At 39.6% G+C, this 57,671-nt stretch carries 54 protein-coding genes (1 of these 54 running past the window's edge); 23 read left to right on the top strand and 31 right to left on the bottom strand.

Going from position 1 to position 57,671, the window contains the following annotated elements:
- Together BKG94_RS08440 and BKG94_RS08435 are read right to left on the bottom strand one after the other, a co-directional pair.
- Positions 1-60, bottom strand: partial view of an aminotransferase class IV family protein gene (locus tag BKG94_RS08440; RefSeq protein ID WP_077436164.1) — the 5' end (the start) only. Its footprint begins 525 nt before the window's first position; only the first 60 of its 585 coding nucleotides appear in the window; the start codon lies at positions 58-60; the stop codon falls past the left edge of the window.
- Complete coding sequence (locus BKG94_RS08435) at positions 60-1,040, bottom strand: aminodeoxychorismate synthase component I (protein ID WP_077436162.1); 981 nt, start codon at positions 1,038-1,040, stop codon at positions 60-62. Before BKG94_RS08435 ends, BKG94_RS08440 begins: the two co-directional genes overlap by 1 nt.
- A gap of 56 nt (positions 1,041-1,096) precedes the next feature.
- Here BKG94_RS08435 and BKG94_RS08430 point away from each other — a divergent pair, with 56 nt between their 5' ends.
- The 9 genes from BKG94_RS08430 (at position 1,097) to BKG94_RS08390 (ending at position 9,194) form a co-directional block, all read left to right on the top strand.
- On the top strand, positions 1,097-1,666 hold the full coding sequence (locus BKG94_RS08430; RefSeq protein ID WP_077436160.1) for an anthranilate synthase component II: 570 nt from the start codon (positions 1,097-1,099) through the stop codon (positions 1,664-1,666).
- A gap of 71 nt (positions 1,667-1,737) precedes the next feature.
- Entirely contained in the window at positions 1,738-2,892 is a 1,155-nt protein-coding gene (gene metK, locus BKG94_RS08425; RefSeq protein WP_077436158.1) for a methionine adenosyltransferase, read from the top strand.
- Positions 2,893-2,948: 56 nt separating this feature from the next.
- Entirely contained in the window at positions 2,949-3,464 is a 516-nt protein-coding gene (locus tag BKG94_RS08420; RefSeq protein WP_077436218.1) for a SprT family zinc-dependent metalloprotease, read from the top strand.
- A gap of 49 nt (positions 3,465-3,513) precedes the next feature.
- Entirely contained in the window at positions 3,514-4,023 is a 510-nt protein-coding gene (locus tag BKG94_RS08415; protein WP_077436156.1) for an opacity family porin, read from the top strand.
- A gap of 124 nt (positions 4,024-4,147) precedes the next feature.
- Positions 4,148-6,028 (top strand): molecular chaperone HtpG, encoded by a 1,881-nt coding sequence (gene htpG / locus BKG94_RS08410; RefSeq protein ID WP_077436154.1) that lies wholly within the window; start codon positions 4,148-4,150, stop codon positions 6,026-6,028.
- A gap of 66 nt (positions 6,029-6,094) precedes the next feature.
- On the top strand, positions 6,095-6,991 hold the full coding sequence (locus BKG94_RS08405) for an ADP-ribosylglycohydrolase family protein (protein ID WP_077436152.1): 897 nt from the start codon (positions 6,095-6,097) through the stop codon (positions 6,989-6,991).
- Positions 6,992-7,001: 10 nt separating this feature from the next.
- The gene (locus BKG94_RS08400; RefSeq protein ID WP_077436150.1) at positions 7,002-7,346 is read left to right on the top strand and encodes an ArsC family reductase; all 345 of its coding nucleotides are present in this window, start codon (positions 7,002-7,004) and stop codon (positions 7,344-7,346) included.
- 27 nt (positions 7,347-7,373) lie between these two features.
- Positions 7,374-8,513: a succinyl-diaminopimelate desuccinylase gene (gene dapE / locus BKG94_RS08395; protein WP_077436148.1), complete on the top strand. Its 1,140-nt coding sequence runs from the start codon at positions 7,374-7,376 to the stop codon at positions 8,511-8,513.
- The gene (locus BKG94_RS08390; RefSeq protein WP_077436146.1) at positions 8,514-9,194 is read left to right on the top strand and encodes a M15 family metallopeptidase; all 681 of its coding nucleotides are present in this window, start codon (positions 8,514-8,516) and stop codon (positions 9,192-9,194) included.
- Positions 9,195-9,228: 34 nt separating this feature from the next.
- Here the strand turns inward: BKG94_RS08390 and rapZ are convergent, their stop codons facing one another.
- The 6 genes from rapZ to yjgA form a co-directional block, all read right to left on the bottom strand.
- A complete protein-coding gene (gene rapZ, locus BKG94_RS08385; RefSeq protein WP_077436144.1) occupies positions 9,229-10,086 on the bottom strand; it encodes an RNase adapter RapZ in 858 nt (285 codons plus the stop codon).
- A 17-nt stretch (positions 10,087-10,103) separates the two neighbouring features.
- Positions 10,104-10,607 (bottom strand): PTS IIA-like nitrogen regulatory protein PtsN, encoded by a 504-nt coding sequence (gene ptsN, locus BKG94_RS08380; protein WP_077436142.1) that lies wholly within the window; start codon positions 10,605-10,607, stop codon positions 10,104-10,106.
- A 2-nt stretch (positions 10,608-10,609) separates the two neighbouring features.
- A complete protein-coding gene (gene lptB / locus BKG94_RS08375; RefSeq protein ID WP_077436140.1) occupies positions 10,610-11,335 on the bottom strand; it encodes an LPS export ABC transporter ATP-binding protein in 726 nt (241 codons plus the stop codon).
- Positions 11,336-11,338: 3 nt separating this feature from the next.
- Complete coding sequence (gene lptA, locus BKG94_RS08370; protein WP_077436138.1) at positions 11,339-11,854, bottom strand: lipopolysaccharide transport periplasmic protein LptA; 516 nt, start codon at positions 11,852-11,854, stop codon at positions 11,339-11,341.
- The gene (gene lptC / locus BKG94_RS08365; RefSeq protein WP_077436136.1) at positions 11,835-12,440 is read right to left on the bottom strand and encodes an LPS export ABC transporter periplasmic protein LptC; all 606 of its coding nucleotides are present in this window, start codon (positions 12,438-12,440) and stop codon (positions 11,835-11,837) included. The genes lptA and lptC overlap by 20 nt, the downstream gene beginning before the upstream one ends.
- Before the next feature lie 102 nt (positions 12,441-12,542).
- Entirely contained in the window at positions 12,543-13,079 is a 537-nt protein-coding gene (yjgA, locus tag BKG94_RS08360) for a ribosome biogenesis factor YjgA (protein ID WP_077436134.1), read from the bottom strand.
- Positions 13,080-13,167: 88 nt separating this feature from the next.
- Here yjgA and pmbA point away from each other — a divergent pair, with 88 nt between their 5' ends.
- Both pmbA and hpt read left to right on the top strand, forming a co-directional pair.
- The gene (pmbA, locus tag BKG94_RS08355; protein ID WP_077436132.1) at positions 13,168-14,523 is read left to right on the top strand and encodes a metalloprotease PmbA; all 1,356 of its coding nucleotides are present in this window, start codon (positions 13,168-13,170) and stop codon (positions 14,521-14,523) included.
- 208 nt (positions 14,524-14,731) lie between these two features.
- Entirely contained in the window at positions 14,732-15,271 is a 540-nt protein-coding gene (gene hpt, locus BKG94_RS08350; RefSeq protein WP_077436130.1) for a hypoxanthine phosphoribosyltransferase, read from the top strand.
- A gap of 68 nt (positions 15,272-15,339) precedes the next feature.
- On the opposite strand, the gene BKG94_RS08345 is transcribed toward hpt, so the two are convergent.
- The 4 genes from BKG94_RS08345 to moeA all read right to left on the bottom strand — a co-directional run bounded on the left by BKG94_RS08345 (position 15,340) and on the right by moeA (position 19,045).
- Positions 15,340-15,828, bottom strand: a complete 489-nt coding sequence (locus tag BKG94_RS08345) for a hypothetical protein (RefSeq protein ID WP_077436128.1) — start codon at positions 15,826-15,828, stop codon at positions 15,340-15,342.
- A gap of 5 nt (positions 15,829-15,833) precedes the next feature.
- The gene (locus tag BKG94_RS08340) at positions 15,834-16,904 is read right to left on the bottom strand and encodes an MFS transporter (protein WP_077436126.1); all 1,071 of its coding nucleotides are present in this window, start codon (positions 16,902-16,904) and stop codon (positions 15,834-15,836) included.
- 192 nt (positions 16,905-17,096) lie between these two features.
- A complete protein-coding gene (gene moeB / locus BKG94_RS08335; RefSeq protein ID WP_077436124.1) occupies positions 17,097-17,828 on the bottom strand; it encodes a molybdopterin-synthase adenylyltransferase MoeB in 732 nt (243 codons plus the stop codon).
- Positions 17,828-19,045, bottom strand: a complete 1,218-nt coding sequence (gene moeA, locus BKG94_RS08330; protein WP_077436122.1) for a molybdopterin molybdotransferase MoeA — start codon at positions 19,043-19,045, stop codon at positions 17,828-17,830. The genes moeB and moeA overlap by 1 nt, the downstream gene beginning before the upstream one ends.
- A gap of 181 nt (positions 19,046-19,226) precedes the next feature.
- Between moeA and folE the strand changes: the two genes are divergently transcribed.
- On the top strand, positions 19,227-19,883 hold the full coding sequence (folE, locus tag BKG94_RS08325; protein ID WP_077436120.1) for a GTP cyclohydrolase I FolE: 657 nt from the start codon (positions 19,227-19,229) through the stop codon (positions 19,881-19,883).
- A 66-nt stretch (positions 19,884-19,949) separates the two neighbouring features.
- On the opposite strand, the gene BKG94_RS08320 is transcribed toward folE, so the two are convergent.
- The 8 genes from BKG94_RS08320 to BKG94_RS08285 all read right to left on the bottom strand — a co-directional run bounded on the left by BKG94_RS08320 (position 19,950) and on the right by BKG94_RS08285 (position 29,670).
- Positions 19,950-21,335: an SLC13 family permease gene (locus BKG94_RS08320; protein ID WP_077436118.1), complete on the bottom strand. Its 1,386-nt coding sequence runs from the start codon at positions 21,333-21,335 to the stop codon at positions 19,950-19,952.
- Positions 21,336-21,609: 274 nt separating this feature from the next.
- Entirely contained in the window at positions 21,610-22,332 is a 723-nt protein-coding gene (locus BKG94_RS08315) for a pirin family protein (protein WP_077436116.1), read from the bottom strand.
- A gap of 252 nt (positions 22,333-22,584) precedes the next feature.
- On the bottom strand, positions 22,585-23,715 hold the full coding sequence (gene nrdB / locus BKG94_RS08310) for a class Ia ribonucleoside-diphosphate reductase subunit beta (RefSeq protein ID WP_077436114.1): 1,131 nt from the start codon (positions 23,713-23,715) through the stop codon (positions 22,585-22,587).
- A 66-nt stretch (positions 23,716-23,781) separates the two neighbouring features.
- A complete protein-coding gene (gene nrdA, locus BKG94_RS08305) occupies positions 23,782-26,052 on the bottom strand; it encodes a class 1a ribonucleoside-diphosphate reductase subunit alpha (RefSeq protein WP_077436112.1) in 2,271 nt (756 codons plus the stop codon).
- Between the two features lie 274 nt (positions 26,053-26,326).
- Positions 26,327-26,908: a division/outer membrane stress-associated lipid-binding lipoprotein gene (gene dolP, locus BKG94_RS08300; protein WP_077436110.1), complete on the bottom strand. Its 582-nt coding sequence runs from the start codon at positions 26,906-26,908 to the stop codon at positions 26,327-26,329.
- Between the two features lie 79 nt (positions 26,909-26,987).
- On the bottom strand, positions 26,988-27,572 hold the full coding sequence (locus BKG94_RS08295) for a D-sedoheptulose-7-phosphate isomerase (RefSeq protein ID WP_077436108.1): 585 nt from the start codon (positions 27,570-27,572) through the stop codon (positions 26,988-26,990).
- 14 nt (positions 27,573-27,586) lie between these two features.
- Complete coding sequence (locus tag BKG94_RS08290) at positions 27,587-27,946, bottom strand: YraN family protein (RefSeq protein WP_077436106.1); 360 nt, start codon at positions 27,944-27,946, stop codon at positions 27,587-27,589.
- Positions 27,947-27,948: 2 nt separating this feature from the next.
- Positions 27,949-29,670, bottom strand: coding sequence for a penicillin-binding protein activator (locus BKG94_RS08285; RefSeq protein ID WP_077436104.1), 1,722 nt, complete (start codon positions 29,668-29,670; stop codon positions 27,949-27,951).
- Positions 29,671-29,744: 74 nt separating this feature from the next.
- Between BKG94_RS08285 and rsmI the strand changes: the two genes are divergently transcribed.
- Together rsmI and tldD are read left to right on the top strand one after the other, a co-directional pair.
- A complete protein-coding gene (gene rsmI / locus BKG94_RS08280) occupies positions 29,745-30,593 on the top strand; it encodes a 16S rRNA (cytidine(1402)-2'-O)-methyltransferase (RefSeq protein WP_077436102.1) in 849 nt (282 codons plus the stop codon).
- 77 nt (positions 30,594-30,670) lie between these two features.
- The gene (tldD, locus tag BKG94_RS08275) at positions 30,671-32,119 is read left to right on the top strand and encodes a metalloprotease TldD (RefSeq protein WP_077436216.1); all 1,449 of its coding nucleotides are present in this window, start codon (positions 30,671-30,673) and stop codon (positions 32,117-32,119) included.
- 148 nt (positions 32,120-32,267) lie between these two features.
- Here tldD and BKG94_RS08270 read toward each other — a convergent pair whose 3' ends face one another.
- The 3 genes from BKG94_RS08270 to BKG94_RS08260 form a co-directional block, all read right to left on the bottom strand.
- Positions 32,268-32,948, bottom strand: a complete 681-nt coding sequence (locus BKG94_RS08270) for a 3-keto-L-gulonate-6-phosphate decarboxylase UlaD (RefSeq protein WP_077436100.1) — start codon at positions 32,946-32,948, stop codon at positions 32,268-32,270.
- A gap of 75 nt (positions 32,949-33,023) precedes the next feature.
- Positions 33,024-33,491 carry a PTS sugar transporter subunit IIA gene (locus tag BKG94_RS08265; RefSeq protein ID WP_077436098.1) on the bottom strand — a complete coding sequence of 156 codons (468 nt, stop codon included), beginning with the start codon at positions 33,489-33,491 and terminating at the stop codon, positions 33,024-33,026.
- Positions 33,492-33,567: 76 nt separating this feature from the next.
- Positions 33,568-35,379 carry a PTS ascorbate-specific subunit IIBC gene (locus BKG94_RS08260; RefSeq protein WP_077436096.1) on the bottom strand — a complete coding sequence of 604 codons (1,812 nt, stop codon included), beginning with the start codon at positions 35,377-35,379 and terminating at the stop codon, positions 33,568-33,570.
- Positions 35,380-35,732: 353 nt separating this feature from the next.
- Between BKG94_RS08260 and ulaG the strand changes: the two genes are divergently transcribed.
- From ulaG to BKG94_RS08235, 5 genes are all read left to right on the top strand, one after another.
- Positions 35,733-36,824 carry an L-ascorbate 6-phosphate lactonase gene (ulaG, locus tag BKG94_RS08255; RefSeq protein WP_018356754.1) on the top strand — a complete coding sequence of 364 codons (1,092 nt, stop codon included), beginning with the start codon at positions 35,733-35,735 and terminating at the stop codon, positions 36,822-36,824.
- 80 nt (positions 36,825-36,904) lie between these two features.
- Positions 36,905-37,651, top strand: coding sequence for an HTH-type transcriptional regulator UlaR (gene ulaR / locus BKG94_RS08250; protein ID WP_077436094.1), 747 nt, complete (start codon positions 36,905-36,907; stop codon positions 37,649-37,651).
- Positions 37,652-37,750: 99 nt separating this feature from the next.
- On the top strand, positions 37,751-38,611 hold the full coding sequence (locus BKG94_RS08245) for an L-ribulose-5-phosphate 3-epimerase (RefSeq protein WP_077436092.1): 861 nt from the start codon (positions 37,751-37,753) through the stop codon (positions 38,609-38,611).
- Positions 38,605-39,297: an L-ribulose-5-phosphate 4-epimerase gene (gene araD / locus BKG94_RS08240; protein WP_077436090.1), complete on the top strand. Its 693-nt coding sequence runs from the start codon at positions 38,605-38,607 to the stop codon at positions 39,295-39,297. Before BKG94_RS08245 ends, araD begins: the two co-directional genes overlap by 7 nt.
- A 58-nt stretch (positions 39,298-39,355) precedes the next feature.
- Positions 39,356-40,174 carry a pyridoxal phosphatase gene (locus BKG94_RS08235; RefSeq protein WP_077436088.1) on the top strand — a complete coding sequence of 273 codons (819 nt, stop codon included), beginning with the start codon at positions 39,356-39,358 and terminating at the stop codon, positions 40,172-40,174.
- Positions 40,175-40,277: 103 nt separating this feature from the next.
- Here BKG94_RS08235 and torA read toward each other — a convergent pair whose 3' ends face one another.
- The 8 genes from torA to BKG94_RS08195 all read right to left on the bottom strand — a co-directional run bounded on the left by torA (position 40,278) and on the right by BKG94_RS08195 (position 52,491).
- The gene (torA, locus tag BKG94_RS08230) at positions 40,278-42,758 is read right to left on the bottom strand and encodes a trimethylamine-N-oxide reductase TorA (RefSeq protein WP_077436086.1); all 2,481 of its coding nucleotides are present in this window, start codon (positions 42,756-42,758) and stop codon (positions 40,278-40,280) included.
- Positions 42,759-42,787: 29 nt separating this feature from the next.
- Positions 42,788-43,885 carry a NapC/NirT family cytochrome c gene (locus BKG94_RS08225; RefSeq protein WP_077436084.1) on the bottom strand — a complete coding sequence of 366 codons (1,098 nt, stop codon included), beginning with the start codon at positions 43,883-43,885 and terminating at the stop codon, positions 42,788-42,790.
- A 241-nt stretch (positions 43,886-44,126) separates the two neighbouring features.
- A complete protein-coding gene (locus BKG94_RS08220) occupies positions 44,127-45,209 on the bottom strand; it encodes an extracellular solute-binding protein (RefSeq protein WP_077436082.1) in 1,083 nt (360 codons plus the stop codon).
- A gap of 133 nt (positions 45,210-45,342) precedes the next feature.
- On the bottom strand, positions 45,343-46,113 hold the full coding sequence (gene potC / locus BKG94_RS08215; RefSeq protein ID WP_077436080.1) for a spermidine/putrescine ABC transporter permease PotC: 771 nt from the start codon (positions 46,111-46,113) through the stop codon (positions 45,343-45,345).
- Complete coding sequence (gene potB, locus BKG94_RS08210; RefSeq protein WP_077436078.1) at positions 46,113-46,973, bottom strand: spermidine/putrescine ABC transporter permease PotB; 861 nt, start codon at positions 46,971-46,973, stop codon at positions 46,113-46,115. Before potB ends, potC begins: the two co-directional genes overlap by 1 nt.
- On the bottom strand, positions 46,960-48,075 hold the full coding sequence (potA, locus tag BKG94_RS08205; protein WP_077436076.1) for a spermidine/putrescine ABC transporter ATP-binding protein PotA: 1,116 nt from the start codon (positions 48,073-48,075) through the stop codon (positions 46,960-46,962). Before potA ends, potB begins: the two co-directional genes overlap by 14 nt.
- Before the next feature lie 503 nt (positions 48,076-48,578).
- On the bottom strand, positions 48,579-51,251 hold the full coding sequence (locus BKG94_RS08200) for a PqiB family protein (protein ID WP_077436074.1): 2,673 nt from the start codon (positions 51,249-51,251) through the stop codon (positions 48,579-48,581).
- Entirely contained in the window at positions 51,226-52,491 is a 1,266-nt protein-coding gene (locus tag BKG94_RS08195) for a paraquat-inducible protein A (RefSeq protein ID WP_077436072.1), read from the bottom strand. The genes BKG94_RS08200 and BKG94_RS08195 overlap by 26 nt, the downstream gene beginning before the upstream one ends.
- 213 nt (positions 52,492-52,704) lie before the next feature.
- Between BKG94_RS08195 and proQ the strand changes: the two genes are divergently transcribed.
- From proQ to mepK, 4 genes are all read left to right on the top strand, one after another.
- A complete protein-coding gene (gene proQ / locus BKG94_RS08190) occupies positions 52,705-53,352 on the top strand; it encodes an RNA chaperone ProQ (RefSeq protein WP_077436070.1) in 648 nt (215 codons plus the stop codon).
- 45 nt (positions 53,353-53,397) lie between these two features.
- Positions 53,398-55,461, top strand: coding sequence for a carboxy terminal-processing peptidase (prc, locus tag BKG94_RS08185; RefSeq protein WP_425272264.1), 2,064 nt, complete (start codon positions 53,398-53,400; stop codon positions 55,459-55,461).
- Between the two features lie 62 nt (positions 55,462-55,523).
- Positions 55,524-56,984 carry a L,D-transpeptidase family protein gene (locus BKG94_RS08180; RefSeq protein ID WP_077436066.1) on the top strand — a complete coding sequence of 487 codons (1,461 nt, stop codon included), beginning with the start codon at positions 55,524-55,526 and terminating at the stop codon, positions 56,982-56,984.
- A gap of 74 nt (positions 56,985-57,058) precedes the next feature.
- Positions 57,059-57,619: a peptidoglycan L,D-endopeptidase MepK gene (gene mepK, locus BKG94_RS08175; protein ID WP_077436064.1), complete on the top strand. Its 561-nt coding sequence runs from the start codon at positions 57,059-57,061 to the stop codon at positions 57,617-57,619.
- Positions 57,620-57,671: the final 52 nt, after the last annotated feature.

Below are 57,671 nucleotides of genomic sequence, written 5' to 3'. Positions count from 1 at the left end.
ATATTCAATGTTTTGAATGTTGCCCTGTTCAATGGCAAGGGTTTCAAACAGAGGAAACATTAGTTTTTCTCCTCGTTTCGACAAAAAGCGGGTAAATAGACTTTTTCGAGTAATTCTTGATATTCGTCTTCCAAACGGCTTTGAATGGTAATGCCGCCACCGCTGTGAAAATAATATTTCTCACTCACTTGAGAGATAAAGCGAATGGCCACTGCACTTTGTAGGTTTTTACCATCAAAAAGGCCAAAAATACCAGTGTAATAACCTCGGGGTTGGCGTTCCGCTTGTTGAATAATTTGTACTGTTTTTTCTTTTGGTGCGCCGCTAATCGAGCCAGCCGGCAATAAAGTGGCAAGCATATCACCAATATTTTTTTGCCATGTTTCATCAAGTTCACCACAAATCTCGGAACTTGTCTGCAAAATCTCGCCTTTTTGTGTGGCAATGTGATCCACATAACGAAATTTTGTTACCTGAATATTGCTCGCCACCATGGCGAGATCATTGCGCATTAAATCCACAATGGTGTAGTGTTCACGTTGTTCTTTTTCATCATTTAACAATCGGTTTTCAGCATCAGGTACAGCGGCATTGATTGTGCCTTTCATAGGATAAGTGAAAATTTTGTTATCTTGAATATGGATAAAACATTCTGGCGAAAAGCAAACAAATTGATTTTTTAGCCACAATTTATAAGGAGCGGTGGCTTGATTGAAAAGGGATTCAAAATCAATATTCCCTGTAATTTCAGTAGGATAGGTTAAATTTAATAAATAGGAGTTTCCTTGTTGTAATTGCTGTTGCACAAGGTCAAAACTTTGCTGATATTGAGCAAAGGAAACGGGATGTTTTTCAATCGAGGCGGCTTGGTGGGCTTGACCGATATAATTGGTTTTACCTTGAATATCAAAATAAATGCCTTGGTTTGCGGCTTCTTCTAAAGGAAAAATTAACGGTTTTTGTTGTTCAAAATCAATTAAAAAAAAGAAAGGCAGAGATTGTGCCCCATACTGATTGGCTTGCTGGATAAAATGTTGCATTGTGCTATTTCTAATTTAGCGTAAAATTGCCCGATTATAACGAAAGCCAAGCAGTTATGAAATTACTTATTATTGATAATCACGACTCTTTTACCTTCAATTTAGTAGAGCTTGTTCGCCGCCTTGGGGTGTCTTTTGAGGTGGTCAATGTGGAAGATTTGCAGGAAAACACGCCTGAATTTTATAGCCATCTTTTAATTTCGCCGGGGCCGGATGTGCCAAGGGCTTACCCTCAACTTTTTGCGATGTTGGCACGTTATCATCAGCAAAAATCCATTCTTGGAGTCTGTTTGGGGCATCAAACCTTGTGTGAGTTTTTTGGTGGAAGGCTTTATAACCTAAAACAAGTTCGCCATGGGCAAAAACGGCGGTTAAAAGTGCGGTCAAATTCACCGTTGTTTTTGGGCTTGCCGGTGGAATTTGATATTGGGTTATACCATTCTTGGGCGGTACAGGCTGAACATTTTCCCGAAGAATTAGTGATCACTGCAGTTTGTGATGAGAATGTGATGATGGCAATGCAGCATAAATTTTTACCGATTTATGGTGTTCAGTTTCATCCGGAATCCTATATGTCGGAATATGGTGAGCAAATTTTGAGAAATTGGTTAAATATTACCCCATAATAGTGCTTGATTCTTCATCTAAAATTCGTATTATAGCCGTCTATACGTCAATACATCTAAAAGAGAAGATTATGTCTAGTTATTTATTTACCTCGGAATCTGTGTCTGAGGGACATCCGGATAAAATTGCCGATCAGATTTCTGATGCGGTACTTGATGAAATTTTAAAACAAGATCCCAAAGCCCGTGTTGCCTGTGAAACCTATGTGAAAACAGGTATGGCATTAGTGGGCGGTGAAATTACTACATCGGCTTGGGTGGATATTGAAAATCTCACCCGAAAAGTGATTTGTGATATTGGTTATGAACATTCCGATATGGGCTTTGACGGCCATTCTTGTGCGGTATTAAATGCCATTGGTAAACAGTCTGCGGATATTAACCAAGGTGTGGATCGTGAAAACCCATTAGATCAAGGGGCTGGCGACCAAGGGATTATGTTCGGTTATGCCACTAATGAAACGGAAGTGTTTATGCCGGCTGCCATTACTTATGCCCATCGTTTGATGCAAAAACAAGCGGAAGTGCGTAAAAGCGGTAAATTAGCCTGGTTACGCCCTGATGCGAAAAGCCAAGTCACATTAAAATACGAAGATAACAAAATTGTGGGTGTGGATGCGGTCGTACTTTCTACTCAGCATTCAGAAGACATCAATCAAAAAGATCTTCACGAAGGGGTGATGGAAGAAATCATCAAACCGGTATTGCCAAGTGAATGGCTTTCAAAAGACACCAAATTCTTTATTAATCCGACGGGACGCTTTGTGATTGGTGGGCCAATGGGGGACTGCGGTTTAACCGGTCGTAAAATTATTGTGGATACTTACGGTGGTGCGGCTCGTCATGGCGGAGGTGCGTTCTCCGGTAAAGATCCGTCAAAAGTGGATCGTTCTGCGGCGTATGCAGCACGTTATGTGGCGAAAAATATTGTGGCAGCCGGTTTGGCAGATCGCTGTGAAATTCAACTTTCTTATGCTATTGGCGTGGCAGAACCGACTTCTATTATGGTGGAAACCTTTGGTACGGGTAAAGTCGCCAATGAATTATTGGTGGCATTAGTACGTGAATTCTTTGATTTACGCCCTTATGGTTTAATTAAAATGCTTGATTTAATTAAACCAATTTATCGTGAAACTGCCGCTTATGGTCATTTTGGCCGTGAGCAATTCCCATGGGAAAAAGTGGATCGTGTAGAAGAATTGCGTGCAGCGGCAGGGTTGAAATAATCCTATTATAAATGATTAAAACCGCTATTTTTGGCGGTTTTTATTTTTTCAGTTTTATGCTTTCATCACAAACTCAATTCCGTCATTTAAAAATGCAGGTTCAGCGTAAACTTGTCGAATCTTTGCGTCTTGCAGAAGATTATTTTAAACGTGCCTTTCCCATGCCAACGATAAATTATGATTTGCGAGGGGTGAAAGCCGGGGTGGCGTATTTACAAAAAAACGAAATCCAATTTAACCGCACTTTATTGCTTGAAAATACACAAGAATTTATTCATCAAGTTGTTCCCCATGAATTAGCGCATTTAATTGTGTATCAGGTATTCGGAAGGGTGAAGCCCCATGGCAGAGAATGGCAGGGGGTGATGAATGAGGTTTTTCATTTACCTGCGGATACTTGTCATCAATTTGATGTGCAAAATGTTCAAGGGAAAACCTTTGAATATCGTTGTTCTTGCCGAACTCATTCTTTGAGTGTTCGCCGCCATAATCGAATTTTAAAAGAAGGCGTGGAATATTTATGCCGAAAGTGTAAAGGGAAATTGGTTTTTATCGGTGAAAATAAAGCATAGCTATGCTATATTCTGAGCGTTAATTTGCAATTAAATGAAGGAGCTTTCCATGAAAAAATCATTATTAATCGTTTTAGGTGCTTTTGCTATTGTTTCAACCGCAAATGCCGGTGTTTATGCTGAAGGCGATATTGGTGTCTCAAAAACAAAAGCAAATGGTAGCAGTAAAACGAAAATAGAACCTCGAGTAGCAGTGGGTTATAAATTAGGTAACGTGCGTGTCGCAGGGGATTACACTCATCATGGTAAAATTGAAGGGGCGAAAATTCAAGGTATTGGCGCTTCCGTATTATATGATTTTGATGTGGATTCGAATGTACAACCTTATGTTGGTGCACGTGTAGCCGCGAATAAATTTAAATATGATAACCGTGCAGACCAACCTTATAAAAGTTCTTCCGATACTAAAGTAGGTTATGGGGTTGTTGCCGGTGCCAAATATAAATTAGATGAAAAATGGTATGCAAATGGCGGTGTTGAATATAACCGTTTAGGTAGTTTTGATGACACCAATGTGAATAACTATGGCGCAAAAGTAGGCGTAGGCTACGAGTTCTAGTTTATCTTTCTTAAAAGAGCGGTAAAATCAACCGCTCTTTTTCTTTTTCCCCTTGAAAATTCTGTTTTCATTCTTATATCTGTGACATTCAATTTTTACTTATTTCATTTTATAAGGAAAAACTATGTCTCAAAATCAAGAAACCCGTGGTTTCCAATCGGAAGTCAAACAACTATTACAATTAATGATTCATTCTTTATATTCCAATAAAGAAATTTTCCTGCGTGAACTGATTTCCAATGCCTCTGATGCGGCGGATAAGCTTCGTTTTAAAGCGCTTTCCAATCCGGAGCTTTATGAAAATGACGGAGAATTACGTGTGCGTATTAGCTTTGATAGTGATAAAGGCACATTAACTATCAGCGATAACGGTATTGGGATGACCCGTGAGCAGATCATCGATCATTTAGGCACGATTGCAAAATCCGGCACTAAAGAGTTTTTGAATGCCCTTGGCAGCGACCAAGCCAAAGATAGCCAACTTATCGGTCAATTCGGTGTGGGCTTCTATTCTGCCTTTATTGTGGCAGATAAAGTGACGGTTAAAACCCGAGCGGCAGGCGAAGATGCCGGTAAAGGTGTGATTTGGGAATCTGCCGGAGAAGGGGAATACTCGGTTGCCGACATTGAGAAAAAATCCCGTGGTACAGATGTGATTTTGCATTTGCGTGAGGATGAAAAAGAATTCTTAAATGAATGGCGTTTGCGTGAGGTGATTGGCAAATATTCCGATCATATCGGTCTTCCGGTGGAAATGCTGACTAAAGAATACGATGATGAAGGCAAAGAAACCGGTGAAAAATGGGAGAAAATTAATAAATCCGATGCGCTTTGGACTCGCAGTAAAAATGAGATCTCCGATGAGGAATATAAAGAATTTTATAAACATTTAAGCCATGATTTTGCCGATCCGCTTTTATGGGCGCATAACAAAGTGGAAGGTAATCAGGAATACACCAGCCTCCTTTATGTGCCATCCAAAGCCCCTTGGGATTTATTTAATCGTGAGCATAAACATGGCTTGAAACTCTACGTTCAACGTGTGTTTATTATGGATGATGCGGAACAATTTATGCCGAATTATCTGCGTTTTATGCGCGGTTTAATTGATAGTAACGATTTACCGTTAAACGTTTCCCGTGAAATTTTACAAGACAATAAAGTCACGGTGGCATTACGTAAAGCCCTAACCAAACGCTCTCTCCAAATGTTGGAAAAATTAGCGAAAGACGATGGGGAAAAATACCAACAATTCTGGAAAGAATTTGGCCTCGTGTTGAAAGAAGGTCCGGCGGAAGATTTTGGCAACAAAGAAACCATTGCGAAATTATTACGTTTTGCCTCCACCCATCATGACAGCAGTGAGCAAACTGTTTCTTTGGAAGACTATGTTTCCCGTATGAAAGAAGGGCAAAAAGCCATTTATTACATCACGGCAGATAGCTATGTGGCGGCGAAAAACAGCCCGCATTTGGAATTATTCAACAAAAAAGGTATTGAAGTCTTATTATTATCCGATCGCATTGATGAATGGATGTTGAGCTACTTAACCGAGTTTGACGGAAAACCATTGCAAACCATTAGCAAAGCGGATTTGGATTTGGGTGATTTAGCGGATAAAGAGGAAGCGGAACAAAAAGAGCAGGATAAAGCCTTTGAAAGTTTTGTGGATCGTGTGAAAACCCTATTGGGTGATCGTGTCAAAGCGGTTCGCCTAACCCACCGTTTAACGGACACCCCGGCGGTGGTTTCTACCGATAATGATCAAATGACAACCCAAATGGCAAAACTCTTTGCCGCAGCAGGTCAGCCTGTACCGGAAGTGAAATATACTTTTGAGCTTAATCCGGAACATCATTTAGTGAAAAAAGTCGCTGACATGGCAGACGAAGCCCAATTTGCCGACTGGATCGAATTATTGCTTGAACAAGCGATGCTTGCCGAGCGTGGCGCTTTAGAAAATCCGGTAGCCTTTATTAAACGAGTGAATAAGTTGTTAGGTTAATCACCTGAGTTTCGGTTAAAATCCCTATTCGTTTGAGTAGGGATTTTTTATTTTTGAGGAGAATACATGATGTTTAGCATTGAAGATAGGGCGTTAGGTGGTTTTTTAGGATTGGCTTGTGGAGATGCTTTAGGTTCAGTTGTAGAGTTTTGCCCTAGAGGGAGTTTTAAAGCGTTAGACGATATGAGGAGTGGTGGAAAGTTTCGTTTACCTAAAGGTCATTGGACGGATGATACTTCAATGGCAATTTGCTTAGCTGAAAGTTTAACGTCTAAACCGGATTTTGATCCCATGGATCAAATGAATCGTTATTATGAATGGGCAAGTACAGGGAAAAATTCGAGTCTTCCATATACTTTTGGTATTGGGAAGCAAGTTGCATTTATGTTAGGTGAATTTAAAAAAACAGGTAATCCATATACTCACCGAACAGATTCGAAATATTCCGGTAATGGCTCGTTAATGCGTTTAATGCCTGTAATTTTACGTTATCACCGTTCTCCTGAAGATGTTTTTAAATATACTGAATTAAGTTCAAAAACAACTCATGCAACAGCAGAAGCCATTCAATCTTGTCTATATTTTTCTAAATTGATTTTGCGTATTTTTCAAGGGCTTCCTAAAGAACAATTATTTAAAAATGAAGATGCATTACAATTTGATAAGCTAACAGAAATTTGTCTTGGGGGATTTAAGAACAAAAAGTCAGATGATGTTGGAAGCGTGGGATATGTAATAGACAGCTTAGAAGTAGCACTTTGGGCATTTTGGAATACAGATAATTTCCGCGATGCGGTTTTAATGGCAGCAAACCTTGGAGATGATGCAGATTCGAATGCCTCAATTTGTGGACAGATTGCCGGTGCTTACTATGGTGTTACAAATATCCCGAAAAATTGGTTAGACTGTTTATATCGAAAAGAAGATATTGAAAATTTAACATTGCAATTATTAAAAATGTAAGGAGTATAGTGTGATTGTTATTTATGGTATTAAAAACTGCGACACGGTGAAAAAGGCGTTGAAATGGTTGGCGGATCACCATATTGAACATAAATTGCATGATTATCGTGTGGATGGGTTGGATAAGGATTTTTTACAACAGGCGGAAGCCCAATTCGGTTGGGAAAATTTGGTAAACAAGCGCAGTACCACTTGGCGGAATTTAGATGATGAGGTGAAAAAAACATTGTCAAAAACAACCGCACTTAGTGTATTAGCGGAAAATCCGACTTTAATTAAACGCCCGATTATTATGCAAGATGGAAAGGCATTAATCGGATTTGATGTGAAAGAATATGAAAAGGCATTCGCCTAAAGTGCGGTTAAAATTTAAGGTGTTTTTATGAAAGAAAAGATCGTGCAATTAGCACAAGAATTAATTCGCCGTCCTTCTATCAGCCCGAATGACGAAGGCTGCCAAAAGTTGATTGCGGAACGTTTGACAAAACTCGGGTTTGAAATTGAATGGCTTCCTTTTAACGATACCTTAAATCTTTGGGCTAAGCACGGTACGAGGGAACCTGTGATTGCCTTTGCCGGTCATACGGATGTGGTGCCTGTTGGCGATGAAACTCAATGGAGTTATCCTCCTTTTTCTGCGGAAATTGTCGGCGATATGCTTTATGGGCGGGGCGCTGCGGATATGAAAGGATCTTTAGCGGCAATGGTAGTTGCGGCGGAAAACTATGTAAAAAATAATCCGCAACATCAAGGAACTATCGCTTTATTGATTACTTCCGATGAAGAGGCCGCGGCGAAAGACGGCACAGTTCGTGTGGTGGAAACGTTGATGGAACGGGAAGAAAACATTACCTACTGTATGGTGGGGGAACCTTCTAGCTCAAAAATCTTGGGTGATGTGGTAAAAAACGGACGCCGTGGTTCTATCACCGGAAATTTGTATATTCAAGGTATTCAAGGACATGTTGCTTATCCTCATTTGGCGGATAATCCCATTCATAAAGCATTGCCATTTTTGAAAGAGCTCACTACTTATCGATGGGATAACGGCAATGAATTTTTTCCACCGACAGGATTGCAAATAGCCAATATTCAGTCAGGCACCGGCAGTAATAATGTGATTCCGGGTGAACTTTACGTACAATTTAATTTACGCTACTGTACGGAAATTACCGACGATCTGATTAAGCAAAACGTAGCGGAAATGCTAGAAAAACATGGTTTGAATTATCGTATAGAATGGAATCTTTCAGGTAAACCATTTTTAACCAAACCGGGTAAATTAGTAAATGCGTTGGTAGATAGCATTCAAGAAATAACAGGTGTTACACCGAAACTTGAAACCGGTGGAGGTACGTCTGATGGCCGCTTTATTGCGTTAATGGGAGCTGAAGTGGTGGAGTTTGGGCCGCTTAATGTGACTATTCATAAAGTGAATGAATCTGTCAGCTGTGATGATTTGGCTAAGTGTGGGGAAGTTTATTATCAAATGATTGTAAATCTTTTGGATAAGGATAAATAAATGAAACTAACTACGGTAATGCTCACAGGCAAATCACGGGAACATTTGGTGAATTTGCCTTGTCCTTTTTCGACAAACCATTTTTTGCAGAAAGAGGCGCTACTGGCATTTCAAAGTTTGCAGCAATGTGCGGTTGAAAATGGCTTTAATTTACAGCCGGCAAGCAGCTTTCGAGATTTTCAACGCCAGCAGTTAATTTGGAATGGTAAATTTAACGGTGAACGAAAGGTACATGATGATGAAGGCTCTCGTTTGGATTTAACTCTATTGAACGATTGGCAAAAATGCCAAGCTATTTTACGTTGGTCGGCATTGCCGGGAGGAAGTCGTCATCACTGGGGAACGGAAATTGATATTTTCGATCCTGATCTTTTACCACAAGGGCAATCATTACAGCTTGAACCTTGGGAATATGAAAAAGGCGGCTATTTTTTTGAGTTAAGTGAATTTCTCGCTGAAAATCTACCGCACTTTGATTTTACCCTTCCTTTTATGCAGCAACCAATAGGTAAAAAAATCGGACGTGAGCCTTGGCATATTAGCTATTTACCTTTAGCGGAGCGGGCAAGGGTGCAATTTTCGCCTGAGATTTTATTACACGCTTGGCAAAATGAGGAAATTGGTGGGAAAGATATTTTGCGGAAGCATATAGAGCAAATTTTTGAACAATTTATGGTATAGCAAAAGTGCGGTTAATTTTAACCGCACTTTTTGTCTATTTGTTTTTATTTTTTTCTAAGGATTTATGCTGAATTTTCACATTCTTCCCTTTAGCTTGGAAATATTCACCAAGTTGTTGAGCAATGTACACCGAACGATGTTTTCCTCCGGTACAGCCGATGGCAATAGTTAAATAGCTGCGGTTGTTTTGTTCTAACATCGGTAACCATGTTTCAATGTAATTACGGGTGAGATAGATGAAATTATTGACATCATCATGACTACTTAAAAAACGGGCGACAGGTTCGTCTAACCCAGTCATTGGGCGAAGTTCCGGATCCCAGTGCGGATTAGGCAAAAAACGAACATCAAATACGTAGTCCGCATCAAGAGGAATACCGTATTTAAAACCGAAGGACTCTACAATAATTTTTAATTCTTTTTCCGTATTGCCCCGTAAAAATTCACGCAATTTTTCCGCTAGAGTATGGGTAGAAATATGGGTGGTATCAATAATAAAACTTGCGTGTTGCAACAATGGCTCTAATTGTTGATGTTCAGCATCAATGGCGGCTTCAAGGGAGAGATCATCGGCTGAAAGAGGGTGAAGCCGACGAGAATCACTATATCGACGAATGAGTGTGCTACGATCGGAATCCAAAAAAATAATTTTGGTGGCATAATGGCGTTGAATGTCCGCCAGAATTTGCTCAAGGGATTGTGTCGATTCGGGTAAATTACGGATATCAAGGCTAATTGCAACAGCAGTTTGATTTTTGGCTAAAATTTCTGTGAGTTGAGGTAATAAATCAAGGGGAAGATTATCAACACAATAGTAGCCCATATCTTCCAGTGCGCGCAATGCCACTGATTTTCCCGCTCCGGAGCGACCGCTGATAATGATAATTTCCATAAGGTTCCCTCGTGATATTATGTTTCGGTTTCAGCAGAAGATTGGGCTACTTCCGCAGTTTGATCCGAAATTTCAAAAACTTGCCAAATTTCATCCGCACTTTTCGCAGAACGTAGTTGTTTGAGAAAATTTTTATCTGTGAGTTTCTCTGTTAAATTGGAAAGCACAGGAATATAAGTTTGGCACTGATTTTCCGGCACAAGAACAGCGAAAACAAGATCTATAGGTTTTCCATCTTGTGCATCGTAATCAATTGGAGTTTCTAGTTGAAGAAACACAGCTAGGGCTTTATCGCTTGCCTCAGCAGGTAATTTTGCTTTTGGCATTGCCACACCGTTGCCTAATCCCGAGTTACCCAGTTTCTCACGTTCAAACAGACATTCAAAGCAGGCTTGCTCGCCTTTTTCACAGTGTAATTGCTCTACGATAAAATGTGCAATGGATTCAAATAATCGCTTTTTACTTGAAAAGCTGACACCTTGACGAATATTTTCAGGCTGAAAGAGTTCTGTTAATTTCATCTTTATAACTTAAATTCTTCGCCCAGATACACGCGTTTGACGTGTTCATCATTCATCACTTCTTCCGGTGTACCGGTAGCGATAATTTGCCCTTTCCCGACAATGTAAGCCCGTTCACAAACATCTAGGGTTTCACGGACATTATGATCGGTAATTAAAACACCTAGACCACGGTTGCGTAAATCGGTAATGATCTTTTTAATGTCCGTCACGGAAATAGGATCAACCCCCGCAAAAGGCTCGTCTAATAAAATAAATTTTGGATTGGCAGCAAGCGCTCGAGCAATTTCTACACGACGGCGTTCACCACCGGAAAGGGATTGTCCAAGGCTATCGCGAATATGCCCGATATTAAATTCTTCAATTAATTCGTCCGCTCTTTGACGGCGTTGCTCCGCGGTGAGATCCTTGCGTATTTCCAATACTGCCATGAGGTTATCATAAACGCTTAAACGGCGAAAAATAGAAGCCTCTTGTGGGAGATAGCCGATACCGCGTTGCGCCCGATTGTGCATCGGTAATAAACTAATATCTTCACCGTCAATCGTAATTTTGCCCTGATCTTGGCGCACAAGCCCTACAACCATATAGAATGTGGTCGTTTTACCGGCACCGTTCGGACCTAACAACCCGACGATTTCGTTAGAATGAACCGTAAGGCTGACATCAGAAACAACTTTACGATTTTTATAGCTTTTAGCTAAAAATTCAGCATGTAATACGGACATCGGTTATTTTTTACCTTTTTGCTGTAATTGGGACGGAATTAACACGGTTTTAACGCGTGATTTACCACCGTTTGCTTTTAATTGCTGTTTTTTTACATCGTAAGTAATGCGTTCACCATTTATTTTACTATCAAGTTGTCTGAGTTCCGCATTGCCTGTCAGCGTTAAAAATTCCGCACCAAGATCATAATGGACTTTATTTGCTTTACCGTCCACCGGTTTACCATCGTCTAATAATTGGTGGAACGTTACCGGTGTGCCGAAAGCCTCTACGGTTTCTTTTTTACCGGAATTTTCAGGAGGACGGGTAATCACGACTTTATTTGCTTTAATCAGAATTGAACCTTGTGTAATCACCACATTATCGGTGAATGTCACCACACTGTTTTCCATATCCAAAGATTGGTTATCGGAAACAATATTAATCGGTTGATTAGTGTCGTCTTTTAAGGCAAAAGCTGAAAAAGAGGCCATCGCCAATGTCGTGGTGAGAAGAATCTTACTGGTTACTAATTTCATAATATGTTTTTACCTGTTCCTTTAAAGTTGCCACTTGTTGGCGTAAATTACCCGCCATTTTTAAACCGGTGGAATGAAAATTTTGTCCGTTAATTTTTACCATTGTATCGGATGTAATATCTTGTGTTTTTAAATTAACGACAGCTGATTGTGTTTCTACTCGCTGGAGTCGGGAAGTCGGTTCTAGGCTTTCTGCCACAACATTGCCTTCTAAATAAAGGATTTCGTCTTTTGTTAATACAGCCTTTTGGGCACTTAATTTCCAACTTTGTGATTCCAGTAATTTCGCCGTTTCGTTTTTTTGTTTTTGATTATCGCTTGCGCTATCAAAAAGATAAACGAGGGGGGCGGTAAAATTCGTTTTTCCGTTTTGGCTAAAATATTCGACTTTGTCTGAAAGCGCCAAATATTGCTTTTTACCATCCGGTGAAAACACGGTGGTTTCCATTTTTTGTCCGATATAATCAGGGCTATCCGGTGCTTTTACCAAACTTTGTAAATCACTGTTGTCTTGGTTCAATGAATAATACCAACCAAGCAGGCAAAGTGCCATAACACCAAGAATAATATTCCAACGAATATTCATAAAAGTATTTTATCCTGTTTCAAATAGGGGAAGATCATACCATAAGTCTAGGCGCTGAAGCTGTTTTCTTCCAAAACCAAGTGCGGTCAAAAATAAGTTGTTTTAATCCGATAAAATAAGATCTTTCAACACTTGGTAAATTTCACGATAAGCCTTTAAAGGCTTATCTTGTGCTTTTTCTTTCTGCGCCACTCGAATTAAATTGCGTAATTGCTGACGATCCGCTGTTGGATAGTCATGTAATAAATCGGTGAGCGCTGTATCTCCCTGTTCGACCAACTTATCACGTAATATTTCCAATTTTTGTAGCATCGCCTGTTGTTGGTGATGTTTATTTTCAATTTTATCTAAAGCATCGCGAATCGGTTCGACATCAATTCCACGTAATAATTTGCCGATATATTGTAACTGGCGACGACGTGCTTCTTTTTGCAAACGTTGTGCCAGTTCAACAGCTTCTAATAATGAATCGTCAAGTGGCACTTTAGTCAGATTGGTTTTGGTTAAGTTCACCAACTTTTCGCCGAGTTGTTTTAATTCCTCAGCATCACGTTTGATTTCACTTTTACTTACCCAAATGATTTCTTCCTGTTCTTCATCTTCCCAATCAAATACTTCTTTTTTCTTACCTTTTGCCATGTTATTCCTTCTTAGAAATTTAGGGCGCATTTTAGCATAAACTTTGAAAATAAGATAAAATGCGAAAAATTTTTAACGGAAAAAGAGAATGAAAACAGCAGAAAATCAGACCGCACTTTTAAAAGCACAAGAGCAAGAATTACGTCAAGCAGTAAGCCTCGCCCTTGAGGTAGCCCAAAAAGCCGGCGCAACCGCAGAGGTTGGCGTAACAAAAGTGAGCGGTTTATCCGTTTCCACCCGTTTACAGGAAATTGAAAACGTGGAATTTACCAATGATGGGGCTCTTGGGATTTCAGTTTATTTAGGGCAACAAAAAGGGAATGCTTCGACTTCAGATTTAAGCGAACAGGCGATAAAAAATACTGTTGAAGCGGCGTTGGCGATTGCCAAATACACTTCACCGGATGATTGTACCGGTTTGGCGGAAAAAGAATTAATGGCATTCGAGGCGAAAGATCTGGCACTTTATCACGCTGCTGATGTGGATGTTGAAAAAGCAACGACACTAGCTCTCCAAACAGAAAAAGCCGCATTGGAAGCGGATAAACGAATTATTAATAGTAACGGAGCGAGTTTTAATTCCCATACGGGCGTGCGTGTATATGGCAATACGCACGGAATGCTACAAAGTTATTTATCAAGCCGTTATTCCTTGTCTTGTTCGGTCATTGGCGGAGTGGAAGATGCACTGGAAAATGATTATGAATATACGATTTCACGGGATTTCGGGAAGCTGGAATCACCGGAATGGGTAGGGGAAAACTGTGCGAAAAAAGTAGTGGCACGTTTGAATCCGCAAAAATTGACCACTCGAGAAGTGCCGGTCATTTTTTTAAATGATGTGGCGACAGGTATTATTTCACATTTTACCGCGGCTATTAGCGGTGGGAGTTTGTATCGTCAATCAAGTTTCTTGTTAGATCATTTAGGCAAGCAAGTGTTACCTGAGTGGTTTAATATCAGTGAACGCCCGCATTTGTTGGGACGCTTAGCATCAACTCCTTTTGATAGTGAAGGTGTACGTACGAGAGATTTAGAAATTGTACAAAACGGTATTTTACAAACTTATTTATTGACCCATTACAGCGGTAGAAAAATGGGAATGCAGAGTACCGGTCATGCCGGGGGGATTCATAACTGGCTGGTTCAGCCTAATTTAACCGGTGGATTGACCGCACTTTTACGTGAAATGGGCACAGGATTGTTGGTTACCGAGGTGATGGGGCAAGGCGTGAATATTGTCACCGGAGATTATTCTCGAGGTGCTTCTGGTTTTTGGGTGGAAAATGGCGAAATTCGATATCCTGTATCAGAAATCACGATTGCGGGACAATTGCCGGATATGCTAAAAAATATCGTAGCGGTTAGCGATGATATAGAACACCGCTCCAACATTCAAACAGGATCGATTTTATTAGATAAAATGAAAATCTCAGGTAGTTAGTTTTATTTGATAATAATTCTTATTGACAAGGTTTTTGATTCTGTTACTATGCAAGTATCTGTTCAGATGCGATTGCAGGTTGCTCCAACAGGTAGAGTAAAAAGTAAATTCGTTAGAATTAAAAAAAAGCTGAAGGTTTAAACTTCAGCTTTTTTTTGTATAATGAATCCGAAATCATTGATCTCATTATTTAATTTAAGGACAAAAAATGAAAAAACATCATGTTGATGTATTAATTTCTGAAGCTGATGTGAAAGCGCGTATTGCATCACTAGGAGAAGAAATATCGGCTTTTTATCAGCAAAAACAGGTTAAGAAACTTATTGTTGTCGGCTTATTACGCGGTTCATTTATGTTTATGGCTGATTTAGTACGTGAATTAAGATTGCCGATAGAAATTGAATTTATGACAACTTCAAGTTACGGTAGTGGAATGACAACCAATCATGATGTGAAAATCAGCAAAGATTTAGAGGGAGATATTCGAGACGAACACGTACTTATTGTCGAAGATATTATTGATACCGGTTATACGCTTGAGAAAGTTCGTGAAATTTTGAATTTACGTAATCCGGCAAGTTTGGCGATTTGTACATTATTAGATAAACCTTCGCGAAGAGAAGTCCGTGTTCCTGTTGAATGGGTCGGTTTTGAAATTCCGGATGAATTTGTAGTGGGGTATGGTATTGATTATGCCCAACAGTATCGCAACTTGGGTTATATTGGTAAAGTTGTGTTGGAAGAATAAATTTTTAACATAAAAAGTGCGGTCAATTTTCATCAAGTTATGATACTTTGTTTTGACCGCACATTATTTTAGTGACCGAGTGAATTTTCAGCGTTTTTATCCCAATTGATCCACATCCGCTGGATTTTATGTTCCCCATCTTGCATTTTGGTACGAAAGTACATTTTTATTTTCATTGCCTCAATCTTTTCACCCAAAAAAGATCCTTTTAAATCATAGGTCGCGGTTAATCGGTTTTTACCAATCGGTAACACTTTAATTGCCTTTAGCATATCGTAATACAGTGTGCCGTCTTTTAAATTATTGAGCCAGTCAGTTTTAGTAAAGCGTTTTCGTTTTGAATCACGAACAACGGTTAATACAAAGTCATCAGAGAGTAACTTATCTAGCCCAATGTAATTTCCGTTTTCAAGATCCATGACAAGCTGTGAGTATAAATTAGCCAATTCAGCCTGTTCAACTTCTCTATCTTGCAGATCATAAAGAGCAGGGGTTATTGCGATTACACTGACCGTTAGTGAGAGCAATAGCGAAAAGAAAATATGACGTAGCTTCATGTTGCCTACCAAATTAAAAAAACGACAGGAATAATATTCATCACAAGGGCTGTTGTACCGGCTAAAATGAGTTTTGATGTGCCAAACATCAATCCTTGATTAACCCCTTTATCCAATTTCACTAACATATTTGCCATGGCGGTATTCGCGAATAATCCTACAAAAGCGAAGATAATCAAATACATATATGCTGTCATAAATGAAAGAAAATCAATGACATAGAACCATGGTACAATGAGTGTTATCACTAAGAGCGGTGCAATATAAGTCAGTTTTACAACGCCAAAATTTAATTTTCTAGAAAAATGAGATTGAAATAGCACGGCAATCAGATTATTGATAAAAAAGGCAATAGGGATCGATTCAGGATTATCTAATAAGTTACTGAAAATATAGGGAAAGATAATATAAAAAGATGTCCCCATAGCCAATGGAATAAACAATAATAAATGAGCAAAAACAAAGCGTTTGCTTAATACTTGTCGGATATGACTTAGCTGAAACCGGGTTGCCCGTACGGTGCATGGTGTTTCTTTTACCGTGAGCAACATAAAAATCAGCATTGTCACTTCAATACCACAACTAACCCAAATTAGCATTTCAGGCAGTTGAAACTGTAAAAAGGGTAAAGCAAGTAACGGTGCAAACATTGATGCTAGGCTTTGGATACGTAAAAATTTACCCTGAGCTTTGGCTTTATCTTGGTAATTATTGGCTGCGCTGGAAAGTAATAGCGCGCGCGCATTTGTACCAAACAGCGTACTACCAAAACCAAAAAAGAAGGTGGTTAATAGTAAAAGAGGGTAGTAGTCCGTTGTGATAAGTAAAATGTAGGCAATCGCATCCATTACGCAGCCGAGTAACATCATTTTTGAGCGACCGAAACGATCACCCCAATATCCCGCAAATAAAGAGAAGGCTTGACTGGTAAATACCAGTAAGGAAAAGGCGCTGGCAATTTGAACGGTATCAAAGCCTTTGTTGCCCTGCAAATAGATGAAAAATACGCTTTGCATGGCAGTGTAAGCGACACCGGAGAAAAAACGCCGCCATAAAATTACATTTTGTATATTCATTTTGAGATACTTTCCGAAATTAAACGAAGAATCATATCAAATTATGGCGAATTTTCACTTAAAAGTTTAATTATTTCTAGGTAGGATAACTTGCCGATGAGGCAGTATATAAATGCCCCATTGTTTATTTGATATGATAAAGACTAACTGTATAACTTGTAATTTTGAGTGTTTTCGTTGAAATAAAAATATTTAAGCCGTTTTTATCGGCAATTTAATTTCCCTGATTTTCATTGTCATCCCATCGATCATTAATAAACGACCGGATAAATTCTCGCCAATATTGAGTCGAACTTTAATCGCCTCTAATGCCTGAATAGCGCCCACAATTCCCACAATCGGAGCGAGCACACCGGCTTCTACACAGCTCAGCACATTTTGTCCAAAAAGTTGGCTGAGATCTTGGTAAGTGGGCGTATTGGGTTCATAAGTGAAGACTGATATTTGCCCTTCCATTCTAATTGCCGCGCCGGAAACCAGCGGAATTTGATTTTTCTGACATTGACGATCCAGTTGATTACGGATCTCGACATTATCGGTACAGTCAAGAATGACTTGAAAGTGCGGTATAATTTCGCCGAGTTTTTCTTCATCCAATTTATCGTTGATTGTCTTAATTTCAATATGCGGATTAATTTGCTGTAAGGCAATTTTTGCAGAATCTACCTTCGGCATATTCAGTCTTGCATCACAATGTAATATTTGACGCTGGAGGTTAGAAAGCGAAACTTGATCAAAATCCAAAAGCGTTAAATGTCCTACACCGGCAGCCGCAAGATATTGTGCAGCGGCACAGCCCAAGCCGCCTAAGCCTACGATCAGCATTTTGCTGTCTTTTAACTTTTCCTGTCCATCAAAATCGACAGATTTCATAATAATTTGGCGGTTGTAACGCAGCTCTTCTTCATAACTTAGTGCAGACATTATTGCCCCAATAGATGATTAAACGGTTCAATCGTCACAGTTTCTCCGGCTGCAACATTACCGCGATCTTTTTCTAATACGATAAAACAATTACTTTTCACAAAAGAGCTGAACAAATGAGAACCTTGGAAACCCACCGGTTGCACTTTAAGTTGCCCGTTTTCATTCATTTGATAATAACCCCGTTGGAAATCTAAACGGCCCGGTGTTTTTTTCAAATTGGTTGCAGCAATGGCAGTAAAGTGCGGTTGTTTTTTGCGATGTTTTTGCCCGCTTAATTGTAAAATTGCCGGTTGTACGAGCTGATAAAATGTGACTAAAGCGGAAACAGGATTACCCGGTAATCCGCAGAACCAAGCGTTTTCTAATTTCCCAAAGGCAAAAGGCTTACCCGGTTTCATCGCAATTTTCCAAAAATTAATTGTGCCGACTTTTTCTAACACGGTTTTGGTAAAATCTGCTTCACCAACGGAAACACCACCGCTCGTAATAAGTAAATCCGCTTGACGTTGTGCTTCAACAAAAGTTTTTTCAAATTCCGCTTCGTTATCGGGCAATAAACCAAAATCCAATACTTCACAATTTAATTGTTGCAACATAAGTTTGATTGTGAAACGGTTTGTATCGTAAATTTGCCCCTCTTTTAACGGTTGCCCAACTTGTACCAATTCATCTCCGGTAGAAAGTATTGCGACTTTTAAACGAGGATAAACTTTTACTTCGGCAATGCCGAGTGAGGCAAGTAATGGTAAGGACACCGCATTCAATACTTCGCCTTGTTGCAAGACAATATCCCCTTTTTTGACATCCTCACCAATACGGCGAACATTTTGGTTGGCTTTGGGAAATTCACTCAATGTGATCGTGCTGTCTTCATTGACGGTAACCTGTTCCTGCATAACCACCGCATCCGCACCCTGAGGGATCATCGCACCGGTCATAATTCGCACGGCACTTTGCGGTATCCATTCGCCTTTGAACGGATTTCCGGCAAAAGATTTCCCTGCAACGGAGAGCGTTAAGGATTGTGCTAAATCAGCCAAACGCACGGCATAGCCGTCCATGGCTGAATTATCAAAGGAAGGAACATTGATTGGTGATATCACATCCTCGGCACATACACGGTTTGCCGCATCGGTTAACGAAAGGGTTTCACTTTGTGTTGGAAAAGGGAGCTGGCTAAGCATTTGGTGCAAAGCTTGATCTAACGGAAGCATAAAAATCCTGTGTCAACGGTTGAGAATATTTGTCGGGTATTCTATCGCGAAATGATCTCTAATTTAAGGGCTAAATCCTGAAATGATGAATGATATCAATAAATATTGGTGATTTTTCTCATTTTACGATGTACTTATATTTTGCTAGAATGCCGCATCATTTTTTAGGAACGGAAAGTAAATGAGCGATATTTCTCAAGATGCACTAAATGTGCGTGATGCCCTGATTGCTAAGGGTATTGAAACCCCAATGATTATCTCCAACCAAAATAAAGACGAACGCCGTTCTGGTATTTCCAATCATATGCGAGAGGTGATGAAACTGATCGGGCTGGATTTAAGGGACGATAGTTTAGAAGAAACGCCGAATCGTTTGGCAAAAATGTTCATTGACGAAATTTTTAGTGGAATGGATTATGCCAATTTCCCTAAAATGACAAAAATTAAAAATCAAATGAAAGTCAGTGAAATGGTGCAAGTCAATGATATTACGCTCACAAGCACTTGTGAGCATCATTTTGTCACCATTGATGGCAAAGTTGCGGTTGCTTACTATCCAAAAGATTGGGTAATCGGGCTTTCTAAAATTAATCGGATTGTTGCTTTTTTTGCACAACGTCCGCAAGTACAAGAGCGTTTAACAGAACAACTTTTAACGGCTTTTCAAACTATTTTGGAAACTGACGATGTTGCCGTTTATGTGAAAGCAACCCATTTTTGTGTCAAAGCCCGTGGAGTGAAAGATACCAACAGTTATACAGTGACGTCTGCTTACGGCGGAGTATTCTTGGAAGATCGTGAAACCCGCAAAGAGTTTTTAGCATCAATCCAAAAATAAAAATGTTAAAAGAAATGACCGCACTTTGAGTGATTAAAGTGCGGTCATTTTTTTGTGATTTTATTTTTAGAGCCACATAAAGTAGGCAAATCCTCCAATCACTGCGATACAGAATAAATTCAAGATCAATCCGACTTTTGCCATATCAATTTGTTTAACATGGCCTGTTGAGAAAACAATGGCATTCGGCGGCGTTGCGATAGGCAACATAAAGGCACAGCTGGCACCACAAGCAATAATCGCAGCAAGTGCAATAGGCGGTAATCCCATAGATTGCGCAACGGAGATTACAATAGGGATGATTAATGCGGCACTTGCCGTATTAGAGGTAAATTCCGTTAAGAAGATAATAAAGCCGGCGATGGCAAAGCAGAGTACCCAAAGCGGTTTCTCCTGTATAAATTGCACAATGGTATCTGCCATAATTTTACTGGCGCCCGAATCTTTCATAACAATACTGAGTGTTAAGCCGCCGCCAAACAGTAAAAGTACGCCCCATTCCACACGTTCTTGGATTTCTTTCCAGCTGGCAACCCCGGAAGAACAAATTAGAATAACAACGAGAAGTGCAATTACTGTATCGAAATTTTCAATGTTTTTCGGTAATTCTAAGAATTGACTGATCAACGGGTTAATAATAGAGCCAAACAATAATAAAACCGTCATAAAAATAAAAATACCAAGAGTCAGTATATTTTTCCGGTTGAGTTCAATTTTTTCGATTGACGGTGAAAAATCGATAGAAAAGTCAGGACGTAAAATCACCCATAATGCAAAAATCATCGATGGGATCAAGAGTAACATAACGGGAAATCCATAAGCTAACCATTCTGTAAACGTAACCTGAATTTGAGAGGCTAGAATGGCATTAGGGGCACTGCCGACAAGCGTTCCGATACCACCAATATTCGCACTAAATGCCATTCCAAGTAAGACGAAACAATAGAGGCGATAATTTTTCTGAGCATTAATACCTTTTAACATCCCCATAGTCAGCGGTAACATCATCGCTGTCACGGCGGTATTATTTATCCACATAGAAAGAAAAATTGTCACGCCAAATAGATAAGCGACAGATAATTTTAAATTGCCTTTAGCTAAGCGGATAATGTAGTTAGCGATAATTTTGTCGAGATTCTGAATTTGTAGAACTGCAGCGACAACAAATCCACCAAAAAACATATAAATAATAGGGGTTGAAAAAGGCGCGAGTGCTTTTTGTGTGTTAATCAACCCCAAACCAATGGCAAGGATCGGCACCATAAGTGATGTAACGGTAATATTGAATGCCTCGGTTAGCCATAAAATCCCGACAAAGATGAGTAAAGCAAGACCACGATTTTCTTGTGAGGAGAAAGGAAGGTAATTAATTAAAACAAGCATGAGAATAAAATCTAAAGCAAGGATAATTAAGCTTTTATATTTGGAAAAATATGTTGTGTTTTTTTGCATTGTAAAACCTCCATAATGAAGCCTTTTGTTATCATATTGTATATTTTCCAACTAAGCTTTTAACAGAATTTATTATTTAGATCAAATTGTTTTAACAAATTATGCCGGGTTAAAAAGAGCGGTCAAATTTTCGGTATTATGTAGAAAATGCACAGCAGCAGTCATTTTAACGAAATGTAGGGACACACTGCGTGTGTCCGCTTGTAACATATTGAAATGATTTAATTTTATAACGGACACACGCAGTGTGTCCCTCAATTAGTACTTTGCCACTTTATGCTATGCTGAGTTCCATTGGGACTTCCATCAACAAAATTTCGGCATCATCTGTTGCTTCCACATTGAAGTTTTCTACATCCCAAACCCCTAAACCATCACGTTCGGAAAGCGCGACACCGGCTACTTTTGCTGATCCTTTGATCACAAACACATAGACACCGTTTTTTGTCTCATTGAGGCGATATTCTTTTGCAGTGCCTTTGTCAAATTTTGCCAAGTTAAACCACGCATTTTGGTGAATCCATACGCCTTCATCGTCAACATTTGGTGAAAGAATTTGTTGGAAATCGTTTGGTTTTGATCCCTCCGCAATGCTAATTTGTTGATAACGAGGCTCAACATTGCGTTTGTTTGGGAATACCCAAATTTGTAAAAATTTCACCGGCGTATTCGTATTTGGGTTCATTTCACTGTGAGTAATGCCGCTACCGGCGGACATCACTTGAATATCGCCGTGGCGAATCACACTGCCGTTTCCCATACTGTCACGGTGTGCTAAATCACCGCTTAACGGAATGGAAATAATCTCCATATTATCGTGTGGATGTGTTGCAAAACCACGACCGCCTTCAACGAAGTCATCGTTAATCACCCGTAATGCACCAAAATGAATGCGATCTGCATCATAGTAGTTTGCGAAACTAAAAGTATGACGACTTTTTAACCAACCGTGATCTGCGTTGCCACGAGAATTTGCAGAATGAAATACAGTTTTCATAGATGTTCCTTAATTTTTTAAAAAATGAGTTGCACATACTGTGCGTTCTTGATGTGACATATATTACGCTTTCCTGAAAAAAGAAAAATATGGTTTTTGTTAAAAGATTATTTAGTAATAGTGAATAATTGATAGGGACGGTTTGAGGGGTTTATCATTCTTATGTTATGTAGAATATAAGGCAATTAGGATATAAAAAAGAGCCGGCAAGACCGGCTCTTATCTATTAAATAAATTTAAAATGTTTATGTATTAAAGATCAAAATCACCAAAATCATTGGTATCGACTTTTGAGTCGATTTGTCCCACAAGATAAGAACTCACTTCCACTTCTTGTGGTGCCACTTGCACGTTATCAGACACCAACCATGCATTGATCCAAGGAATTGGGTTAGAACGTGCTTGGAATGGTAACGGTAAGCCAACGGCTTGCATACGGATATTGGTGATATATTCTACATATTGCACCAAAATATCTTTATTTAAGCCGATCATTGAACCGTCTTTAAACAAATAATCCGCCCATTCTTTTTCTTGCTCTGCTGCTGCAAGGAATAAATCATAGGCTTCTTGTTTACATTCTTCGGCAATTTCTGCCATTTCAGGATCGTCTTGACCCGCCGCCATAATGTTTAAAATATGCTGTGTGCCGGTTAAGTGTAAGGCTTCATCACGAGCAATAAATTTAATGATTTTTGCGTTACCTTCCATTAATTGGCGCTCTGCAAAGGCGAAGGAGCAAGCAAAAGACACATAGAAACGAATCGCTTCAAGGGCATTGACACTCATTAAGCAAAGGTAAAGTTGTTTTTTGAGGTTACGTAATGTGACGACACATTCTTTGCCGTCTACGGTATAAGTACCTTCTCCGTACAAGCCATAAAGTTGGCTATCACGGATTAAATCATCGTAGTAAGAAGAAATATCTTTTGCACGTTTGATAATTTCTTCGTTAGTCACGATGTCGTCAAAAACGATAGAGGGATCGTTTACGATATTACGAATAATATGGGTGTAAGAACGGCTGTGAATGGTTTCAGAGAATGTCCAAGTTTCAATCCAAGTTTCCAATTCCGGAATTGATACCAACGGTAACAATGCCACGTTCGGGCTTCTGCCTTGAATAGAATCTAACAGGGTTTGATATTTTAAGTTACTGATGAAAATATGTTTTTCATGATCAGGTAACGCTGCATAATCGATACGATCCTGTGAAACATCCACTTCTTCCGGACGCCAGAAGAAAGAAAGTTGTTTTTCAATGAGCTTTTCAAAAGTCTCATATTTTTGTTGATCGTAACGAGCAACGTTAACATTCTGACCAAAGAACATCGGCTCTTTTAATTGGTCGTTTTTGGTTTGTGAGAAAGTGGTGTATGCCATTTGGGTTTCCTCTGTTTTCTAAAAAAGTGCGGTCGATTTTAGCCACACTTTTAAAGGGTTGATTAATTAGATTTTACAAGCTCCGCCTGCGCAGCCGTCGTCAAGATCTTCTTGGGCATCTTCTGCGCCGTCACGGGTGTTTTGGTAGTAAAGGGTTTTTAAGCCGTATTTGTAAGCGGTTAATAAATCTTTTAATAACACTTTCATCGGCACTTTACCGTCTTCAAAGCGTTTTGGATCGTAGTTGGTATTGGCGGAGATCGCCTGATCCACGAATTTTTGCATAATGCCCACGAGGTGTAGATAGCCATCGTTGCTTGGAATATCCCAGAGTAATTCGTATTGTTCGCTTAAGTTTTCATAATCCGGCACGACTTGTTTTAAGATACCGTCTTTTGAGGCTTTCACACTCACATGACCACGAGGCGGTTCGATACCATTAGTAGCGTTAGAAATCTGTGATGACGTTTCTGACGGCATTAATGCGGTGAGCGTGGAGTTACGCAAGCCAAACTCTTGAATTTCTTTACGCAAACTTTCCCAATCGTAATGCAATGGTTCTTGTGTGAGCGAATCCAAATCTTTTTTATAGGTATCAATCGGTAAAATACCTTGTGAATAGGTGGTTTGATTGAAATATTCACAAGCACCTTGTTCTTTGGCTAAATTCATTGAGGCTTTCAATAAGTAGTATTGGATGGCTTCAAAGGTGCGGTGGGTTAAATCATTGGCACTGCCATCAGAATAACGCACCCCGTTTTTCGCTAAGTAATAAGCATAGTTAATCACACCAATCCCTAAAGAACGGCGGGCAAGGGAACTACGTTTTGCCGCAGCAACAGGGTAGTCTTGATAATCCAATAGGGCATCTAAGGCACGAACGGCAAGGTTCGCTAACTCTTCCAATTCATCAAGATTGTCAATTTTTCCTAAGTTAAATGCAGAAAGGGTACAAAGCGCAATTTCCCCGTTTTTATCATGAATATGCTCAAGCGGTTTGGTTGGTAAGGCAATCTCTAGACAGAGGTTAGATTGACGTACAGGCGCCAGTTGCGGATCAAACGGCGAGTGAGTATTACAGTGATCCACATTTTGAATATAGATACGACCTGTTGAGGCACGCTCTTGCATTAACAGAGAGAAAATCTCGACCGCTTTAACAGTGCGTTTACGAATGCTTGGATCTTGCTCATATTTGACATAAAGTTCTTCAAATTTATCTTGATCGGCAAAGAAAGCTTCGTACAGCCCCGGTACATCGGAAGGGCTGAACAAGGTAATATCACCGCCTTTAATTAAGCGTTGATACATTAATTTATTTAATTGCACGCCGTAGTCCATATGGCGAACACGGTTATCTTCCACTCCACGGTTATTTTTTAACACGAGCAGGCTTTCGGCTTCTAAGTGCCATAACGGATAGTAAACTGTTGCTGCACCGCCACGCACGCCGCCTTGTGAACAAGATTTCACCGCCGTTTGGAAATATTTATAGAACGGAATACAACCGGTATGGAACGCTTCACCGCCACGAATTTCACTGCCTAAAGCACGAATTGCACCGGCGTTCACGCCAATTCCCGCACGTTGGGAAACATATTTCACAATGGCGGAAGCGGTCGCGTTGATGGAATCCAAACTATCGCCACATTCAATTAAAACACAAGAACTGAATTGACGGGTTGGGGTACGCACACCTGCCATAATCGGTGTTGGCAAGGAAATTTTGAAGGTGGAGGTGGCATCGTAAAAACGCTTGATATAGTCCAAGCGGGTTTCCTGCGGATATTTTGAAAATAAACTCGCGGCAACCAACAAATAAAGGAATTGTGCCGATTCGTAAATCTCACCGGTTACACGGTTTTGCACTAAATATTTGCCTTCCAATTGTTTGACGGCTGCATAAGAAAAAGTCATATCACGCCAGTGGTCGATAAAACCGTCCATTTCATCCCATTCTTCACGGGTGTAATCGTCTAAAAGGGCGTGATCATATTTCCCCATACGTACAAGTTTTTTGACATGCTCATATAGACGAGGCGGGTCGAAGTGACCGTAAGCTTTTTTACGTAAATGGAAAATCGCCAAACGAGCGGCAAGATATTGATAATCAGGGGTATCTTTGCTGATTAAATCCGCTGCGGCTTTGATGATGGTTTCGTGAATATCGGAAGTGCGAATTCCTTCATAAAATTGAATATGTGAACGTAATTCAACTTGAGAAACCGAAACGTTTTCTAATCCTTCAGCCGCCCAAGTAATCACGCGGTGAATTTTATCAAGATTGATTTGTTCCTGAGAACCATCACGCTTAGTGACCTTTAAACTTTTGTTCATAAGTACGAGCCCTGTTATTGTTATGATATTTTTGAAACACAATATATAGTGTTTATAAAAGAATGTTGCACAAGATAATGTGTTTTTTAAGCTAAATCAAGCAATAAATTTTCTATTAAAATGATTGACAAAAAATTTGTTATTAAAAAACAAATACTTTTTCGAGAATTGTAAAGATATGAATTTTTACTTGAAAAAATATAAAAAGTGCGGTCGGAAATTAATGTAATTTTCGACCGCACTTTGATAGATAACAGTATATATTTAAAGAAGATTAATTCAAATATTTGAATACTTTAACCACTTTTTGTACTCCGCTCACTTTGCTGGCAATCTCAGCGGCAGCATCTGCTTGGGTTTGTGTTACATTACCTAGTAAGAACACTTCGCCATTTTCAGTGATTACTTTCACATCGGTTGATTTCACTCGATCATCTACTAACATTTTGGATTTCACTTGTGTCGTGATCCAGCTATCTTTGCTGATTTGCCCGATAGTAATTTTAGGGTTTACGCGTAGTTCATTATAGACATCGTTTACCCCATCAACACCTTTGGCAAGATCCGTTGCGGTTGATTTTGTATTCTCGCTTGGCACCTGACCGATTAGCAGTACCCGTGAACTATAAGAAACCGCATTCACACGTGCTTCGGATTTGATTTGCTCATCTTTATCTAAGGCATTTTCTACTTTAAATTCAAGGGTTTCATCATCAACTTGGGTGCCCATTGTGCGAGGATCTGTGGCAACCTTTGTTCCTGCTGCGGCACCACCAAGGGCGGCGGCAACACAGCCTTGCAACATAATTGAGGCAGTTAAAATAAACGCAAGTTCTTTAAATGAGGTTAGTTTCATTTTTTCTCTCCTTTATTTAAATGAATCAGTTATTTAGTCAGATAAATAGCGAAATAGTTTAGTGATAGAAGGCATTCTATCAAACTCTTGGGAATAATGTATGATCAATCAGTTCGCAAATGGCGTTAATCACAAATAAATGGTTTTCTAAAATACGGCTTTCTTTATTGGTTGGAATGGAAATTTCCAAATCTTGTTCTGCTAATAAGCCTTGAATCGCATCATTATTTGAGCCGGTTAAAGCAATGACATTAATTTCTTTGCTTACTGCATTGGCAATGGTGTTGAGTACGACTTTTTCCGCTCCAAGTGGGGCAAAGGCAATCAGTAAATCTCCGGCTTTAGCCACCGCATTAAATTGATGTTGATAGAGATTTTCCACTGAATGATCAAAAACTAATGAAGATCCGACCGCACTTTCCAGGCTGAGCAGGACAGAAGGAAAGCTTGGGCGTTCAATATCATAGCGATTAAGCAGGTTGGAAACCAAAAACTGTGCATTGGCGTAAGAGCGTGCGATACCGCAAGCAATCACTTTATTGCCACCCAGTAGGCATTGAATCACCTTTTGGCTTGCGTTGGCGATATTTTCTGTGAGTAAACTAGAGGCGGAAATTTGAATTTGAATGCTTTCGCTATAAATATCTTTAACTTGTTGTAACATACTTGAAATTAAAATTAATCGAGAAAATTAGGAATCCACTGAATCTCTTGGGCATTTTTGCCGAAAGCGACGAGATCAAAACGACAATCGGCATCTTCTAAACTGAGATTTTGTTTCGCAAGCCAGAGATTTGCCGCATCAAGCCATTTTTGTTGTTTGTTCCAATCGACACTCTCAATAGCCGAACCAAAGCGTGCATTTGAACGTTGGCGCACTTCTATAAACACAATAGTTTGCCCATCTTGCATAATGAGATCTAACTCGCCGCATTTAAAATACTGATTTGCCGCAATAAAACGTAATCCTTTTGATTCCAAAAAAAGGCGGGCTTGATGCTCAAAGCCCGCTCCTTGTTGGCGTTTTAAGGAAAACATAATTAGTTAGCTACCGGTACGACATTACCGTCTTGGTATTGGAACCAAGTCATATCACGTTCTACATTACAATTCGGTCCGGCACTTAACACGCCGGTTAAACCGCTTAACTGATAGCCCGGCACTTGGCGTAATTCATTGAAATGATTGATTAACAACCACGCATCCGCACCCATTGCGTACAAACGCATTAGCTGATATTCACCACCGGTTGAACCCGCCACTTTTTGATATTGTGCGGATGTTGACTCTTTGAAAAATGGAATATCGCTGAACTGCACACCGTTCATTTGTGTTATATATTCGGCAGAATTGCTTGCGGAGTTAGCGCGCGAACTTGCATAGATTTTTAAATTTGGCGCATTATTTGTAAGATAACCTTTGATTTCTGCCAATTCTTCAGGATTAGCAACCGCATAAAGTGCAGTTGAATTTGACGCATTTTCTTGGAAGAAATAAGGCACATCCGCCGGTAAATTATAGTAGCGAATATTGGCATCCGTTGAGGCCAATTGCTGCCAACGAACATTAAAGGCATTACCGACACGCTGACCTAAGTCATTTTGTGGCATCGCAACAACAGGGTTACGTACTCCATCATTCCACATTTTGGTTGCCGCTGATTCCGCTTCATCTTCCGGTGATAAACCGTAGTAACACATTTGATTAATTGCACGAGCATTTGGCGTTGCGTTTAATGCTAGTACATCCATACCTTGCACTGATACAGGGTTGTTAATGATTGACTCGACATTTTGTTTTAACAGTGGCCCTACTAAGGCTTTCACCCCCGCTTGTTTGGCTTGAGCGATAATATCGTTAATAGAGTTGCTGGATGAATCAAAAATTTGCACCGGAATCGTGGAATTTCCTTTGGCATCGTTAAAACCGGATAAAATGGTGTTACCTAAAATTTGACCATCACCACTGACAGGCAAGACTAAACCAATTTGTGCAAGATTAGTTTGTTGGAAATTTAACAAACTTTGTAATTCTTTTGGGAAAAGAGTGGCCGCAGCATGATTTGGATAAGCGCTTTTCCAATTTTGTAAGGCTTGACTTAATTGCACAGGCTGACGAATATTATCGTTGTAGGCTTTAATTAAAGTAAGCCAACCGCCTAGTGCTACGTTGCCGTCATCCGATGCATTGTTGATCACGCCTGTATTTGCCGAACGTAATAACGCCCAAGTTTTATCTACGTTGTTTTGGCGACGTTGTACATCAGTGAGATTTTCGTCCATTTTGATGTGAGATTTCACGGCTTCAATCACATCTTTACGATTTTCAAAAATAGTTGCCTGTGTTTCATAATAGCGGGATTTTTGAGAGCGACTGAGTTTATTTAAATCGATCAAACGCAATTGGCTTTCTGCGACTTCATTTGCTCCTTTAGCGGCTGAAAGGCGGGCTTCAATTAATGTGCGATCAAGTTTTTGTGCATCATTTAATTCGCCTAATTCGGATAATATTGCCTCAGATTGAGCGATTTTGTTCTCTGCAATAAATGCGCGTGCAGCGAGTAATTTATAGGTTTCTTTATCTTCAATACTTTGTGTTTGTTCCAATTTGTTCATATAAAATTCAGAACTGGCATTGGCATCACGTTGAAGTGTTTCGGTAAAGCTGCTGCCAAATAAATTGGAACAGCCGGCCAATGCGACGGATAATAAAATTGGCATTAAACGTTTTTTAAAACCTGCGCCTTGTAATAGAATAGACATATTCGCTTTGCTCCGTGATGAATGAGTCAATAATGGAGTGATCTTACTTATCTCAAACCTTAAAAGCAAACAAAATGAATAATGTAACCGGAATTTTATATATTGTGGCGACACCGATTGGCAATCTGCAAGATATTACTCAACGTGCTTTGGAAACCTTTTCCAAAGTGGATTTAATTGCAGCAGAAGATACACGCCACAGTGGTTTATTGCTCAGTCACTATGGCATTAAGAAACCTTTTTTTGCGTTGCATGATCATAACGAACAAGAAAAAGCGGCGGTTTTGGTGGAAAAATTGAAACAAGGCGTGAATATTGCATTGATTTCAGATGCCGGTACCCCTTTAATTAGTGATCCCGGGTTTCACTTAGTCCGTCAATGCCGAGAAGCGGGGATCCGTGTCGTACCTCTGCCGGGGGCTTGTGCCGCAATTACTGCACTTTGTGCTTCCGGTATTGCCTCCGATCGTTTTTGTTTCGAAGGTTTTTTGCCGGCGAAAAGCAAAGCCCGCAGAGATAAATTAGAAAGTGTGGCAAAAGAAGCGCGCACGTTAATTTTTTATGAATCTACCCATCGCATTTTGGATACCCTTGCAGATATGCAAGATGTACTGGGTGAAGACCGTTATGTGGTGCTTGCCCGTGAAATCACGAAAACCTGGGAAACCATTGTAGGCAATACGGTGAAAAATTTATGCCAATGGTTGGCTGAAGATCCAAATCGAACCAAAGGCGAAATGGTATTGATCGTAGAAGGTCAAGCTAAACAGGAACATGAGGCGGAGTTTTCACCTCAAGCGATTAAAGCCTTAACCCTAATTGCACAAGAATTACCCCTTAAAAAAGCGGCAGCGATTGTGGCGGAATTATATGGTTATAAGAAAAATGCTTTATACCAGTTTGGATTGGATCATTTTAACTAGATTTCCCCCAAATTTTCCTTTTTATTGTAGGAATTAAGCGGGAGATGACAAAGAATTTTATGAATATCGGAGAACAAATGCTAAACCAAGTTTCAAATACATTATTGACCCCAAGCCATTTATCCACCAAAGAATTATTAAATATTTTTGATTTAATGTCGCACCGTAATATTGATTATGCGGATTTATATTTTCAGCTTAGCCAAGATGAAAATTGGGTGTTGGAAGACGGTATTATTAAAGAGGGCGGTTTTCACATTGATCGTGGGGTAGGGGTACGAGCAGTATCCGGTGAGAAAACCGGTTTTGCTTACTCGGATCAGATCACCCTTGCCTCGCTACAACAATGTGCCAATGCGGTGAAAGGCATTGCACAAAGCAAACAAGGCAATATTATTGTGCCAAATGCGCTTAACATCGCAAACCCTACTATGCGTTATGCTGCCATTAATCCGTTGGATAGCCTTTCTAAAGAGAAGAAAATTGAATTATTACATTTAGTTGATCGTACCGCTCGGGCGGAAGATCCTCGTGTCACCCGTGTTTCTGCCGGTTTAAGTGCAGTTTACGAAGAAGTGTTGGTGATGGCAACAGACGGAACATTAGCGGCAGATATTCGACCGCTTGTTCGTTTGTCCATTTCTGTATTAGTGGAAGAAAATGGAAAACGTGAGCGGGGAAGTTGTGGTTCCGGTGGACGTTTTGGATTGGATTGGTTCTTTGAAACGGTTGATGGCGATATTCGGGCGGTCAATTTTGCGAAAGAAGCCGTTCGCCAAGCATTGGTTAATCTCAGTACGGTGGCAGCACCGGCAGGACTTATGCCCGTTGTGTTAGGCGCAGGGTGGCCGGGTGTGCTATTGCACGAAGCGGTAGGGCATGGTTTGGAAGGTGATTTTAATCGTAAGGAAAGTTCTTTATTTACCGGGAAAATTGGTGAATTAGTCACCTCTCCACTTTGTACCATTGTGGATGACGGCACGCTCGCTAACCGCCGAGGCTCGCTCACTATTGATGATGAAGGGGTTCCAAGTCAATGTAACGTGCTGATTAAAGACGGTATTTTGCAAGGCTATATGCAAGATAAAATGAATGCCCGTTTAATGGGCGTGAAGCCTACCGGAAACGGTCGTCGTGAGTCTTACGCCCATTTACCGATGCCACGCATGACCAATACTTATATGCTGGCGGGGCAGAGTCAATTTGAGGATTTGATCGCGTCGGTGGATCACGGCGTTTATGCGCCGCACTTTGGTGGGGGACAAGTGGATATTACTTCTGGTAAATTTGTGTTTTCCACCTCTGAGGCTTATCTGATTGAAAAAGGGAAAATTACCAAGCCGGTAAAAGGGGCAACGTTAATCGGGAGCGGCATTGAGGTGATGCAAAAAATCTCTATGGTTGCCGATAAAACCGAGTTGGATTTAGGCATTGGGGTTTGTGGTAAAGACGGACAAAGTGTGCCGGTCGGCGTAGGACAACCGGCATTGAAGATTGATGAAATCACCGTAGGCGGTACAAATTAATGCTAAAAAACAACCGCACTTTTTGTTTAATGAAAAGTGCGGTTAATTTTTCCGTTGGATTTCATTGTCTTAAATTTATAATCTTAAATTAATTGATAAAAAATCGGATAAAACCTCAAGGTTTATCCGATTTTTGTTTAAAGATTAATTATGCCCAATATTTGTCAATCTCCGCCCGAATGGCTTCTGCGGTTGCTTTGCCTTTTTCTCCGACTAATGCTCTGCCGGCAATAAAGGCTTTAGCATTTTTGATCTCTTTGAATAAATGAATATCTTCCGGCACAATGCCTCCGGTGATGGATAGCTCAAGTCCTAAAGCAGATAATTTTTTCATTAATTCAACATCTTCCGATGTCCAACCTTTACCGGCTAATTCGGCATCGCGTGAACGGTGATAGATTGCTTGTGTGACGCCTAACTCAACCCATTCTTTGGCATCTTTTTCGACAGTCCAGTTACCATAGATCTCAATTTGAATTTCTTTTTTCACTTTTAATTCAGGGTGGGCGGCATTGAATTCATCTGCGACTTTTTTACAAGCCGCTTTGGTTGCAGGGTGTGCGGCGGCAGAAACTGTTAGCCAGTCTGCGCCTGCTTCAAATGCCATTTTTGCTAAGATGGCGCCACCGTCTGTGGTTTTTAAATCACACACAATAATGTGATTTGGGTGTAACGCACGCAAGGTGCTAACCGCTTTCATTCCTTCTGCACAGGCTAGGATTGTGCCGACTTCAATAATTTCGACGAGATTTTCCGCTTGTTTGGCATCAGCGACGGCTTTTTCTAAAGAGAGAGAATCAAGGGCGATTTGTAATAGCGGTTTGGACATAGTGATTATTCCTTCTGTTAAATTGAAATGGGAGAAAGTGCGGTTGATTTTGACCGCACTTTTAGTTAAATAAGATTAACCGTTTAATGCTTTATCGATGGCGGCATAGACTTCATCTGCGCTGTTGCAGTTGCGGAAACGGTTTAAATCCACACCGTCATCACTGTCCGGATCATCAAGGACTTGGGTAATTTCCATTAAGCCTTGCATATGCTGATCGGAATCGCTACCGGCGAGGGTAATTAATACATAAATCGGATCATCTTCGCCGTCGAAATAAATGGGTTCTTTTAAGGTAACTAAGGCAAATGCGGTTTTAATTACCCCTTCCTCCGGACGGGCATGAGGCATGGCAAGACCCGGCGCGAGAATAATGTAAGGCCCCATTTTTTCAATATTGCTGATAATGGTATCGTAATAACGGGGTTCAATCGCGCCTGAAGCCTCTAATAAATCCGTACCGATTTTGATCGCTGCTTTCCAATCTGCGGCGGTTTGGTTGAGTTTAATGGAATTGTTAGCGATAAGCGATTCTTTTAACATATTAATGTCCTTAATTATGTAGTATGAAAGCAGTGCGGTAAATTTTCACTGAAAATCAACCGCACTTTATGGGTGATTATTTATTATTTTGGAATTTGTTAATCAATTCGATTAATTCATCGCCAAAAGAGTTCGGGTTAAGCATATTTTGTACACCTAATACAAATTTACCTTCGCCCACTTGAATTTCACCGGATAAATGTTTAGACGAAACAATAATATCCGTACTATCTAATTTCCCTTTGTAGTCGGTTACCGCACAAGAATCCATAATGTTTGGAATACCACGTTTATCTAAATAGCCTTTGATCTTCATTTTCATCATCATTGAAGAACCTTGGCCGGATCCACAGACCGCAAGAATACGAACCGGTTTAACCGTATCATCGGAAACATCGTCATTTTTGACCGCACTTTGAGCGGCTTGTTCTTGGGAAACAATTTCTTCCTCGCCTTCATCCACGCCATAGCCATCCATTTGTTCAAGGGTTTTACCTGCCGCTGCAGCCGCTGCTTCAGCAGCACGCAATTTTTTCGCAGCAAATGCCATATAAGTGAATGCCGCCGCTAAGATAACAAAGAAGAAGAACGGAATACTGACGATACCCTGTAATATTGGCGGGAAGAATAATGCCCAGTCAGCCATGCCCATCCAACCGTTAAAGGTTGCCCCTTGGGTTGAGAGTAAGTGGATAACCCATGCTGAGCCCAATACTTCAATGATCCCCATCACGAAACAGATTTTCATCACGGCACGCCAGCCACCGAAATGGTTGGCAAATACACCGATGGTCGCATTGGAGAAGAACATTGGGATGAATCCCGGAATGATTAACACAGAAGCATCAAAACCAAGTAATAGACCGACAGCAACGAATTGACCGATTGCCCCCCACATAAAACCGAATACCATGGCATTTGGTGAGAAAGCATAAATCGCCGCACAGTCAATGGCTAAAACCGCATTAGGAATGACACGCTCGGAAATTCCTTTGAAGGCCTCGGATAATTCGGCAACAAACATCCGAACCCCGATAACAATCACTTGAATGGCAACGGCAAATTTTAATCCGGTCTCGAAAATATAAATTGTCCAATGTGTTTTGCCTGCCATTGTTTGCAGATTATCTAAGCCGAAAGAAAGTAGGATAATGCCGAAGAATACGGTCATCACCAATACGGTCGCAGAGATACTATCGTGGAAAATATGGAGCCATTTTGGCAATTTCATATTATCAACGCTGTCTTCTTTATTACCGAGTTTTGGTGCGAGTTGAACCGCAATCCAAGAGGCGATTTGTTGTTGGTGACCGATAGAAAAACCGGCTCCACCGGTTACGGCTTGAGTCGGTTTATACATAATGTTAGAGGAAATTCCCCAGTATAGTGCCATGATGATTGCCGTATAGATGATGGTTTCTATCATCGATGCACCAATGAGCATATAGAATACGGCAACCAAACCAGCTTGTTGGAACATAATATGTCCGGTAAGCATAATCGTGCGAATACCGGTAAAGCGTCTGAATACCACCAGCAAAATGTTTAATGCTAATGCGAGTAGGACGGCATAACCCACCCATGCATAATTGTCCGCCATAGTTTCAATGGTGGCTTGCATACTGGTGTATGGGTCAATTACTGCGCCGGTTAAACCGTGATATTCGGATAATTTTTCAATGATTGGTTTAAAACCTTTTACTAATTCACCGGCCCCTACCTGAACGAGCATAAAACCAACAATCGTTTTAATCGTTCCTTTAATAATGGTTGTTGTATCCTTACGTAGAAGAATATAGCCAATACAGGCAACAATACCTAATAATAGCGGTGCTTTATTAAGAACCTGATCCCTAAAAACAATAAATAGATCTAATAACGTTTCCATAACAGAACCTCTGTTGACCTTGATTAAATGGAAAATACTGAGTGTTTGAATCTATTCCGAATCATCTCGAAAAAGAAATCGCGCAAATAATAGCAATTATTTTTGATTAAAAAAGATTTAATTTGAATAATTGTGAGCGATGTCACATTTTATTTTTATCATGTTGGTAGATATTTTGTTTCTCATAAAACCTTTGATAATTTTAGGTTTATTGAGGTGTTATAAGAATGCTTTCTGTTATAAGAAAAAATAATTTAGATCTTGAACGCAAATTACGTAAAAAACATTTTACAAAATAAAATGATTTGATATGATTTGTTTTGATTATTTTTTCTGAGCAAAAGGAGTTAAAAATGAGCAAAATTCAAGAAATTACCCGTGAAAGTTGGATTCTTTCTACTTTTCCTGAATGGGGAACTTGGTTAAATGAAGAAATTGAACAAGAAGTTGTACCTGAAGGCAATTTCGCCATGTGGTGGCTAGGTTGCGTAGGGGTTTGGATCAAGACACCGGGTGGCGCGAATCTTTGTATGGATTTATGGTGTGGTCGTGGTAAAAGCACGAAGAAAGTGAAAGATATGGTGCGTGGTCACCAAATGGCAAATATGGCCGGTGTGCGTAAATTGCAACCTAACTTACGTGCAGCCCCAATGGTGTTAGATCCGTTTGCAATTAACGAAGTAGATTTTATTCTTGCTTCGCACTACCATAGCGATCATATTGATGTGAATGTGGCAGCGGCAATTGTCAATAATCCAAAACTTGATCACGTGAAATTTGTGGGCCCTTGGCACTGTGCGGAATTATGGAAAAAATGGGGTGTGCCTGAAGAACGTATTATTATTGTTAAACCGGGCGATGTAGTGAAATTAAAAGATGTGGAAATCCATGCCCTTGATTCTTTTGACCGCACTTGTTTGGTAACTTTACCGGTTGAAGGAGCAGAAGAACAAGGCGGTGAATTGGCCGGCCTTTGCCCGTCAGATGAAGAAATGGGACGTAAAGCAGTAAACTATGTGTTTAAAACACCGGGTGGTAATATTTATCACGGTGCAGACTCTCATTTCTCCATTCAATTTGCTAAACATGGTAAACAATTTGATATTGATGTTGCCCTTAACAACTATGGTGAAAATCCGGTTGGTATCGCCGATAAGATGACTTCTGTTGATTTATTACGTATGGCGGAAAGCTTACGTTGCAAAGTGATTATTCCTGTTCATCACGATATTTGGACGAACTTTATGGCAAGCACCGATGAGATTATCCAATTATGGAAAATGCGCAAAGAACGTTTGCAATATAAGTTCCATCCGTTTATTTGGGAAGTGGGCGGTAAGTATGTTTATCCACGTGATAAAGATTTAATTGAATATCATCACCCTCGTGGTTTTGATGATTGTTTTGAACACGAACCGAATATTCAATTCAAATCAATGTTATAACAAAAAAAGCCACCTTTTTACTTGAAGGTGGCTCGTTTTTTGTTCATTATTAGCATCAGAGAAATAGCAAGGAAAATATAATGAACGAAAATTACCGTCACAGACGGCTTTTACAATTGTTACTTGAGAAAAAGGCACTTTCTACCACAGAAATTGTTGAACAACTTGAGATTTCACCTGCAACAGCAAGACGAGATATTAATAAATTAGCCCAACAAGGTCGATTAAAGAAAGTACGTAATGGTGCAGAATCAATACAGTCCTCTCCGCTAGACTATAGATATAGTGCGACAATCAATAATATTGATGAAAAGCAGCGTATTGCTCAAGCCGCAAGCCAATTATGTCAAGAAGGTGATTCCGTTATTTTAACTTGTGGCTCAACCATGCAAATGTTGGGTGAGCATTTATGTGGAAGAAAATTGCAAATCATCACAAACTTTATTCCTCTTGCTAATAAATTGATTGAAAATAATCATGAAGATATTGTGATTATGGGGGGGCAGTATAACCGAAATAAGGCGATTACCCTTTCTCTTAATCAAAACGAAAGCCCTTATGCAGCCAATATGATGTTTACCAGTGGAAAAGGTTTTACCACTGAAGGTTTGTATAAAACCGATATGATCATTGCTAATTCAGAACAACGCTTATCTGCAAGAGCGGGTAAATATGTGGTATTACTGGATAGTACAAAATTGGGACAACAAGTCGGTATGTTATTTACCAAGTTACAAGATATTGATTTATTAATTACCGGTAAAAATGCAAAACCTGAGTTTATTCAATCATTACAAGAAAAAGGTTTATCAGTCATGCTGGTTTAGTCAGCTCATACAAAGATTTATAAATGAAAAAATATTTACTATGTTCGTCATTACGGCCGGACATATTATTTTATCCCCAAACCCTGATAGGAGTGTTCAGTGAGAAAACATAAACTCGGCATCTATGAAAAAGCCCTACCTAAAAACATTAGTTGGCAAGATCGCTTGTCTATTGCAAAAGCTTGTGGTTTTGACTTCGTTGAAATATCCATTGATGAAACGGATGAACGTTTGGCTCGTTTAGACTGGAGTAAAAAAGAGCGGTTAAAATTAGTAAAAGCGATTGTGAATACGGGGGTAACGATTCCGTCTATGTGCTTATCAGGGCATCGCCGTTTTCCTTTCGGTAGTCGTGATGAATCCACCCGTAAAAAGGCCTATGAAATTATGGAGAAAGCCATTCAATTTGCCGTTGATACGGGGATTCGTACTATCCAATTAGCAGGTTATGATGTTTATTATGAAGAACAAGATGAAGGTACTATCCAACGTTTTCAGCAAGGGTTGGAATGGGCAGTAGAACTCGCTGCCAGTAACCAAGTGACCCTTGCGGTAGAAATTATGGATACGAAATTTATGAGTTCCATTTCCCGTTGGAAAAAATGGGATGAGATTATTAAATCCCCTTGGTTTACCGTTTATCCTGATTTAGGCAATCTTTCAGCGTGGAATGATAACGTTGCAGAAGAACTCAAACTCGGCATTGATAAGATTTCCGCTATTCATTTAAAAGATACTTATAAGGTGACTGAAACCTGTGCCGGTCAATTTAGAGATGTACCTTTTGGTGAGGGCTGTGTTGATTTTGTCGCTTGCTTTAAAACCCTTGCGGAATTAAATTATCGTGGCGCATTTTTAATTGAAATGTGGACAGAAAAATCGGATGAACCTATTGCGGAAATTATCAATGCCCGTCGTTGGATCGAACAAAAAATGAAAGAAGGAGATTTCCAATGTTAAAAGAATTAAGAGAAAGAGTATTAAAAGCAAATCTTGAGCTACCAAAGTATAAATTAGTTACCTTTACTTGGGGCAATGTGAGCGAAATTGATCGTGAAAGCGGTTTGGTTGCTATTAAACCTTCTGGGGTAGAGTATGATTTGATGACGGTAGATGACATTGTGATTGTTGATCTCAATGGTAATAAAGTTTGGGGTGATAAAAAGCCTTCTTCAGACACAGCGACCCATTTAGAGCTTTATCGCCAATTTAAGGATATTGGTGGTGTGGTACACACTCACTCTCGCCATGCTACCGCTTGGGCGCAAGCCGGTGAAGATATTCTCGCTTTGGGTACAACACAAGGCGATTATTTCTACGGTTCTGTGCCTTGTACCCGTCGTATGACACCGGAAGAAATTGCCGGTGAATATGAATTAGAAACCGGAAAAGTAATTGTTGAAACCTTTCACAAACGCAATGTTGAACCAAAATCCGTACCGGGTGTATTAGTTCACTCTCATGGCCCTTTCACTTGGGGAAAAGACGGCTTTGATGCGGTGCATAATTCTGTTGTATTGGAAGAAGTGGCGTATATGAATTTTGTTAGCCATCAAATTCGTCCAAATATTGGATCAATGCAACAAGAGCTGCTTGATAAGCACTATCTTCGTAAACACGGAAAAAATGCGTATTACGGGCAATAATATTTATTGAAAATAAGGCGGTTTTTAACCGCCCTTTTTTAATCTAAGAGGGATAAAAATGAATTATAAAGTTGTTGCTTTTGATCTTGACGGCACATTATTAAATTCTGATGGAAATATTCTGCCGGAAAATAAATTGGCAATTCAATCCGCCATAAATAAAGGGATTAAAGTATTATTGGTGACGGGCAGACATCATACCGCCGTAAAACCTTATTATCATGAATTAGGTTTAGATACGCCGATTATTTGCTGCAACGGAACCTATGTTTATGATGTGGCGACGGATTCTACACCCTTTGCCAATCCGCTTTCCAAACAACAGGCGCAATTAATCTATGATGTGGCGGAAAAACATCATTGCCATCTGTTGATGTATTCTCGGGATTCAATGAATTATGCACAACTTAACCCCCATATGGAAAAATTTCTTAAATGGGTGGAAACTTGCCCTGAGAATGTACGCCCTGATGTACGTAAAGTGGAGAGTATTCAAGAGGTGATCGATCATCATAATCCAATTTGGAAATGCGTCATTAGCGCAGAAAATAAAGCGATTATGAATAATGTAGTGAATGAGCTGCCGATTTCACAGTTTAGTTGTGAATGGTCGTGGGTGGATCGTGTGGATATTGCTAATGCCGGTAATACGAAAGGCGGAAGACTTCTTGCGTTATTAAAAGAGTGGGGGATTGATCCGCAAGAAGTGATAGCATTCGGAGATAATCATAATGACATCAGTATGTTAAGTGTCGTTGGTTTAGGTGTCGCAATGGGCAATGCGGAAGAGGAAGTGAAATCTCAGGCTAAACAAGTCACTACATCGAATAATGAGATCGGTATTGCACAAGTATTAAAAGATGCCTTATCACTCTAATTTCTAGGTCAATGCCTAATCTCCCTTTCCAAGAAAAAGTGCGGTCAAAATTGACCGCACTTTGATTTACGCACTCAAAGGTGCGCTTGATTCTTCTGTTGTTTTATGTTGAGTGCTTAGGCTGTTTAAACACCGTAACTTCTGGCACAACGCCCGTATATTTTTCTACTTGAACAATACAAGTATTCGGCGAGTTACCTTGCGCTAATTTAGATGTGCCTTCATCACGGGTAAGCACATTCGGGCTACCATTTTTGCACAGAGGCTTCTCACTTTCACCCAGATCAAGCGGATCATACCATGCCCCTTCATGTAACCCTAATGTCCCTTTAATAATACCTTCGGTTACAACAGCTCCCGCCAATACCTGACCTCGCACATTATGGATACGGACAATATCCCCATCTACAATACCGCGTGCTTTGGCATCTTCAGGGTGAATCAAAACAGGTTCACGATCATTAACCACATATTTTTGGCGCAATGAAGTATGGGCTAATTGGCTATGTAAACGATAATAGGCATGCGGAGTGACTAAGGCGAGTGGATACTCATCTGTCGTATTACCCGCAAATTCTTCTGGTTCCATCCAAGTCGGATGACCTTTACAATCGTCATAATTCATCTTCGCCACAACATCAGAATAAATTTCAATTTTGCCTGATGGTGTGCCAAGCGGATTGAGCAATGGATCTTCACGAAATTCTGCATAGCGCACCCATTTTTTCGCATCGTCATTAGCTTCAAACATTAGGGGTTTATTTTCTTCCCAAAATCGCTCAAAACGAGGCATGGCAACACGGTTGCTACGCGCTGCGGTAAAGGCAGTTTTATAAAAACCTTCCAACCATTCTATTTCTGTTTTGCCTTCTGTAAATTCCTCTTCTTTACCAGCTCGTTTGGCAAGTTCGGCAAAAATATCAAAATCATTTTTCGCTTCAAATTGTGGCGGAACAACTTGTTTCATTGGATAAATAGCAAACATAGAATAGTCGCCACCCATGGTTAAATCATTACGTTCGTAACTGGTGGTAGCAGGCAAAACAATATCTGCCATACGAGCCGTTGGTGTCCAGTTAACTTCATTGACGATAACAGTTTCTGGTTTTTGAAAGGCTTTGACTAATAAATTCGTATTTTGGTGTTGGGTAAATGGGTTACCGCCCGCCCAATAGACAACTTTAATTTCTGGATAGGTAATTTTTGTACCATTATAATCAATGGTTTTACCTGGATTGAGTAGGGCATCTGCAATACGCGCCACAGGGAAAGAAAATTTTGCCGAATCATCTAACCAGCTTTTCTCACCTGTTCCACCTGCAGGAGTTGCACTGATCGAACCAATAGTTCCTCCCGTAGCTGTTGGGACACCACCATTTGCATAGTGATAGCTAAATCCAAAGCCACCACCCGGTAAACCAATTTGCCCCAACATTGATGCAAGGGTAACTAACATCCAATGGGATTGCTCACCATGGCGCTGGCGCTGTATTCCCCACCCTCCCATTAACATAGTACGATTGCTGGAAAAATCGTTGGCTAATTGTTTTATAGTTTCTATCGGCACTCCACAGATTTTACTCGCCCATTCTGCCGTTTTAGGCTGTCCATCGGTTTTACCGAGCAGATAATCTTCAAATTTACTGTAACCTGTAGTGTATTTTTTTAAGAAGGCTCTATCGTGTTTGTCTTCGCTAACCAATGTGTGCGCAATCCCTAGCATCAATGGCACATCTGTTGCCGTATTGACAGGAATCCATTCTGCACCAAGCATTTGGCAGGTTTCACTTTTGATTGGATCAATACAGATAATACGTTTACCTGTGGCTTGGAATTTTTTGAAGTATTCAATACCTTTTTGATCTGAAGACATCCAAGCAATACGTAAGGTTGTGAGGGGATTTGCCCCCCAAAGTACAATAATATCACTGCTTTCAAGTAATACTTCCCAACTGGTTTGTTGTTCATAAACTTCAATAGTGCCAAGAACATGTGGCATAATCACTTGTGCAGCACCTGTGGAATAATCCCCTTTATAGCCAACAAAACCACCAGTAATATTCATATAACGTTGTAAAAGTGTACGTGAAGCGTGAAGTGATCCACTACTAAACCAGCCGTAAGACCCTGCATAAATTCCACTAACCCCATATTGATCACGAACTTTTTGGAGTTGATTATGCACAAGATCAAGTGCTTGTTCCCAAGAAACGCGAACCCATTCATCACGTCCACGCATTGTAGTATCACTGTTACCTGGGTTTGCTAAATAGCCTTTGCGTACCATAGGGTATTTTACACGGGTTTCGCTATAAAGCTGATCAGCAACCACGCTTTGTAATTCATTTGGAATTGCAGGTTCAATTGCCGCACCAGATTTTACCGCTTTACCATCTTGCACCACCACGCCAATCGGTCCCCAATGTGCAGCAGTAACTACTGTTTTTAATTCAGATTCTCGCGCAATCGCACTTTTAGACAGTGCTGAAACCACCATACCACCTGAAAGTGATGCGCCTGCTACGCCAAGAGATGTATTTTTTAAGAAATTACGGCGTTGTTGATTGATATTATTCTTTTTCATTTCAACCTCATTTAGCTACTAGAAGTGAATTATTTCGCAGCCATATCTTTGGCGCTACGTTGTAAATAAATGGTTAAAGCACGCACTTCATCTTTATTCATCGAAGTCCGATCTTTCATTGAGTTCACTACTCCAATCCATTGGTTTGCCGTATAGTGATCGGCACTAATCGCCGCATGACAACTACTACAATGCGTTTGATTTAACAGGCTACCATATTGATTAAGTGCAGCTAAATCTGATGACATTTTTTCTTTGGGAACAGAAACAATAAAGCTCACTTCTTTCCACTCAGAATCGGTGACTGCATCATGTTTAGTTTGCAACACTTTCATACTCTTGCGAGCATCTTCATCTACTAATGCCACGCTAATTCGCTTGCCAAGTTCTTGATACACCACAGAGTCTGCACCAACTTGTTGCCAACCGTGCAACATACCAACTACTTCTTCGCCTTTGGTTTGCCAATCGGTTATTTCTGCATAAGGCATTAGGCGAATATCGCCACCTTGTTCACCTTGTGCGGAACTCATCGTTGTTACATAAATAGGTGAGTTTTGAGTGATGTTTCCGCCTAAATGGGTTGTAGATTGTCCACCTTCATTACCATAAGTTTCAGGCAAAAAATGTACGATGCCTTTGTGACAATCAATACAGGTCTGCCCATTGATTTTGGCACTTATATGGGTTTCTTTTGCTAATTTTGTTTGAGCAGAAAATTCCATCGCATCAAAACTATGACAACTACGGCAAGTTTGAGAATCCGTTGTTTTCATCTCATCCCATACGCGCTGCACCATTTCTGCACGATGAGCCTCATATTTCTGTTTTGAATCCAGTTTACCTTGCATTTCATACCACACATCTTTCAGTGCGATAAATTTTGCTTTCACATAGTGCCAGCCTTCTTGTGGAACATGGCAATCGGAACATTCTGCACGAATACCTTTTGCATTCGCAAAATGGCTTGAACCTTCCCACTCTTGTTGGGGGTGACTCATTGAATGGCAGCTCACACAGAATTCTGTTGAGCTGGTTTTATGCATAATAGTTTGCGTTCCCCACAACGCTAGCGCACCTACACCCATAAGGCAAAGTGCGGCCATAATTTTGGTGGTTTTTGACATAAATGTACTCCAAATTGATAAAAAACAGCAAAAAGATAACCTTTAATAGTTATTTTTATTCTAAAGAAATATAAGTAGGTGAGTGATGATCTAAGTCAAGGAATTGGAATATAAGAGGATTTTTAAATGTTTTTATATTTAAACGTTATTTGTTTTATTTTATAACGATTGGGTGTAAAAAGTGCGGTCAAAAACGTAAGAAATTTTGACCGCACTTTAAACGTATTTGAATTAAGCGAGATTATTTCGCTGCTTTTAATTCTTGGTAATATTGTTCATAGTATTGAATTGCATCACCTACGTCATCTTGCCAGTGGCTGTTTTTTAATATTTCAGCTGTTGGATAGATTGCCGGATCTTCAGTGATTTCTTTTGGTAAGACTTTTTTCGCTTCAACGTTAGACGTTGGATAGCCAATCGCTAAAGTTAATTTCTCAGCTGCTTTTGCACCTAACATATAGTTGATAAGTTTGTGTGCGCCGTCCGGATTTTTAGAGGTAGCAGGAATAGCCAATGTATCTACCCAAAGTACAGGGCCTTCTTTTGGAAATACCATGTTTAAAGGTGCTTGTTCTTTTTTCGCAATACGCACAGAACCGTTCCATAATTGACCGACCTCTACTTCACCTGAGATGAAAGAATTAGCAGGATTGTCTGAGTTGAAAGAAAGTACATTCGGACGTAATTTCAATAATTCTTCATAAGCTTGTTTGATGATTGCCGGATCTTGAGTATTTGGATCCTGACCAATTTTTAATAAGGCAATATTAAACACTTCACGTGCATCATCTAGCAACTGTACTTTGTTGGCAAATTCAGGTTTCCATAAATCGCCCCAAGAAGTGAAATCTGAACCTTTGTAGGTATTAGTATTAAATGCAATACCCGGTGCACCCAATAATTGAGGAAGAGAGTACTTATTTCCTTTGTCATAAGGTTTGTCGAGCCAATCAGGGTCTAATTCTTTAATTACAGGCAATTTGCTGTGATCAAGTTCTTTTAACATGCCTTCACGTGCCATTTTAGACACGAAGTAATTCGATGGTGCAATCACATCATAACCACCGGCTTCACCTTGGGTTTTGAGTTTTGCATACATGGTTTCATTTGATTCAAGACTTGAAACGATCACTTTGATACCGGTTTCTTTAGTGAAGTCATCTAAAAGACCATCCGGCACATATTCAGTCCAAGTATATAGGTACACAGTATCATTAGCAGTAGCCAGTGCATTTGCATTTTCAGTCTTGTTTTCTTTGTCATTACAAGCTGTTAGAGTTGCAGCTACTAAACCGGCAGTAATTAAACCTGCAAATTTTTTCATTTTTGTTTGTTCTCCGTAAAAGAGGGGTAAAAAAACCACCTACAGGAATTGTAGGTATAAAAAAACGCCTTGATTGTGCGTCAAGGCGTATTCTATTTGATATTACAAGGTTTGTGAAACCTTTTATCGTGTCTTAGTAATTATTTTTACGCGTAATGAGCTGGCTTAAAATCACGAGTGCCAATGAAAGCACAATCATAATGGTTGCCAGTGCATTGACTTCAGGTGTGACACCGGTTTTTACCAGTGAGAAGATACGCAATGGTAAAATCTCGTAGCTTACGCCACTCACAAATGAGGAAACTACAACATCATCCAGTGAAATTGTAAAACTTAATAACCAACCTGAAACTATAGCAGGTAATGCAAGCGGAATAATGATTTTACGAAGAATGGTTACTTCACTTGCGCCTAAGTCTTTTGCTGCCTCCAACATTCTGGAATCAAATCCATTTAAGCGGGAGAAAATTGTGACAGTCACATAAGGTAAACAGAAGGTAACGTGCGCCAAGAGTAATGACCAGAAACCTAATGAAATCCCTACAACCATAAATAATGCTAACAAAGACACCGCCATAACGATATCCGGCGACATCATCACGATAAATAACATACCGCTTACCGCTTGTTTACCGCGGAAACGGTAACGATACAATGCGATTGCGGTTAAGCCACCCACGATGGTTGCCAAAGTAGCGGCAAAAAATGCGATGGTTACGGAATGGATTGCCGCTTGAATTAAGGTATCGTTATTAAATAAACGTTCGTACCAGTTCCAACTAAATCCTTTCCAGGTCAAACCATAGCGGTCGGCATTGAAAGAATTGGTTACTAAAATGATGATTGGGATATACAAATAAGCGTATACCACAAACATAAAGATATTACGTAGTAAACGACTCATTATTCCAACTCCACTTTTTTGTTTAGTAGTTTATTTGCTCGGTAGTAAACGAAAATAAGCAATGCCATCAAAATGGTTAAACCGATACTGATTGCGGAACCAAACGGCCAGTTTCGGGAAATTAAGAATTCGCTCTTAATTACGTTCCCCACTAGCAGAACTTTCGCACCACCCAATAAATCTGCAACATAGAACATTCCCATTGCAGGTAATAGTACCAATAAGCAACCAGCAACAATTCCCGGCATTGTTAATGGTAAGATTACTCGGAAGAAACGTTGGAAAGTATTTGCTCCTAAGTCTCTTGCGGCTTCTAATAAACGTCCGTCTAGTTTTTCAATAGCGGAGTAGAGTGGCAAAATCATGAACGGTAGCAATAAATACACGAGTCCGATAACGACTGCGATCTCTGTATTTAAAATACGGATCGGCTCACTCAAAATCCCCATATCCATTAGCATCGTATTTAACACGCCTTTTACGCCAAGGAATATTTTCATTCCATAAATACGAATCAGCGAATTTGTCCAAAATGGCAACACCACAAGGAACAATAAGATCGGTCGATATTTTGGGTGAATTTTACTGACCATAAAGGCGAACGGATAGCCGATCAGTAAGCAAATAATCGTTGCAATCCCCGACATATACAAAGAATTCCACACGACCTGAGCATAAAGCGGATTAAACAGGTTGATGTAGTTGTCAAAGTTAAACGGTAGAGCATAGAAGTTGCTACCATCTCGGGTTAAAAAACTTACGACTAACACCAATAAGTTTGGAATCAGCACAAAGAAGATTAGCCAAGCGAAGATAATTGCAACAGTAATTTTCTGAAATTTGTTATTAATTATCTTCATCGTTGAGTACAACCTCCCAACCTTCGTGCCATGTAATGCCTACACGTTGTCCTACACTGTGGTCCATGTGCGGATCGTCTTCGTTAAAGAATTCGCTCACCAGCACACGCATACCATTATGGTCAAATTCTACGGTAGATTCTAATGTCATACCTTTGTAAGTACGGTCAATAATATGTCCGATAATTGCATTGGATTGTTCGTTTTCATCGAGTTCTTCAATCACAATATCTTCAGGACGAAGAAGAACTTGAAGTTTTTGATCTTTTTCGACAGGCATATCGGTATAAATATCACAGACACGGCCTTCTACGTTTGCCAGTACTACATTCTCAGATTTACGTTCAATCACGGTAGCGTTAAAGACATTGATTTCACCAATGAAACGTGCCACAAATAAGTTTGCCGGCTCTTCATAAATTTCACGTGGTGAGCCGTCTTGGGCGATTTTGCCTTTACGTAACAACACGATGCGATCAGACATTGTGATTGCTTCTTCTTGATCGTGAGTAACGAAAATAAAAGTGATGCCTAATTGACGTTGCAATACTTTCAGTTCGTATTGCATTTGTTTACGTAATTTATAGTCTAATGCGGATAAGGATTCATCTAGCAATAACACTTTCGGTTTGTTGACAACCGCACGGGCGATAGCAATACGTTGTTGTTGACCGCCTGACAATTGGGTTGGCTTACGATCAGCCATTTCTTCCAATTGCACCATACGCAAGGCTTCTAGTACGCGAGGTTTAATTTCAGACTCGGGTACTTTTTGCATACGTAAACCAAAAGCCACGTTCTCAAAAATAGTCATATGCGGGAATAGCGCATAACTTTGGAAAACGGTGTTGATGTGTCGCTTTTCAGCCGGCACATCGGTGATGTCTTCACCATCCAAAATAATATGACCTGAGTCTAATTCCTCTAAGCCTGCTAACAAGCGTAATACTGTGGTTTTACCACAGCCTGAAGGGCCAAGAATAGTCACGAATTCACCATTGTTAATGGTTAAGTTGAAGTCGTTAATAATGGTATTAGAACCGTAAGATTTTTTGACTGAACGAAGCTCAATAATAGGCTTGTTTTGAACCGGATTTTCCACTAGCTTTGGTTTTCTCCCTAATTTCACCAATAAGTTGGTACTGAGTAGAAATAAAGACCTGCAAATTTGCAGGGACGACATAAAAAACAAGCGCCTATAATATAGCTATTTACTAATAATGAAAAGGATTTCATACCTTTGGAAGCAAAAAAAATTACCGGGATAAAAATAAGGTGAAAAATCTACCGCACTTCTTACTTGAGGATTTGATTTTTAGTTAATTGATAGGTGGTTTTGTTGAAATTTGTAGCGTAAAAATAGCTGAATGATTAATATTAGTAAAAATGTAAGTTTTGTCTTGCTTTTGTAAAGATATGTAAATATAATCGTCTGCGTTTTATCGAGATTCCTTTTGATAAAGCTAAACTTTAGAGATTTTATTCATAAATTCCTTTTTATCCCCTGTTCAAGCAGGGGATTTTTTTATGTATTTTTAAAAAGGGAGAAAAATAACCGCACTTTGGTTGTTTTATCAAAAGTGCGGTTAAATTTTCCGTAATTTTTTATTGATTAGGGAGTGCTCCGGAATTCCAATTTGGCGCTTCTATAGGGCGTTTAATTTGTAATAAAAAACGATGATTTGCCGGCGCTTGAGGTTGAACAATCGTGCTTGACGGCGTAGAGAATGAAATCCCTCCTTTCAGCAATTGTTGAACACTGCCGGTATTAAATTCTGCACCTTTCCAGCCTAGGCTGAAATCATAGCCGGACGATACCCAGAATTCAGAATTTTTACGTACTAAATGTTGATATTTAGGCGTAATAGCAATATGGATAAGTACGCGATCGCCTAAACTGTTGAGATCGAATTTACGTATTGTGCCGACCTCGACACCACGATAAAGCACAGGTGAACCTTCGGTTAAATTCATTGCATCATTTGTTTCAAGAATAAACGGCACGCCACTACTGTATTTATTGCGACTTGGCGAAGTTTGTGCAAGATTAAATTGCGTTTTAGCTTTTCCTTTTCCGACTTCCACATCAATATAGGGCTGCAATAAACTATCTAAATTTTCAATTGCACCGGCTGAAATTTGCGGTGAAATGATCTTAAAGGTTGAACCTTCTTTGGCAATCATTCCCATATAATTCGGGTTGATAAGCGCTTTCGCGGTAATTTTATGTGATTTCGGATCTAATGTGATATTTTCCACTTCACCGATAGATAATCCTAGATAACGTAAGCTCATACCTTTACTCAAGTTTGTTGCATCGTCTGTGAACAGGGTGATTACCTGCCCGGCAGATTTTGCCCGTAATTCATTCGGGTACAATGTTTTATTTTTTCCTGAGCTGCTGTTATCAAAACTAATTGCGCCTTTTAATGAGCGGGCAATCGGTGTTGCCTGAATACTAATCCCTTTTGGGGTAATATCTACTTGGGCCGCATTTTCTACCCAAAAGACACTTTTATCCGTGAGTAAATGTTTATAAGGCGGATAAATATAGACATCTACATTGAAATGGTTTGCCTGAGGTTGGATATTAGTAATTTTTCCTACCTCATATTGACGATACAGCACAAGAGAAGCCTTACTAATGCTTGGTAAAGTTGAAGTTTTCAAGGTAATGTCGGGTTCGACTAAATTTCCTGTAATGCCGGATTCTGCATTTTGTGTATCTTTGTAAAGCGGATAAGTTTTCAGTGCTTCACCTAAGCCTTTTTTCGCAATAATGCGAATGCCACCCTGTAGCCATTTTTCCGGATGGGCTGATTCAAAACGAACACCGTCTATACCTAGATTTACATCAAAGTTTGATGCTGCGACAAAAAGTGTGTTTGGGTTAATTAAATTTCGATATGCGGAAGCAATTGCAACTTGATATTCTACGCCTTCTACATTAATTTTTTGTTTAACAATTTCACCGATTGTAATATTGTTGTAATAAACAGATTGACCTTCCGATACACCATAGCTTTCCGGTGCTGTTAGTGTAAGTACTAGGGTATTTGGCGCTTTTAAGAGTAATTCGTTTTCTTTTATTACATCGAATTGTAATCGCTCTGTCCCTTCACCAGGGATAATTTCAAAGTAATCTCCACTGAAAAATCGTTTAGGATCGGTTAAATCACCTAAAGTTGGCTTTTTATTGCGAAGCACAATGCGGGTATCAGTTTTTAATAAATTTGCTTGATTTGGATCGATAAGTAATGTTCCTTGTAAAATATTTTCATTATTTTCAACTGTATTCAGTGCAGAAAGAACCCCTATTTTGTCATCTTGATAATACACATCGTTACGCCCTTCTTCTAAGCCGGTGACGGCTGGAACGGTGATTTCAACATTAATTCCCCGTTTTGCCGCTTGTAGGTTAGGATACAGGGTATAAATCGTATTTTCGGTTGCCTCGACGCTGTTTGACGGTGAATCAAAAGAAACAGCACCTTGTACAATAGAGTTAACACTTTCCATATTAAAATTTAACCCTGCCGGTGTAATATTCGCAGCGATACCGCTAATATTCCAAAAGCGTGAGTCTTTTTTCACAAAACGGGTATATTCTTTCTCAATTACAACATCAATCTCTACTTTATTGTCTTTATTAAAGCGGTAATCATAAATTTTACCAACAGGTAATTTTTTGAAATAAACAGAAGCCCCAACAGAAATAGAGCCAAGATCATCTGAGATTAAATGGATGAGTAAATCACCCGGTGCCACTTGAGCTATTGGTCCTTTTTCTTGAGCAATAAATTCATCCTCGCTATTACCATCTCCTGGTTGTAGTGTAATGTAATTTCCTGATACAAGGGAATCTAATCCTGAAATACCGGCAAGGGAAACGCTGGGTTGTACGACCCAGAATTTTGTGTTTTCACGTAGAACACTTGTTGCTTCCGGATAAATATTAGCGATTACCTCAACTTTTTGCATATTGTCGGTAAAGTTTACTTTTTTTACTACGCCTATTTGTAGTCCTTGATAGCGAATAGGGGTTTTATCAGCGACTAAGCCTGAACCGTTTGTAAAGGTAATTTTGATCGTTTTACCCTGTTCTTCGACTATTTGGAAAAAAAGAATCGCACCGATACAAAGAGCGATAAAAGGTAATAACCAAAAAGGAGAAACTTTTCGGTTTTTACGTAAAACAGATTGAATCGTTTTATATTGTGAATCAACGTTTGTAGTAGGGGGAGTTGAATCATTATTCGGTTGTTGTTTTTCGGTCATAAATTTTCCAAATAAGTCGACTATCGAATTGTGAGGTTGAAATCATTGTGAGAAAGACCGCAGCGCCAAAGTAAAAGGCGGCAGGGCCTACCGTAAAATTAATAATTTGTCCACGTGTAACAAGTGACATCATTAATGCAAGAACAAATAGATCAAGCATAGACCAACGTCCGATAAAATGCACGATATGTAACAAGCGCATTTGCCATTTAATGGAGTGTTGCCATTTGAAGTGCACACAGGCAAGCAAATATAGCATAATAAAAATTTTACTAATTGGCACAAAAATACTCGCAAAAAACACGACAAAGGCGACAAAATAGCTTTTCATTTCAATGAATGAAATCACACCGGACATCAATGTATCTTCGGTTAAGACGCCAGTTAGATAAACACCGGATATCGGTAATAAGTTTGCCGGAAAAAGCATAATAATACCGGCGATTAGAGTTGCCCAAGTACGCTGTAATTTTATTGATTCGGGAATATCTAAGCGTGAATCACAACGAGGACAAACATCGTGATGATTTATATGTTTTATGTCTGAATGAGGGAACGAATAGTTGCAGGCGGTACACAATTCAATCTTCTCTTCTATTGGCGCGTGTATTTGTTTATGTTCAGGATAAAATTCGTCCCATAATTCATTTAGATTAATCTTGATAAATAATAAAGTGGTTAAAAGTGCCGTAAATATAAATGCCAATAAATAGACATCAATTTGCAATGCGGCATATTCGCGTACCTTAAACATTGACACGCCGAGTGCCACGAGATAGACATCAAACATCACCCAAGGCTTAATATAGCTTAAAAAAAGTAAAACATTACGTGGTCGAATATTAAGTAACTTAGCAAACCATAGCATTAGAACCAAAATTGCAAAAGAAATCGGCATTAATACTGCACAAATAAATACTAAAAAAGCCGTGTATTGATAGCCTGCGGTTGCCATTTTCCAAATTCCTTCCCATACAGAAGCATCAACTTTTACACCGAGCAAATCAATGCTTAACAGAGGAAATTTCAAAGCAAAGGGCATTAGAATAAGAATTGACAGTGCAATCATCGCGCAGCGATGTAGTGACCAACGATTTGTCGAGCCTAATGTATGATGACAGCGAGGGCATTCAGCATGTTCATTTTGAGGCAAAGGGTAAGGTACTGAGACGACTTTATCGCATTCACTGCAGCGAGCGATTTTATTATGAATATTCGCAAAATTCGGTGTAGTCGTCATGATAAGGCTTTTGTTACATATAAAGTGCGGTCAAAAAAGATTGGCTATTTTATCCTTAATCCTCCCGGTTTGTGAAGTTTAAATGAACAAACGTTTATTGAAATTGATAGAGTGGCAAATAACTTGATTCCTAAACTTGCTTGGGACATTGTCAATTCTTATAAAAGTGCGATAAACTATGCAAGTTTTTTATTTTCAATCCTAGGACAAACAATGACAGATTCTCAACTTGATGTTCAGCAAACTGAAGAAACATCATCAAATCTACAAAAATTGACGAATAATAAGGAAATTATTGCTTATTTAGCAGAAAAATTTCCACTTTGCTTTATTTTAGAAGGTGAGGCAAAACCTCTGAAAATCGGTTTATTCCAAGATTTGGCTGAGGCACTAAAAGAGGATGACAGGGTAAGTAAAACACAGTTACGTCATGCTCTTCGCCAATATACCTCAAATTGGCGTTATTTACATGGCTGTCGTGAAGGGGCTGAGCGTGTGGATTTATATGGCAATCCGGCCGGTGTGTTGGATGCCGAGCATGTAGCACATGCAGCAGAGCAACTCGCTGAGGCAAAAGCAAAATTTGCAGAAAAACGCAAAGCGGAATTGGCTGAGAAAAAAGCGCAGCAAAAACGCCAGCCGCGTCGTCAAAATAATTTGAAGTCGCCACGTAAACCTAAGCCAAAGGTTGAGTTAAGTGCGGTCGATTTATCTACTCTTTCTAAAGGTTCGGTTGTTAAAGTGAAAGTGGGCGATCTAGCGAAGAAAGGTATCATTGTTGAAGTATTAAAAGATTCGGCTCGCGTAGAACTTGAAAACGGCTTAGTAATGAATATTGTGGCTGATCGTTTATTCGCATAATCATAATATTGATATTTTATCGGGAAAGATTAAATGAAATTGATAATGACCAAAAGTATTTTAGCAACTGCTGTATTAAGTGCGTTGTTCCTTCATTCTAGTGTGGGTTTTGCTGTTGAATCTAAGTTGAAGTTAAGTGATATTCAAATTCCTTCTGCAACAGAAGAAAATCAGCTGGCAACGAAACGTGCGACAACACGCTTAACGCAGTCTCATTATCGAAAATTTCAGCTTGATGATGTCTTTTCCGAGAAGATTTTTGATCGTTATATCAAAAGTTTGGATTATAGCCGCAATACTTTTCTACAATCGGATGTAGATGAATTACGCCAGAAGTATGGATCATTGTTAGATGATCAATTAAATCAAGGTGATCTTTCAGCCGCCTTTGCAATTTATGATTTAATGATGAAACGTCGTTATGAACGCTATGTTTATGCGCTTTCATTATTAGATAAAGAGCCGAATTTAAACGGTAAAGATCAAATTGAAATTGATCGTGAAAAAGCGGATTTTCCTAAGACGGAAGAAGAGGCAAACCGTCTTTGGGAAGAACGTGTAAAAAATGATGTGATCAATTTAAAACTAAAAGATAAAAAATGGTCGGAAATTAAAAATAAACTGGCAAAACGCTATAATTTAGCGATTCGCCGTTTAACGCAAACGAAAGCTGATGATATTGTGCAAGTATATTTAAATGCTTTTGCACGTGAAATTGATCCGCATACCAGTTATCTTTCGCCACGTACCGCAAAAAGTTTTAATGAAAGTATGAATCTTTCATTAGAAGGGATTGGGGCAACTTTACAATCGGAAGATGATGAAACCAGCATTAAATCTCTTGTTCCCGGCGCACCGGCAGAGCGCAGTAAAAAATTACAAGCCGGCGATAAAATTATTGGTGTAGGGCAAGAAAAAGGTGAAATTGAGGATGTCGTTGGTTGGCGTCTAGAAGATATTGTTGACAAAATTAAAGGTAAAAAAGGCACAAAAGTTCGTCTTGAGATTGAACCCGCTAAAGGTGGAAAATCACGTATTATCACTTTGGTTCGTGATAAAGTGCGTATTGAAGATCAAGCTGCTAAATTGACCGTTGAGAAAGTGGAAGGGGAAAATATCGGGATAATTAAAATTCCAAGTTTCTATATCGGTTTAACGGAAGATGTAAAAAAATTATTGGTTCAGGCAGAGAAAAAACACGTTAAAGGTTTGATTGTCGATTTACGTGAAAACGGTGGCGGTGCTTTGACGGAAGCGGTGGCATTAAGTGGATTATTTATCACCGATGGGCCGGTGGTTCAAGTGCGTGATGCTTATCAGCGAATTCGTGTACACGAAGATGATGATCGCGCAGAACAATATAAAGGCCCATTATTAGTAATGATCAACCGTTTTAGCGCTTCTGCTTCAGAAATTTTTGCTGCGGCAATGCAAGATTACAATCGCGGTATTATTATTGGACAAAATACTTTCGGTAAAGGAACTGTTCAACAAAGCCGTTCATTGAATTTTGTTTATGATTTAGATCAAACCCCGCTGGGAATTTTGCAATATACTATTCAAAAATTTTATCGTATCAATGGTGGCTCAACACAATTGAAAGGTGTTTCGGCGGATATTCAGTTCCCTGAAATTATTGATGCGAAAGAATATGGTGAAGAAAAGGAAGATAATGCACTTCCTTGGGATAAAATTCCTGCCTCTACTTACGCTGAAACGGGCAATGTTCGCCAATATATTTCAGAATTAGAGAAAAAACATCAAGCTCGTATTGAGAAAGATCCGGAGTTTATTGGATTAAATGAAGAATTAAAAATTCGTGATGAACGCCGCGATCGCAAGTTTATGTCCTTGAATTATCAAGAGCGTAAAGCGGAGAATGATAGCGATGATGCGATACGTTTGAAAAATATTAATGATCGTTTTAAACGTGAAGGGAAAAAATTGTTAAAAGACATTGATGCTTTACCTAAGGATTATGAAGCGCCGGATTTCTTCTTAAAAGAAGCTGAAAAAATGGCTGCAGATTTGGTGAAATTAAGTGTAAAACAAGAAAAATTAAATGGACAAATTCAGCAAGAATCAAATAAAGCAGAAATAAAAAAATAATAAATTTTGACCGCTCTTTGAACAAAGGGCGGTCTGTATTGTAAATCTTTAAAGGAACTCTTATGTTAAAAGGTACGATTAAAATTGCACAGGCATTATCATTATCAATGTTAGTGTCCGGTTGTGCATTGGCTGATTGGGCTAAAGATACGGTTTCACATCCTAGTCCGGCGACAGTTGATATGGAGCAACTTTCCCCTGAGGAACGTGCGAAATTAGAAGCAGAAATTAAAGAAGATCAAGCTCGTTTAGCGGCAGAAAAGCAAGCTATGCTTGAGATGTCTCTTACCCATGAAATCGGTGAACAAAATTTACAGTTTAAACCGATTCTTGCAAAACTTTATGCAGATAATAAATATACTTTATTATGGCAAGATAAATCTGCGGAAAAACAATTTTTGCGTGAATATGCTGCGATGATTGCGAGCGGTATTTCCAAACGTTCGGCTAAGTCTTTGGATAATTTAAGCCAAGCACAACAGAGCGGTGGTTTGACGTACGATGTGCTTTTGAGCGATGCATTTCTAGATTATATGTATTACAGTAAAAACGTGAGTCAGCAGGCTCAACGCTGGCTGTACGGTTCTAATTCATATAAGCCGCAGGCTCCAAGTGATGAGCAAGTTCAACAATGGTTAAGTGCGGTTAAAAATAATGAGCTTTTCACTTATGTGAAAGGTTTATCTACCGATAATTCACATTATCGTCAAACTATTCAAGCTTTGTCGTCAATGATTTCGAGTTCCGGTTTAACACCAACCGGTAAAAAATTAGCCATTAATGCTCAGCGTTTGCGTGTAATTCCTGATTTTCACAATGGTATTTTTGTGAATATCCCAAGTTATCAGTTGCAATATTATCGTGATGGAAGATTAGTGCTAGAATCTCGGGTCATCGTGGGCAAAGATCAGCGCCGTACTCCAGTTATGTACAGTAAATTGAGTAATGTTGTGGTGAATCCGCCATGGAATGCACCAACGCGTTTAATTAATGAAGATATTGTACCTAAATTGAGACGAGATCCGGGTTATGCGGCCGCCCATGGTTATAGTATTCTTGATAGTAAAGGAAATAGTATTGATCCTTATTCTATCGATTGGAATAAAATCGGTAAAAATTTCCCTTACCGCATCCGCCAAGCGCCGGGCGATAGCGCATTAGGCAATTATAAATTCAATATGCCGAGTTCGGATGCCATTTATCTACATGATACGCCGAATCGTGGTCTTTTCTCACGTAAAGATCGAGCATTAAGTTCAGGTTGTGTTCGTGTGGAAAAATCTTCCCAGTTGGCTGATATTTTGCTAAAAGAAGCAGGTTGGTCAGATAGTCGTAAACAGAGTGTTTTAGCAAGTAAGAAAACGACTTCAGCTAATGTTCGTTCGGATAATCCTGTTTTCTTATATTATGTCACTTCGTGGGTTGAAAACGGTCAAACTAAAGTATTACCGGATATTTACCAATATGACAAAGCTATTAGTCATAGTGACATTAACTGGAATACAGTGAAAAAATATTTGTAATATTGACCGCATTTTAGTGAACTAAAGCATATCTTTCTAGTCGAAAGACGGAAGAGTGAAATAAGAGAAAATAAATGGATAAGATAAATCAAAGCCGGCGGAAGTGGCTATCTCTAGGTGGTATCTTGTTAGGCGCAAGCGTTGCGCCTAATACTGTTTTGGCCATGGTTTCGACCGCTAAACCCCGTATTTTGGCACTTCGTAATGTGAATACAGGTGAACGTTTAAGTGGTGTATTTTCACCAAATGCCGGGTTTACAGCATCAATTCTGAAAAAGCTTGATTACTTTATGCGTGATAAGAGAACCAATCAGACTCACAGAATGGATCCCGATTTATTTTTGAAGCTTTATCGCATCCAGGGGCATTTAGGATTACAAACTGCTGAAATTCAGATTATTTGTGGCTATCGTTCTCCTTCCACTAATGCAATGCGTCATCGCCAAAGTAGAGGGGTTGCGAGTAATAGCTACCATGTAAAAGGTCAGGCGGTGGATTTCCGCATTGATGGTACTCCATTAGTAAAAGTTAAGCAGACTGCAGAAAAACTTGATAATGGTGGGGTTGGATTTTATCCACGTAGTAATTTTATCCATGTTGATACAGGCCCGGTAAGAACTTGGCGGGGTGTATAAAATCATTGAAAAATTGACCGCACTTTGGTGCGGTTTTTATTTTTAACTAAAA

It is taken from the genome of Rodentibacter ratti (genome assembly GCF_002000485.1).
Classification (GTDB): Bacteria; Pseudomonadota; Gammaproteobacteria; order Enterobacterales; family Pasteurellaceae; genus Rodentibacter; species Rodentibacter ratti.
This window is presented reverse-complemented; position numbering and strand designations above follow the sequence as displayed.

What these genes read in the sequence shown, in the direction of transcription:
- BKG94_RS08435 (WP_077436162.1), bottom strand. Translation starts at nt 1,040, where the DNA reads ATGCAACATTTTATCCAGCAAGCCAATCAGTATGGGGCACAATCTCTG.
- BKG94_RS08430 (WP_077436160.1), top strand. Translation starts at nt 1,097, where the DNA reads ATGAAATTACTTATTATTGATAATCACGACTCTTTTACCTTCAATTTA.
- metK (WP_077436158.1), top strand. Translation starts at nt 1,738, where the DNA reads ATGTCTAGTTATTTATTTACCTCGGAATCTGTGTCTGAGGGACATCCG.
- BKG94_RS08420 (WP_077436218.1), top strand. Translation starts at nt 2,949, where the DNA reads ATGCTTTCATCACAAACTCAATTCCGTCATTTAAAAATGCAGGTTCAG.
- BKG94_RS08415 (WP_077436156.1), top strand. Translation starts at nt 3,514, where the DNA reads ATGAAAAAATCATTATTAATCGTTTTAGGTGCTTTTGCTATTGTTTCA.
- htpG (WP_077436154.1), top strand. Translation starts at nt 4,148, where the DNA reads ATGTCTCAAAATCAAGAAACCCGTGGTTTCCAATCGGAAGTCAAACAA.
- BKG94_RS08405 (WP_077436152.1), top strand. Translation starts at nt 6,095, where the DNA reads ATGATGTTTAGCATTGAAGATAGGGCGTTAGGTGGTTTTTTAGGATTG.
- dapE (WP_077436148.1), top strand. Translation starts at nt 7,374, where the DNA reads ATGAAAGAAAAGATCGTGCAATTAGCACAAGAATTAATTCGCCGTCCT.
- BKG94_RS08390 (WP_077436146.1), top strand. Translation starts at nt 8,514, where the DNA reads ATGAAACTAACTACGGTAATGCTCACAGGCAAATCACGGGAACATTTG.
- rapZ (WP_077436144.1), bottom strand. Translation starts at nt 10,086, where the DNA reads ATGGAAATTATCATTATCAGCGGTCGCTCCGGAGCGGGAAAATCAGTG.
- ptsN (WP_077436142.1), bottom strand. Translation starts at nt 10,607, where the DNA reads ATGAAATTAACAGAACTCTTTCAGCCTGAAAATATTCGTCAAGGTGTC.
- lptB (WP_077436140.1), bottom strand. Translation starts at nt 11,335, where the DNA reads ATGTCCGTATTACATGCTGAATTTTTAGCTAAAAGCTATAAAAATCGT.
- lptA (WP_077436138.1), bottom strand. Translation starts at nt 11,854, where the DNA reads ATGAAATTAGTAACCAGTAAGATTCTTCTCACCACGACATTGGCGATG.
- lptC (WP_077436136.1), bottom strand. Translation starts at nt 12,440, where the DNA reads ATGAATATTCGTTGGAATATTATTCTTGGTGTTATGGCACTTTGCCTG.
- yjgA (WP_077436134.1), bottom strand. Translation starts at nt 13,079, where the DNA reads ATGGCAAAAGGTAAGAAAAAAGAAGTATTTGATTGGGAAGATGAAGAA.
- pmbA (WP_077436132.1), top strand. Translation starts at nt 13,168, where the DNA reads ATGAAAACAGCAGAAAATCAGACCGCACTTTTAAAAGCACAAGAGCAA.
- hpt (WP_077436130.1), top strand. Translation starts at nt 14,732, where the DNA reads ATGAAAAAACATCATGTTGATGTATTAATTTCTGAAGCTGATGTGAAA.
- BKG94_RS08345 (WP_077436128.1), bottom strand. Translation starts at nt 15,828, where the DNA reads ATGAAGCTACGTCATATTTTCTTTTCGCTATTGCTCTCACTAACGGTC.
- BKG94_RS08340 (WP_077436126.1), bottom strand. Translation starts at nt 16,904, where the DNA reads ATGAATATACAAAATGTAATTTTATGGCGGCGTTTTTTCTCCGGTGTC.
- moeB (WP_077436124.1), bottom strand. Translation starts at nt 17,828, where the DNA reads ATGTCTGCACTAAGTTATGAAGAAGAGCTGCGTTACAACCGCCAAATT.
- moeA (WP_077436122.1), bottom strand. Translation starts at nt 19,045, where the DNA reads ATGCTTCCGTTAGATCAAGCTTTGCACCAAATGCTTAGCCAGCTCCCT.
- folE (WP_077436120.1), top strand. Translation starts at nt 19,227, where the DNA reads ATGAGCGATATTTCTCAAGATGCACTAAATGTGCGTGATGCCCTGATT.
- BKG94_RS08320 (WP_077436118.1), bottom strand. Translation starts at nt 21,335, where the DNA reads ATGCAAAAAAACACAACATATTTTTCCAAATATAAAAGCTTAATTATC.
- BKG94_RS08315 (WP_077436116.1), bottom strand. Translation starts at nt 22,332, where the DNA reads ATGAAAACTGTATTTCATTCTGCAAATTCTCGTGGCAACGCAGATCAC.
- nrdB (WP_077436114.1), bottom strand. Translation starts at nt 23,715, where the DNA reads ATGGCATACACCACTTTCTCACAAACCAAAAACGACCAATTAAAAGAG.
- nrdA (WP_077436112.1), bottom strand. Translation starts at nt 26,052, where the DNA reads ATGAACAAAAGTTTAAAGGTCACTAAGCGTGATGGTTCTCAGGAACAA.
- dolP (WP_077436110.1), bottom strand. Translation starts at nt 26,908, where the DNA reads ATGAAACTAACCTCATTTAAAGAACTTGCGTTTATTTTAACTGCCTCA.
- BKG94_RS08295 (WP_077436108.1), bottom strand. Translation starts at nt 27,572, where the DNA reads ATGTTACAACAAGTTAAAGATATTTATAGCGAAAGCATTCAAATTCAA.
- BKG94_RS08290 (WP_077436106.1), bottom strand. Translation starts at nt 27,946, where the DNA reads ATGTTTTCCTTAAAACGCCAACAAGGAGCGGGCTTTGAGCATCAAGCC.
- BKG94_RS08285 (WP_077436104.1), bottom strand. Translation starts at nt 29,670, where the DNA reads ATGTCTATTCTATTACAAGGCGCAGGTTTTAAAAAACGTTTAATGCCA.
- rsmI (WP_077436102.1), top strand. Translation starts at nt 29,745, where the DNA reads ATGAATAATGTAACCGGAATTTTATATATTGTGGCGACACCGATTGGC.
- tldD (WP_077436216.1), top strand. Translation starts at nt 30,671, where the DNA reads ATGCTAAACCAAGTTTCAAATACATTATTGACCCCAAGCCATTTATCC.
- BKG94_RS08270 (WP_077436100.1), bottom strand. Translation starts at nt 32,948, where the DNA reads ATGTCCAAACCGCTATTACAAATCGCCCTTGATTCTCTCTCTTTAGAA.
- BKG94_RS08265 (WP_077436098.1), bottom strand. Translation starts at nt 33,491, where the DNA reads ATGTTAAAAGAATCGCTTATCGCTAACAATTCCATTAAACTCAACCAA.
- BKG94_RS08260 (WP_077436096.1), bottom strand. Translation starts at nt 35,379, where the DNA reads ATGGAAACGTTATTAGATCTATTTATTGTTTTTAGGGATCAGGTTCTT.
- ulaG (WP_018356754.1), top strand. Translation starts at nt 35,733, where the DNA reads ATGAGCAAAATTCAAGAAATTACCCGTGAAAGTTGGATTCTTTCTACT.
- ulaR (WP_077436094.1), top strand. Translation starts at nt 36,905, where the DNA reads ATGAACGAAAATTACCGTCACAGACGGCTTTTACAATTGTTACTTGAG.
- araD (WP_077436090.1), top strand. Translation starts at nt 38,605, where the DNA reads ATGTTAAAAGAATTAAGAGAAAGAGTATTAAAAGCAAATCTTGAGCTA.
- BKG94_RS08235 (WP_077436088.1), top strand. Translation starts at nt 39,356, where the DNA reads ATGAATTATAAAGTTGTTGCTTTTGATCTTGACGGCACATTATTAAAT.
- torA (WP_077436086.1), bottom strand. Translation starts at nt 42,758, where the DNA reads ATGAAAAAGAATAATATCAATCAACAACGCCGTAATTTCTTAAAAAAT.
- BKG94_RS08225 (WP_077436084.1), bottom strand. Translation starts at nt 43,885, where the DNA reads ATGTCAAAAACCACCAAAATTATGGCCGCACTTTGCCTTATGGGTGTA.
- BKG94_RS08220 (WP_077436082.1), bottom strand. Translation starts at nt 45,209, where the DNA reads ATGAAAAAATTTGCAGGTTTAATTACTGCCGGTTTAGTAGCTGCAACT.
- potC (WP_077436080.1), bottom strand. Translation starts at nt 46,113, where the DNA reads ATGAGTCGTTTACTACGTAATATCTTTATGTTTGTGGTATACGCTTAT.
- potB (WP_077436078.1), bottom strand. Translation starts at nt 46,973, where the DNA reads ATGAAGATAATTAATAACAAATTTCAGAAAATTACTGTTGCAATTATC.
- BKG94_RS08200 (WP_077436074.1), bottom strand. Translation starts at nt 51,251, where the DNA reads ATGACCGAAAAACAACAACCGAATAATGATTCAACTCCCCCTACTACA.
- BKG94_RS08195 (WP_077436072.1), bottom strand. Translation starts at nt 52,491, where the DNA reads ATGACGACTACACCGAATTTTGCGAATATTCATAATAAAATCGCTCGC.
- proQ (WP_077436070.1), top strand. Translation starts at nt 52,705, where the DNA reads ATGACAGATTCTCAACTTGATGTTCAGCAAACTGAAGAAACATCATCA.
- prc (WP_425272264.1), top strand. Translation starts at nt 53,398, where the DNA reads ATGACCAAAAGTATTTTAGCAACTGCTGTATTAAGTGCGTTGTTCCTT.
- BKG94_RS08180 (WP_077436066.1), top strand. Translation starts at nt 55,524, where the DNA reads ATGTTAAAAGGTACGATTAAAATTGCACAGGCATTATCATTATCAATG.
- mepK (WP_077436064.1), top strand. Translation starts at nt 57,059, where the DNA reads ATGGATAAGATAAATCAAAGCCGGCGGAAGTGGCTATCTCTAGGTGGT.